The following is a 57,671-nucleotide window of genomic DNA, read 5'->3' as shown; positions in this document are numbered from 1 at the left end:
GCCGGACGACCGGCTGCCCACAGTGGAAGAGGCACTCTCCCGGGCCGTCGAGGCGTGGCGGCACCCACCGGTACGGCGTCGGCGCGCCGCCGCACGGACCGTCCCGGACCAGGAGTCACCCGTCTCCGGGCCGAAGGCGCGGCGGTTGGGCGCACCGGGACCGGTCCCGTCGACCGGGCAACCGCAGCTGCGGTCGGCGCCCCGGCTCCAGCTCGGCGGCGGTGGACGGTTCGGGCGGGGGCGGTTCACGGTGCTCTGGGTGGGGCTGCTCGGCGAGGTGGACGCCCTGCGTCAGCTCGGCGCGACGGTCCGGCGGGAGCTGCGCCGGTCCCGGCTGCCCTTCGACCTCCGGCCGCTGCGGCCACACCTCACGCTGGCCCGCCCCGGGGACCGGCTGGACCGGGAGAGCCTCGACGAGGACCTGCGTACCCTCGACGGATATCTCGGGCCGTCCTGGCCGGCGACCGAGCTGGTGCTGGTACGCAGCCACCTGGGCCCCCGGCCGACGTACGACCGGCTGGCCGCGTGGCCGCTCTGACCGCGCGGTTCCGCTGGTCACCCGCCCCGGCCGGCGTCCTCCGGGACACTGACCGGGGCGCGACCGCGTGCCTTGCCGACCTGACCGACCGGAGCAGCACGCTGCCGATCTCGGCATTCGAAATCCAGCAGGTCAGCACCGGGTGTCGACCGGTGGCATCGAACCGGTCGCCAGATAGGTGTTGACGGTCCGGTCGACGCAGGGCAGGGCCTCGTCCCCGTTGATCTGGCGCGCGTACATGCCGTGCGCCCGGATGTCGACGGTGAGCAGGCGGGACGCGGTGAGCCGCCGGTGCAGGTCGAGTGCGAGGTGATACGGCGAATTGTCCCGCGTCGCCTGCACCATCAGCACCGGCACGTCGTGTGCCACCCTGACCGGCGGCTCGGCCGGGGCCGGCCAGAACGCGCACGGCGTCACGTTGTTTCCCAACGGCCCGAAGACGGGCTGGCTGCTCCGGCTGCGCTGCACGTTGTGCCAGTACGGGGCGGCACCGTCCGGCCAGCGCGGGTCGGCGCAGAACACCCCGAACGACGAGGCGAGGATGTTCTCGATCATCGGGTCCCGCAGGTCCAGCAGACCCAGCATCTCGGGCAGTTCCGGCGCCCAGGTGACCGGGCGCCCGGCGACGGCGGCGACGAGGTCGCCCAGTGTGCGGGCCAGCACCGGGTCGTTCGCCTCGTTCCCCAACCAATCACGGATCAGGAACGGCAGGATGTTGTCGTCGACCAGGTGGCCTTCGACAGCGACAGGGCTCCGGGCGAGGGACTCGATCAGTCCCTGGACGGTCGCCCGGACCCGCTCCGGGGTGGAACCGAGCCGGTAACTGTCGTCGCGGGCTGCCGCCCAGCGCGCCCACTCCGCGAGCGCCGCCTCCGCCCGGCCCGCGCCCGCCTGGTTGAGCGCGTACTCCGACTCCACCGCGGAGACGCTGTCGAGCACCATCCGGTCCACCCGGTGCGGGAACAGCTCCGAGTAGACGGCACCGAGGTCGGCGCCCCACGAGACGCCGTAATACGACATTCGGGGCTCGCCCAGGGCCGCCCGGATCCGATCCATGTCCCGGGCGACGTCACGGATGCCGGCGTACGGCAGCAGCGCGGCGTTGCGTTCCTCGCACCGGCGGGCGAAGTCGGCCGACAGCCGGGCCGACTCCAGGAAGCCGGCCCGGTCCGTACCGGCCGAACGCCCGACATCGCGGAGGGTGATCGGACCGCAGGTGATCGGCGCGCTACCGCCGACGAACCGTGGGTCGAAGCCGATGAGGTCGTACTGCTCGGCCACCCCGCCCAGCACCTGCCGCAACCTGGCGGCGAAGTCGAGCCCGGGGCCACCCGGGCCGCCGGGATTGACCAGGAGGATGCCGCGTCGGCGGGCCGGGTCGGCGGCCCGGATGCGGGACACCACGAGGTCGACCGCGTCGTCGCCGTCCGGACTCGCGTGCCGCAACGGCACCCGCAGCACCCCGCACTCGGCTCCGGCCTCGGCCAGCGCCGCATCCGCGCATGGACCGAAGCTCAGCCGGCCTCCGGATCGATTGTCGGAGGTGGCGGTTCCGGCGAGCGCCGGCACCGATGTGCTGCTGCCGAGCACGGCGACGACGGTCGCACCGGCGATCAGTCGAGAGACCCAGGTCATCAGTGTTCCTTTCCGGGTGGCGCGGAATCGAGGAGCACTGGCAACGCTATGAAGGGACTCGTCCACAGTCGACGCGGCAGTCCCCCGGATGGGAGGTACCGGTAGCCCTACCCCGGGGCGGCGCCCGCGTACCGACAGCCGGCCCGACCGGGAGTGGTGCGGCGTACCGCGATTGGTGGTGTTTCACCGCGCCGTGCGGTCCGCGCGCTGGCGATCACGTAGCGTGCGGACCGGCGGTGGTGCGTGGGGTCAGGAGGTCTCGCGGGCGGCGGGGCCGCTGCCGAAGAGGACGTCGTCCCAGCTCGGCAGGCGCTTGCGCGGCTTGCCTGTGGTGTCACCGGACTCGGCTGAGCCCGGCCCGTTGGCGGCCCGGCGCGGCCGGAGCACCGCCAGCGACGGCACCGCCGGGACCTCCTTCGGAGCGTCCGCGTCGTCGTCGAACGCGGAGCCGGCGCCGCCGCCGAGCAGCGCGGCGGCACCACCGGAGACCGGACGTTGCCGGGGCGCGTCCGGCGAGGCCATCGACGCGGCCGGGTCGAGGCCGCGACCGGCGGTCGAGCCGAGCGGCCGGTCGAGCCCGGCGAGCAGCGCGTCCCGGCCGGCCCGGATCGGATCCCGGACGGGCCGGGCGTGGTCGCCGGCGGCGGCCGGCAGCCCGTGCCCGCCACGGCTCGGCTCCACCCGGGAGGGACCGGGCAGGGCGTGGCCGCCGCGCTCGGGCGCGGGCTCCTGGCCGAGCAGTGGCGCGGGGCGCTCGGCGCAGAGGTACTGCGCCATGTCGTCGTGCGGCGTCACCGCCTGGCGGGCCTTGTCGAGATCCCAGACCGCCTGCGCGGTGGCCTTGCCGGAGGGCCAGGTCGCGATGATCCGCCAGGTGCCGTCGTCGCGCCGGTAGGCGTCCCAGGAGATCTTCTCGGTGTCGATGCCGTGCTGGGAGAGCCGGCCGTCGACGATCTCGGCGAGCGGTGCCTGGTTCTCCGCGTTCTTCAGCCGGGTGCGCCGGGCGTGCTGGGCGAGCATCGCCCGCTCCTGGAGCACCGGGCCGGCGTAGCGCAGCACCCGGTCGACCGGAACCCCGGCGATCCGGGCCACGTCCTCGGCGGACTCGCCGGAGCGGATCCGGGCCTGGATGTCCCGGGGCGACAGTGAGGGTGCCGGCTCGGTGCCGGGACCGACCACGGCCAGTGGTGCGCTGCCGGGCTCGTTGTGCAGAACCGTCGCCACCCGCTCGTCGATCGGCAGCGCGAGAAGACGGCCCACCTCGTCGGTGAGCACCATGGCCTGGCCGTCCTCGGAGAGGGCGACGAAGCGTACCGGCCGCATCGCGTTGCCTCCCTCCCGCCTCGCTGGCCCCACGCCACAGGTCAGCCACCCGGGCGTCCTCGTCACACGGTACGCTGCTCCGTCACCCGTTGGGGAGAGGCGCGCCCGCATGTCGCGGGTGAGCTGGAGAAATTGATCACTCGGGCCGGGCGGTCCGGCCGACCGGCCCGACCCGAGGGACGGTTCGACTCAGAGCCGGTCGACCACGTAGTCGACGCAGGTGGTGAGCGCCTCCACGTCGCTGGGCTCGACGGCCGGGAAGAGCGCGATCCGGAGCTGGTTGCGGCCGAGCTTGCGGTACGGCTCGGTGTCGACGATGCCGTTCGCCCGCAGCGCCTTGGCGATCGCGGTCGCGTCGACCCCGTCGGCGAAATCGACGGTGGCGACCACATTGGAGCGCAGTGCCGGGTCGGTCACGAAGGGTGTCGTCACGGCGGAACGCTCGGCCCAGCCGTACACGATCGACGCGCTCTCGGCGGTGCGCTTGGCGGCCCAGGCCAGCCCGCCCTGCCTGTTCATCCAGTCGGTCTGCTCGGCGGCCATGAAGATCGTCGCCAGCGCGGGGGTGTTGTACGTCTGCTCCAGCCGCGAGTTGTCGATCGCGGTGACCAGGTCGAGGAAGGCCGGGATGTACCGCCCCGAGGACTTGATCTCGGTGGCCCGGGCCAGCGCGGCCGGCGACATCAGGGCGAGGAAGATCCCGCCGTCGGAGCCGAAGCACTTCTGCGGGGCGAAGTAGTAGACGTCGGTCTCCCGGACGTCCACCTCCAGCCCGCCCGCGCCGGAGGTCGCGTCGACCAGCAGCAGCGCGTCGTCGTCGGCACCGGCCACCCGGCGGATCGGCACCGCGACACCGGTCGAGGTCTCGTTGTGCGGGGTGGCGTAGACGTCGACACCGGCCTCGGCGACAAGCGACGGCGCGCTGCCCGGCTCGGCCTTGCGCACGGTCGGCTGGCCCAGGAACGGCGCGTCGGCGACCGACTTGGCGAACTTGGCGCCGAACTCGCCGAAGCTGGCGAACTGGGCCCGGTCGCGGACCAGCCCGAAGGCGGCCACCTCCCAGAACGCGGTGGTACCGCCGTTGCCGAGCACCACCTCGTAGCCCTCGGGCAGGGAGAAGAACTCGGCGATGCCGCGGCGCAGCCGGGCGACCTGGTCGCGTACGGTCTTCTGCCGGTGCGAGGTGCCGAGGTAGGTCGTGGCGACGTCGGCCAGCGCGGAGACCGCCGCCGGACGCACCTTGGACGGGCCGCAGCCGAACCGGCCGTCAGCGGGTTTGATCTCGTCGGGAATCCGAATGGTCGATACGTCAGCCACGGTTACGAAGATCCTTCCGATGGGCCGAGCAGGCCCGGGAGCCGAGCGGTTGATCCGGCGACGCTGCCGCCACCCCATCCTCGCACCTCCGCCGGGCCACCCGGAGGACGATCCCACGGCACCGACTGAGTTCTGCCCCACAATCCGTCAGGTGTAAGGAAGGGCCCCCGCATATACAAAAAGCGATATGCGGGGGCCCTTCCTTACACCTCAGGCGTTGTGCGGGACGGCGTTCCAGCCCTCGACCTCGGTGGGCTTGCGGGGGCCGGGGCCGGTGTACCGGGCCGCCGGCCGGACCAGCCGCTTCAGCCTCTTCTGCTCCAGGATGTGCGCGCTCCAACCGCCCATCCGGGCACAGGTGAACATGGAGGTGAACATGTGCGCAGGTACCTCGGCGAAGTCGAGCACCACGGCCGACCAGAACTCGACGTTCGTGGCGAGTACCCGGTCCGGCTTGCGGTTGTGCAGCTCCTCCAGGGCGGCCTTCTCCAGCGCCTCGGCGATCTCGAAGCGCGGCGCACCCAGCTCCTTGGCGGTACGCCGGAGCACCCGGGCGCGCGGGTCCTCGGCCCGGTAGATCCGGTGCCCGAAGCCCATCAGCCGCTCGCCCCGGTCGAGTACGCCCTTGACGTACCCCTCGGCGTCGCCGCTGCGCTCCACCGCCTCGATCATGTGCAGTACCCGGGACGGCGCACCGCCGTGCAGCGGGCCGGAGAGCGCGCCGATGCCCGACGAGATGCAGGCGGCGGCGTCGGCGCCGGTCGAGGCGACGATCCGGGCGGTGAAGGTGGAGGCGTTCAGGCCGTGTTCGGCAGCGGAGATGAAGTAGGCGTCGACGGCCTTGACGTGCCGGGGGTCCGGCTCGCCCCGCCAGCGCTTCATGAACCGCTCGACGATCGTCTCCGCCTTGTCGATCTCCTTCTGTGGCACGGCCGGCAGGCCGAGTCCACGCGCCGACTGGGCGACGAAGGAGAGCGCGGTCACCGAGACCCGGGCCAGGTCCTCCCGGGCCTGCTCGTCGGAGATGTCCAGGAACTGGTTCAGCCCCCAGTACGGCGCCAGCATCGCCACCGCGGACTGCACGTCGACCCGGATGTCGCCGGAGTGCACCGGCACCGGGAACGGTTCGGCCGGGGGCAGGCCGGGACCGAACCGGCCGTCCACGAGCAGGGCCCAGACGTTGCCGAAGGAGACCTGACCGATCAGGTCCTCGATGTCGACCCCGCGATAGCGCAGCGACCCTCCTTCCTTGTCAGGCTCGGCAATGGCGGTCTCGAAGGCGATCACGCCTTCCAGCCCCGGTTTGAAGTCGGACATGCGCGCTCCTGGATCGGTCGTCCGTGCATTCGGGGCTCACCCGGCGGTGCCCGGCGTGAACCCGTGGCGTACTCAGCGATGTATTCGTGCCATCTTGCCTGCTGGGTAACTAACTTTGCGAGAGGTCAGGGTTGTGCTACACGCGACAAACGACGGCAACGGCTCGGCCCGGTGCGCCCACTGCCGACCGGGTCGGCGCGGGTTCCCGACCTTCGATCCAGTGACGAGGATGTGACGTGATGCGGGACACACCGCCGGCCGGACTGCGCCGGGAGTACGCCTGCACCGAAGGGCTCGCCGAGGAGGACCTGGCGGCCGACTGGTGTACCCAGTTCCACCGCTGGTTCCTCGACGCGGTCGCGGCCGGGCTGCCGGAACCGAACGCGATGGTGGTGGGCACGGCCGACGAACAGGGCCGGCCGAGCAGCCGAACGGTGCTGCTGAAGGGGTACGACGAGCGCGGGCTGGTCTTCTACACCAACTACCTGTCGCGCAAGGGCACCGAGGCGCGGCTCAACCCGTACGCCAGCCTGCTGCTGCCGTGGTTTCCGATGCAGCGGCAGGTGGTGATCTGCGGCACGATCGACCGGGTCGACCGGGCCGAGACGGAGGAGTACTTCGCCAGCCGGCCGCGCGGGTCGCAGCTCGGGGCGTGGGCGAGCCCACAGTCGGAGGTGCTCGCCGACCGGGCAACCCTTGACGACCGATTCGAGGCCGTCGCGCAGCGGTTTCCCGACGGCGTACCCGTGCCACCGCCGCCGCACTGGGGCGGTCTGCGGGTGGTCCCCTCGACGGTGGAGTTCTGGCAGGGGAGGGCGAGCCGGCTGCACGATCGGCTGCGCTACCGTCGGGCCGGTGCGGACGACTGGATCATTGAGCGGCTGGCACCTTGACCTCCGCTGATTCCGCCGAAGCGGCCGCCGCCGGAAAGCCGCGATCCGGCGGCCGGTTCTCCCGATGGGCGATGGACGTACGCCCGCTGCGGGTGCCGGCGTACCGGCGGCTCTGGATCGGCAACGGCGTCTCGATGTTCGGCTTCCAGCTCACCGCGGTCGCCGTACCGGTGGAGATGTTCGCGCTGACCAGGGAGTCGCTCTGGGTCGGTCTGCTGGGTATCGCCGGATTCGTCCCGCTGTTGCTCTTCGGTCTCTGGGGCGGTGCGGTCGCGGACGCGGTGGACCGGCGCAAGCTGCTGCTGGCTAGTTCGGTGCTGATGTGGCTCTCCACCGGTGGGCTGCTGCTCCAGGCGCTGTTCCGGGTCGGCAGCCCGATCCTGCTGCTGGTGCTGGTCGCGGTGCAGACGACCGCGTTCGCGATCAGTTCGCCGGCCCGGCAGGCGATCATCGCCCGGCTGGTACCCGCCGCGCTGGTGCCGTCGGCGAACACCCTCGGTTACACCACCTCGACCGCAGGTGGGGTACTCGGTCCGCTCGCCGCCGGCCTGGTCTTCTCGGCCGGGCCGGTCGAGCTGGTGCTCCCGGTGGCGTACGGCGTGGACGCGCTGCTCTTCACCGTCTCGCTCTGGGCCACCTACCGGCTGCCCCCGATGCCACCGCTCGACGACGGCGGCGCGCGCCCGCGGGTCGGCCTGGCCAGCGTGGTGGACGGGTTCCGCTATCTGGCCACCACTCCGGTGCTGTTGCTCTCCTTCGCCGTCGACATCATCGCGATGGTGCTGGCGATGCCCCGGGCGCTCTTTCCCGAGGTGGCGCAGGAGCGGTTCGGCGGCGGTTCGGCGGTCGGCTGGCTGTTCAGCGCGATCGCGATCGGCTCGGTGCTCGGCGGGCTCACCTCGGGCTGGGTCAGCCGGGTCCGCCGGCAGGGACTGGCCCTGGTCTGCGCCGTGGTCGGCTGGGGGCTGGCGATCGCCGCCGCCGGGCTGGCCCGGCAGCTCTGGCTGGCGGTCCTGCTGCTCGCGGTCGCCGGGGCGGCCGACCTGGTCAGCGCGGTCTTCCGGCAGTCGATGTTGCAGGTCTACGCCCCGGACCGGCTGCGCGGCCGGTTGCAGGGCGTGAACATCACGGTGGTGGCGGGTGGTCCACGGCTGGGCGACCTGCGCGCCGGCAGTACCGCCGCCGCCTTCGGGGTCGGCGTCGCCTGGGTGGGCGGCGGGGTGGCCGCGGCCGTACTCGCGCTGCTGCTGGGACTCCTCTTCCCGGCGCTGGCGCGCTACCGGGCGCCACGGCCCGAGGACGAGGACGCCGGGGCCGGCGACGGGGAGCCGAGGCCGGGCGCGGCAGCCGGCCAGCCGGGCGCCGCCGCCGGGTAACGGCTATCGTCCCGGCATGGACAACGTCACAACGGCGACCCGGCCGCTCTCCGGTGCACAGTGGACGATCTCTGCCGCCGGCCAGGAGGCCGTGGTGGTCGAGGTCGGTGGAGGGCTGCGGGCGTACCGGGCGAACGGCGTCGACTACCTCGACGGGTACGCGGAGGACGAACTGCCGGCCGGCAGCGCCGGTCAGGTACTCGCCCCGTGGCCGAACCGGATCCGCGACGGCCAGTACACCTTCGCCGGCCAGGAGTTGCAGCTTCCGCTGACCGAGCCGGCCCGGCACACCGCGATACACGGCCTGGTCAACTGGTTGCCGTGGCGGCTGGTCGAGCATCGGCCGGACGCGGTGGTGGTGGGCTGTGAGATGCCGGCCCAGATCGGCTACCCGTGGCCGTTGTCGCTGCGTGCCGAGTGGCGGCTCGGCGCCGACGGGCTGCGGGTACGCCACGAGGCGACGAACGTCGGCCGGACGCCCTGCCCGTTCGGCTTCTCCGTGCACCCCTACCTGCGGCTGCCCGGAGTCGCCGTGGACGACCTGCGGCTGCGGATACCGGGCCGCAGCCGGCTGCTGCTGGACGGCCGGCTGCTGCCGATCGGGGCGGCGAAGGTGACCGGCGGGGAGTACGACTTCACCGAGCCGCGCCGGATCGGGCCGGCCGTGCTCGACCTGGCCTTCGGTGACCTCGACCCGGCGCTGGTGCACGACTGGGGTTCCAGCGTGACGCTCTCCGGCCCGGACTCGGCGGTGAGCATCTGGGCCGATCCGTCGTTCGGCTGGTGGCAGGTCTTCACCGGGGACACCCTGACCGGGGACCGTCACCGGCGCTCGGTGGCGGTCGAGCCGATGACCTGCCCGCCGGACGCGTTCCGGTCCGGTCGGGATGTGATAGTCCTCGAACCGGGGCAGACCTGGCAGGGGAGCTGGGGCATCCGGCCCGGCGCCTGACGCCTCGGCGGGAGCCTGGAGGGGCGTGCGATGGAGTTCTCGACGGTGGTCCGGCGGCGCCGGATGGTGCGCAACTACGACCCGGACCGGCCGGTGCCGCCCGAGGTGGTGGACCGGCTGCTGGAGCACGCCGTCCGGGCCCCGTCGGCCGGGTTCGCCCAGGGCTGGGCGTTCCTGGTGCTGACCGAGCCGGCGGACCGGGAGCTGTTCTGGACGGCGACCAGCCCGCAACGGGCTGAGGTGTTAGGAGGGGGCCCTTCATCTACCGAAAACGATAAGCGGGGGCCCTTCCTTAACCGGTGGCTCACCGGGATGCGGCGGGCGCCGCTGATCGTCGTACCGCTGGCGAACCGCTCCGCCTATCTCGACAGGTACGCCGAACCGGACAAGGGGTGGACGGACCGCGACGAGTCCCGCTGGCCGGTGCCGTACTGGTACGTCGACACCGGCTTCGCCGCGCTGCTGATGCTGTTGACCGCGGTGGACACGGGGCTCGGCGCGTGCTTCTTCGGCATTCCGCCGGAGCGCACCGGGGCGTTCGGGGAGGCGTTCGGGGTGCCGGAGGATTACACCCCGATCGGCGCGCTGAGCATCGGTTATCCGGCTCCGGACCATCGCTCCGCGTCGCTGCGGCGCGGTCGGCGGCCGGTGCAGCAGGTGGTGCACCGGGGGCGCTGGAGCTGACATCTGCACCGATTCGGTCGTGACGAGGTCACCGAAGGTAGTAACGAAACTGACATCCGTGGACAAACCAAGAGCTCGTCGGAGGTCGCTAGGCTGACGGACGTCATTGGTACGGTGCGGCTCGGGCAGGTGGCGGGTCGCCGGAGTAGCGGCAAGGGGTCGGGCCAGCACGGCCATGGGGAGGGGAGCGTGCCGTCGTGATCTTCAAAGCGGTTCGGGACGGGCGTCCCTACCCGGACCACGGGCTCACGTTGAAGCAGTGGGCAGAGATCCCGCCACGCCCGCTGCGCCTCGACCAGCTCATCACGACCAAGCGGGAACTCGCGCTGGACAAGCTGCTCGCCGAGGACTCCACCTTCTACGGCGACCTCTTCCCGCACGTGGTGCAGTGGAGCGGCGGTCTCTATCTGGAGGACGGGCTGCACCGCGCGCTGCGCGCCGCGCTCCAGCAACGCAACCAGATCCACGCCCGGGTGCTGGTGCTGACGGCCTCCTGACCAGGACCGGGCCGCGCTGGCTAGGGTGGCGGTCATGACCGAGGCAACCGCCGGGACACCCCCGCTCGACCTGCTCGACCTGGACGGTTCGCTGACCGAGGAGGACCGGCAGATCCGCTCCGTCGTGGGCCAACTGGTGACCGATCGGGTACGCCCGAACGTCGCCGACTGGTACGAGAACGGTCGGGCACCGGTGCGGGAACTGGCCGTGGAGTTCGGCAGGCTCGGCCTGCTCGGCATGCACCTGACCGGGTACGGCTGCGCCGGTGCCTCGGCCGTCGCGTACGGGTTGGCCTGCCTGGAGCTGGAGGCCGGCGACTCCGGCGTACGGTCGCTGGTCTCGGTGCAGGGATCGCTCGCCATGTACGCCATCTGGCAGTACGGCTCCGAGGAGCAGAAACAGCACTGGCTGCCCCGGATGGCGACCGGCGAGGCGATCGGCTGCTTCGGGTTGACCGAGCCGGACCACGGCTCCGACCCCGCCTCGATGACGACCCGGGCCAGCCGGAACGGCTCCGACTGGATACTCGACGGCGGCAAGATGTGGATCACCAACGCGCCGGTCGCCGACCTCGCCGTCGTCTGGGCGCGTACCGACGAGGGGGTGCGCGGTTTCGTCGTACCGATGCAGACGTCCGGGGTGTCGGTGCGGGAGATCCGGCACAAGATGTCGCTGCGCGCCTCCTCTACCGGCGAGATCGTGCTCGACGGGGTCCGGTTGCCGGCGGACGCCCAACTGCCGACGGCGACCGGGTTGCGGGCCCCGCTGAGCTGCCTGACCGAGGCGAGGTACGGCATCGTCTGGGGTGCGCTCGGCGCCGCCCGGGACTGCCTGCACGCCACACTCGACTATGCGAGAAGCCGCGAGCAGTTCGGTCGGCCGATCGCCGGCTTCCAGCTCACCCAGGCCAAGCTGGCCGACATGGCGGTCGAGTTGCAGAAGGGCTATCTGCTGGCGCTACACCTGGGCCGGCTCGCCGACGCCGGCCGGCTCCGGCCGGAGCAGGTGAGCGTCGGCAAGCTGAACAACGTCCGGGAGGCGATCGCGATCGCCCGGCAGTGCCGGACCATCCTCGGCGCGAACGGCATCAGCGGGGAGTATCCCGTGCTCCGGCACGCCAACAACCTGGAGAGCGTGCTGACCTACGAGGGGACCTCCGAGATCCACCAGTTGGTGATCGGCCAGCGGCTCACCGGGCTCTCCGCGTTCGGCGGCTAGCCCGGCGAGCCTGCTGCGTCAGGCCACCTTGCGGGCGGAGCGGAGCGCGGTGGCCAGCGCCTCCAGCGCGGCGGCGCTGCCGGCGTACGAGAATCGGGGTTCGCTGTTCCAGCCGACGATCTGGTTGGCCTTGACCGCCGGAAGCTGCGCCCAGGTGGGCTTGTTGGTCAGGTCCTTCGGCTGGAGCGTGGAGCTGCGGTTGTCCATCAGCAGCAGGTCGGCCGGGTACTTGTCGGCGTTCTCCCAGCTCAGGCTCTCGAAGTAGCCGCCGTCGTCGAGCTTGCCCGGCACGACGACGTCCACGCCCAGCGACTTGTAGTAGAGGATGTCGGAGTTGACGCCGGGGTTGGAGGCGTAGAAGAGATCCTGTGCGGCCGAGCAGGCGAGCACCCGGATTCCGGGGTTGGCCGCGACGGCCTCCCTGATGCTCGCGGCGGCCGCCTCGAACCGGGCCTTCGCCTCGGTGACCTTCGACGCGTTCAGGTCGGCGCCGAGCGAGGCGGCGAGTTCGGCGTGCCGGCCGATCACCTTGTCCAGCGGGGCCCGGGAGGCGACCAGTGCCACGGTCGGGGCGAGCGGGACGATCTGGTCCTTGCTCTCGTCCGGCACGTACCAGAGGGAGTTCTTCTCGTACTCGTGCGTGATCAGCAGTTCGGGCTTGAGCGACGCGTACGTCTCGATGTTGAACTCGCCCCAGGTGTTGCCGATCACGGTCAGCTTGGCCACCGGCAGCTCGCCGGCCTGCACGTCGGCGCTGCCGTCGGCGAGCTTGGTCGGGCCGAAGACGCCGACGAGCTGGTCGGTGACCCCGAAGTCGTGCAGCGCGGCGGCGGTGCCGACGAACGCGACGACCCGGTCCGGCCGGCTGGCGGCGGAGGCCGTCTGCCCCCGGTCGTCGGTGAAGCTCCACGCCCCGCCGGAACCGGTCTCCGCACCGGCGTCGTCGTCCTTGCCGCAGGCGCCGAGCAGGGCGGTGAGGCCGAGCGCGCCGGCCGCGCCGAGCAGGTTGCGGCGGGTGAACTGACGGGGTTGCGGCATGGCGTGGTGCTCCTTGGCTGACCGCTGGGCACAGCGGAACGGTTCGGTCCGTACGGGCGGCCTCGGCGCACCCGGTGCGTAGGTTAGCCTGACCTAAGTTGTTGTTGTCAAGTCGCCGAGTGCGGTCACCGCGGCCCAGAGTTCGTTCCAGAGCCGCTCGTCCTGCCACACGAGGTCGTCGTCGCCGCCCCCGGACGCGCTGAGTCGGCCGTCCTGTTCGACCAACCGGGTCAACTCGGGTACCGCCGACACCGCCCCCATCTCGACAAGCAACGGCACGGTCCGGCGGGGGGCGGACCAGCCCCGCAGGGCGGCGAGAAGCGTCGGCACCAGGTCCGCGACCGGCTCGCTGAGCCGCCAGAGCGCCTCCGCGGCGTCGACCGAGGCCCACCGGTCCGCCAGCAGCCTCCGTAGCGGTGGCACAAGCGTGCCGGCACCGAGCCGCCCGGCCAGGGCGGCGGCGGACCGGGCCGGGAAGTCGCCCTCGCCGAGTACCGCCGCCACCGTCGGCAGGACGGCGTCCAGGTCACCCGTGACCCGCCAGGCGATCTCCGCCGCCGCGACCTGCACCTCCCGCTCCGGATAGGTGGCGGCGGCGACACCGGTCAGCCACGCCGACAGTCGGGGCAGCAGCGGACCGAGCGCCGCACCCGCCGGCACCGCCGGGGCGAGTTCCCGGGACAGCAGGTTCGGATGCGCGGAGAGCTTCGGTTCGAGCGCGGCCAGCAGCGGCCCGGCGTCACCGTCGAGCCGCCACAGGCCGACCCCGGCCGGTACGTCGCCGGCCAGTGCAGCCGCCCGCAGCCACGGCTCGGCGGCCGGCTCGTCGACCCCGATTTCGACCAGGACCCGCGACACCGTCTCCGGCGCCACCGGCAACACGTCGCGCAGTTCGGCGGCGGTCTCGGCGGCCCCCGGCCCCCACCGGCCGAGGAGTTGGGCCAGCCCTCGCACGACCCGGGGGTCGGCCCGGTCCGCTGTCGCCAGTTCGGCCAGCCGGCGTCGGACCAGCGCCAGGTTGGCCGGGTTGCCCCACAGGTCGACCGGAAAGAGCCAGGGCTGGTGGCCGGCTGCCCAGGCGGCACAGAGCGGGTCCAGCCAGCGGGGGTCGCCGAGCAGCGCGAGGGTCTGCACCGCGTGCGTCTCGACGCCGATCGCGATGTCCCCGGCGACCCGGGGATAGCCGGCGGCGATCCCGGCCAGCGCGTCGGCGAAGATCCCGGCCGCCCGACCGCTGCGCCGCAGCACCCAGACCGCCTGGTCGCGTACCTCGATGTCCGGGTCGGACAGGCTCGCCGCCAGCAGCGGTACGACCTCGGCCGGTGCGCGGCGGTGTGCCCGGCAGCGCTCGCCGAGCGACCACGCGGTGTCGCGGCGTACCGCCGGATCGGCCGCGCCGAGCAGCCGGGTCGCCAGTTCGGCGGCGAATCCGGCCCCGGCGTCGGCCACCAGTTCGTCCAGCGGCGTGTGCCGGTGCCGCCAGACATGGTCCACGGTGCCCCCGGCGAGCAGCGCCTCGGCCAGTGCCGCCGCCGCACCCTCCGGCCAGGCCAGCCCGGTGCGGAGTACGCCGAGTCCGGCGGCCACCCGGACCGACGGTGGTCCGGTGTGGACGGACGCCCGGAGCAGCTCGACCGAGCCGACCGGATCCCGGGTGGCGAGCGCCAGCAGCAGGGACGCCTTGACCTGCGGCGACTCCTCGCCGTCCCACGCCTGCCGGAACACCTCGACCGGCACCGCGTCCCCGCACCGGGCCAGCGTGTAGGCGACCTGGGTGCGTACCTCCGGATCCGGATCGTGCAGCAGCGGGCGGAGCCGGTCGGCCTGGGCGCGTACCGCCGTGCGGACCTGCTCGGCCTCGTCGCCGTAGGCGTGCTGCGGATCGGCGAGCATCCCCACCGTGCCGACGATCATGGCGCGCCGGTGCGTGGCGGTGCCGGTCAGCTCGACCAGGAACGGGATCGCCGGCACGGTGGCCGGATAGACCGTGCCCTGGTGGAAGAGGCTGCCCAGCACCTCGTCCCAGGCCGCCTCCGCCTCATCGGGGTCGGCCGAGCCGAGCCCTCGCAGCAGCTCCGGTATCCCCTCGGCGGACCCGTACGCGTGCTGTAGCGCCGACCATTCGATCTCGTCCAGTCCCTCCGGCACGCGCGGACTCTACGGGATTAGAGCCGGTGGTCGGGGGTAGCCCGTCGCGTGGAGGCCGGAGGGATCGCCGAGCACGGGCTGCTGGCCGACGGGCGCAGCGCGGCACTGGTCGACCGCTCCGGCTCGGTCAACTGGTGGTGCCCGGAGCGCTTCGACGCACCCTCGGTCTTCTGCCGGCTGCTCGACGTCAGCGGCGGACACTGGTGGATCCGGCCGGCCGGACGCTTCGAGGTGCAGCGGAATTACCTGCCGGACACGCTTGTGCTGCGTACCGTGTTCCGGACCGAGCGCGGCGAGGTGGCGCTGACCGACGGGCTGCTGCTGGAGACCGGTGCCCGGGGGCACGACATCGGCCGGCGTTCCCCCGGAGTCCTGGTCCGGGTGGTGGAGGGGCTCTCCGGGACCGTACCGATGGTGCTGTCCTACTCGCCCCGGTTCGAGTACGGCCGCCGGATCGCGTACCTGGTGTGGCGGGACGGGCGACTGGTCGCCACCTCCGGACCGACGACGCTGGCGATGAGCGCCCCGATCCCGTTGCGCGTGCAGGAGTCCGAGGCGTCGGCCAGCTTCACCGTCGGTGCCGGGCAGCGGGACACCTTCGTCCTCGCCTACCGGCCCACCTTCCACGAGATGCCGCCGCACCCGGTCGACGAGGCGGACGCGTTCGGCGACACGGTCGCGGGCTGGCGTTCCTGGGCCGCGCACCACGACTACCAGGGGCGTTATCCCGAGCTGGTCCGGCGCAACGCCCTGGTGTTGCAGGGGCTCACCTACGCGCCGAGCGGCGCGGTGGTGGCCGCCGCGACCACCTCACTGCCGGAGAAACTCGGCGGCGACCGCAACTACGACTACCGGTACGCCTGGCTGCGCGACTTCAGCCTTACGTTGCGGGCGCTCTGGGTAGCGGCCTGCCCGACGGAGGCGAACCGGCTCTTCGGCTGGGTCGCCTCGGCAGTCGGCCGGATCGACGGCCAGCCGGTACCGATCATGTTCGGCGTCGAGGGGGAGCGGGACCTGACCGAGCGCCGGATCGAGACGCTGCGCGGGTACGCCGACAGCCGGCCGGTCTGGGTCGGCAACGAGGCGTGGCGGCAGCGCCAGCTCGACGTGCCGGGCGAACTGCTGGACGCGGCCTGGCGGCTGCGGGACTACCTCGACCCGATGGGTGCGGAGGTGCGTGACCTGCTGCGCAGCCTCGCCGACCAGACGGTGCGCAGCTGGCGGGAGCCGGACGCCGGGATGTGGGAGGCCCGGGACGCCGCCCGGCACTACGTGTCGTCAAAGGTCGGCTGCTGGGTGGCGCTGGACCGGGCGGTACGGTTCGGCGCCCGGCTCGGCGACCCCGAGGACCTGGCCCGCTGGGCGGCGAGCCGGGACGAGATCCGTCAGACGGTCCTCCGGGAGGCCTGGAACCCGCAGGTCGGTGCCTACACCGGAGCCTTCGGCTCGGACCAGCTCGACGCCAGCGCGCTGCTTCTGCCGATCGTCGGCTTCCTGCCCGCCACCGACGCCCGGATGCGGGCGACCATCCGGCTGGTCGAGGAGCGGCTCTCCCGGGGCGGCCTGGTCCGGCGCTGGGCCGGCGATCCCGCCGCGTTCACCATCTGCTCCTTCTGGCTGGTGCAGTGTCTCGTACTGGCCGGCGAGCGGGACCGGGCGGCGGCGATCTTCGAAAACGTGGCAGGCGTGGCCAACGATCTCGGGCTGCTGGCCGAGCAGGTCGACCCGTACACCGGGGAGCAGCTCGGGAACTATCCGCAGGCGTTTTCGCACATCGGACTGATCGGCGCGGCCTGGGAACTCACCACCGCCGCGGCCGACCGTCAGGGGGCCTGACCCGTCCCCGAGAAGGGAGGAGAAGCCGTGTCCCTCTATCCACGCGCGATCGTCCCCATCGACCACGTCGAACCCTGCGGCCGGCGGATCCGTGCCCTGTTCAACGGCGAGTGGGTGTTCGACACGGACAGCGCCCGGTACGTCTGGGAGTGGCAGCACCATCCGCACTACTACGTCCCGCTCGCCGACGTACGCCAGGAACTGCTCGTCGACGAGCACGACGTCGAGCAGTACGCCAGCGGTACCGCCCGGCAGTACGGCCTCCGGGTTGGCGAGACCTACCGTTCGGGCTGCGTACGGGTGCACACCGAGAAGTCTGTCGAAGGGCTGGCCAACATGGTGCGCTTCGCCTGGGAAGCCCTGGACGCCTGGTTCGAGGAGGACGAGGAGGTCTTCGTCCACCCGCGCGACCCGTACACCAGGGTGGACGCGCTGCGGTCGACCCGGCGGGTCCGGGTCGAGATCGACGGCGAGGTACTGGCCGAGACGGGCTCACCGGTGCTGGTCTTCGAGACGGGCCTGCCCACCCGCTACTACCTGAACCGGACCGAGGTGGACCTCGGCCGGCTGACCTCCACCGAAACCCAGACCGCCTGCCCCTACAAGGGCCGGACCAGCAACTACTGGTCGGTCCGGGTCGGTGACACCACGCACCACGACGTGGCCTGGGCCTACGACTTCCCCACCCACCTGATGCAGCCGATCGCCGGAATGGTGGCGTTCTTCAACGAGCGGGCCGACATCTTCGTCGACGGCGAGGCGATGCCCCGGCCGCATACCCGCTGGTCGCGGTAGGGCCGCCGGTTGGCCGAGGAACTGCTGGCCCGTGTCGTCCAGGTGCTGGTCACCGTGGTCGAGGCGGTGGGGGCGGCAGTGATCTTCGTCGGTGCGGTCTGGACTGCCGGCCGGTTCGTGGTTGCCGGGATCCGGCACCGGTCGGCTGCGGTCTTCACCCCGATCCGACTGTCGCTGGGCCGGTTCCTCACCCTCGGGCTGGAGTTCCAGCTCGCCGCCGACATCCTGCGTACCGCCGTCTCACCGACCTTCGGACAGCTCGGCCGGCTGGCCGCGATCGCCACCATCCGGACCGCGCTGAACTATTTCCTCGGTCGGGAGATCCGGCAGGAGCAGCGCCAGCTCGGCAGCGGCCCGGACGGTGGCCCGGCCGACCCGGCCGCGGAGGAGGGTGGGCGGCGGTGAAGGGAGTCAGCACCCTGATCACCGCGATCGCCCTGGTGGTGGCGGTGGTGACCCTGCTGACCACCGGCTCGTGGCGGACGGCGTTGCGGGTGCTGCTCGACCTGCTGGTGGCGGCCGGCCTGATCCGGCTGGCCGCGCTGGAGAGCTGGAAGGATCTGGCCGGCGCCGCGATCGTCGTGGCGCTGCGCCAGCTCGTCTCGACCGCGATACTCGGCTCCGGCCGGCCCGGCGTTGGGACCGGACCGGCCGGAGCCCGGGTGGTGGTGGGATGGCTGCGGGCGAGGCGGCCGGGAACGGGTACGGGCCGGACCCGTTCCCGACCCACCTCCTAGAAGCCGCGCCTGCTGTTCGGGTCCGAGGCGACGGCGAGTACCTGCTGGAGACCCCGGTAGGCGGCCTTGGGCTGGAAGTTCTCGTCCAACGGGGTGGCCGCGCCCTGACCCTCGAAGAAACCGGGAACCCAGGAGTACTTGTCGGTGAAGCCCCATACCGTGAACATCACGCAGCGCGGGGTGAGCAGGCAGGCCTGGAGCAGGGTGTTGAAGCTACCCACCTGGCCGGCCTCCTTGTAGGTGTCGATCGGCAGGAAGAACCGCACGTCGACCTCGGTGAACGCGGTCTCCAGGCCGAGCTTGTCGAACCGGGCCAGGTTCTGCGGGGCGTCGATTGGCAGCGGGTACTGGAGGTCGAGGTGCCCCTGGAAGCCCATGCCGTGCAGCGGCACCCGCTGCTTACGGAGCTGCTTGGCCAGCTCGTAGTAGGCGGTGCTCTTCGGGTTGATGTTGTCGATCGCGTAGTCGTTGAGGTAGAGCTTCGCCCGCGGGTCGGCCGCGTGCGCCCAGCGCAGCGCGTCGGCAATGTAGTTCGGGCCGAGGTGCTGACGGAAGATGGTGTCCCGGAGCACCGGGGCGTCGCCGTCGGTGAACGCCTCGTTGACCACGTCCCAGGCCCGGACCTTGCCCCGGAAGTGCTTCACCACAGTGGTGATGTGGTTGCGGACGATGTCACGCAGTTCGGCGGAGTCGATCGAGCCGTCGGCCACGCCATCGGTCAGCCAGGCGGGGGCCTGGCTGTGCCAGAGCAGGGTGTGGCCGTGCACCTTCTGCCCGTTGCGCCGGGCGAACTCGACAAGCTCGTCGGCCGGACCCCAGTTGTACTGGCCCCGGGTCGGCTCCAGCTCCGCCCACTTCATGACGTTCTCGGCGGTGACCGCGGAGAACTCCTTTGCTGCCCGCTCCCGGTACGTCGCGTCGGTGGCGAGCGCGTTCATGTCGATCGCGGTACCGATGCCGAGGCCGTGTTTGCGGGCCAGCGTCCGCAGTGGAAGGTCGGTGTTGGTGCCACCACCGGGTACGTGTGCGGCGGATCCGCCCCTGGTCTGGGCGGCGTTTATCGGTGCCTGGGTCGGAATGGCGGCGGTGGCGGTCGACGGCCCGACCGTGTAGAGGGCGCCGGCCGCGAGCACGCCGACCAGGGCTATCCGAAGTTTTCTCATCGAGCAAGGCCTCCAGGGTGTGGTTCTCCGTCAGCCGCCGGTCGGAACCGGCGGGACCGGCGCGCAGGGGACGGACGCGCGTCGATCCCTACCGGAACGCGGGTCGGGTACGGATTTGCTGCCGGAGGAACTGTCAGAGATCTGACACTCTGGAGGATCGCGTCGGCATTGCCTGGAGATCGCCAACGATGGTATCGAGCATCGTTCTCTGCTCAGCCGGCCTCCGTGATCCTCTGCTCAGCCGGCCTTCGTCATCGCCGCCGCGAACTGCTCTGGGGTGAGCTTCCCCTGGAAGAGTCGTCGCAGGTTGTCGACGAGTGCGGTGGCCGCCGTCGGCTCCAACGCCTGGTCCCAGGCCAGCCCGTACGACGGGGCGCGGGTGACCAGCTCGTGCACCGAGGTCGCGAACTCGGCGTGCCTGGTACCGCGCAGCCGCTGCGCCGCATCGGTCACCGGCGGCACCTCGCCGTCGGCGACCAGGGCGTCCAGGTAGGTGTCCGATGCGACGGACCGGACGAACTCCAGCGCCGCCTCCGGATTCCGGCTGCTGGCGACCACCGAGAAGTAGTGGGTGGGTACCCCGACCAGGTCGGCCGGATCCCCGACCCCGCCGGAGACCGCCGGAAACGGCACGAATCCCAGGTCGCCGGCGGCCACGAAGTCCGGGTTCCGGGCGAGCTGGGTCGGATACTCCCAGGTCCCCATGAGCTGCATCGCGGCCCGGCCCCGGGCCAGCCGCCCCGGCGCATCCCCGTCGTCGTAGGCGACCTCGGCGAAGTCGGCACCGAAGGCGCCCCGCTCGGCGAGTGCCCGCGCCTCCCGCAGCGCCTGCGCCACGGCCGGGTTCGACCAGGCACCGGGCCGGCCGGTGACGATGTCGGCGGTGGTACCCGGACCGCCGATCCGCTCGGCCAGGTACATCACCCACATCAGCTCGGTCCAGCCCTGGGCGCCACCCAGCGCGATCGGGGTGATCCCGCGCTCCTTGAACGTGTCCACCAGGGAGAGCAGCTCGGCGTAAGTGCGTGGCGGCTGTACGCCGGCGTCGGTGAAGACACCGCGGTGGTAGAAGAGCACCACCGGGTGGGTACCGCCCATCGGGATGCCGTACTGCCGACTGTCCACCACCCCGCCGGCCAGGGTGCTGGGCAGGAACCGGTCGCCTGTCCCTGGCTCGTCCCGCAGCGCGGTCAGGTCGGCGAGCATCCCGTCCCGGGCCAGCCGGGCCAGGCCCGCCCCGCCCCAGGTGGCGAAGACGTCCGGACCCTCCGTCGAGCCGATCCCGGTACGCAGCTTCTGCTTGTACTCCTCGTTGCCGAAGGTGACGAGTTCCACGTCGAACCCGGCGCCCCGGTTGTGCCGGTTCACCAGTTTCCGCAGCGCGGGTTCGTCGCCGGGCTGGGTGATCGCCCAGACCCGGATCGTCCCCGGCGCCCCGACGGCGGGGGGCGGCACCGGCGGCACCGTCCGGATCAGCTGCGCCCCGGTCAGGGTCACCGCCAGCACCAGGACCGCCGTCGCCACGCTGGCCAACCCGGCCCGCTGCCGACGCTTACGCCGGTAGCGCCGGCGGATCGTGGCGATCGCCCCCGGATCGGCCGCCGGCAGGGCATGCTGTGCCTGGGTCAGGGTGGCGGTCAGCTCCAGGTCGAGCCGCCCGTCGTCCACCGGACCTACCTCGTCAACCACGTCCGCTCCGAATCGTCGACTCTGTGGGCGCCAGATGCGCCCGTAGCACGCGCTTGGCTCTCGCGTACCGGCTGGAAACCGTGCCCGGAGGTTCGTCGCAGATCCCGGCGATCTCGCTGAACGTGTAGCGGTACAGCACGTGCAGCACCACGACCGTCCGTTCCGCCTTGCCGAGCTGCTGCAACGCCTGCCACAGCGCGCCGTTGCCCACCGCCGTCGCGGCCGGATCGTCGGGCCGGTGGTCGACGTCGTCGGTGAGCACCTCACGTCGCCACCGCCGCCACCGGCTCACGTTCCGGGTCACGATCACCTGCCGGGCGTACGCCTCGGGGTTCTGCCCGGCCTTCGGCCACCGCTGCCAGACCTCGACCACCGCGATCTGGGCCAGGTCGTCCGCCTCGGCCGCGCTGCCGCTGATCAGGTACGCGAACCGCCGCAAAGCGTCCAGGCGCGCCCGAGCGAACTCCTCGGCGTCGCTGAACGCACCGTGGGCCACAGGGTCCTCCTCCGGGCTCCTAGACGCCGGCCGCCGTCGATTCGCTTTCCCTCGAACCTAGCGGTCGGAGTGTGCCGGATCACCTGTCGAAAGCGGTGGTCCGCCGCTCGGCCAGTTCGACGGCGTCGCGGACCAGCATCGCCACGGTGCCCGAGCCGACCCAGCGGCACCGGGACGACCTGTTGAATGCCGCCCTGAGCTGGGCAAACGTGAGTACGGCCCGGGTCCGTACGCCTCGACTCGCGGGTGTCGTACCGGAGCCGTACCGTTTTCTCCAGATGCTCCTTCAACAAGGACGGTGAGGGCGGATGTCCCGAGAAGGCGATGTCAACGAGCCCACGCGTGAGTTCCCCGGCTATGCGTCGGGGAAGGCCACCCCGCCAGACCCGGCCGATCCCTGGTCCGACGGCACGACGCAGGACGACACCCGGCCGTTCGACCCCGACGAGTCCCGGCCGGACCGGTCCGCTTCGGAGCCGTCCGGTGGCGGTCGGTGGGGTCGCGGAGTGTTCGCCCTGGTCGGCATCATCGGCGTGATCGCCGTGCTGGTGCTCGGCGTGCAGGTCAGCGGGATCCTGCCGGACTGGCGCAACCCGTTCGCCAAGGAGGAGACCGACCGCAGCCAGCCGCCGCTGCTCAAGTCGATCCAGGACCTCAGCCGGTACGTCGCGGCGGAGGGGAACTTCGAGGTCGTCGTCGACCTGGAACGCAACCGGAAGTACGTCCCGGACTTCCTGCTCGGCGAGCGCACCCTCTTCGTCGGTGCCGGCACCGTCGACGCGTACGTCGACTTCGGAGCGCTCCGCGACGACGCGGTGGTGGTCTCCGCCGACGGGAAGTCGGTGGAGATCAAGCTGCCGGCGCCGCAGCTCGGTGAGGTCAACCTCGACCTGGAGCGCAGTTACGTCTTCGCCGAGAAGCGCGGCATCCTCAACCAGCTCGGTGAGGTCTTCGGCAGCGACCCGAACCGGCAGCGCGAGGTCTATCTGAAGGCCGAGCAGAAGATCGCCGAATCGGCCAAGAGCAGCGGGCTCAGCGAGCGCGCCCAGGAGAACACCCGGAAGATGCTGGACCAGCTGCTTCGATCGCTCGGCTACGAGCGGGTGACGGTCAGCTACATCCAGCCGTAACCCCACCGCATGAGGCGCGCGCGGCGCGGACCCGCGCCGCGCGCCCCCGCCCTCGCAAGGTGCCCGCAGGATTTTGGCGATCTGTGGTTCGCCTCCGACCACAGGTCGCCGAGAATCTTGGAACGTCCGGGTGCGAGCCCGTCAGTGGGTGCCGGCGTAGAGGCGGTCCTCGTTCGGCATGATGATCCAGAGCGCCAGGTAGATGATCACCTGCGTGCCGGGCAGCAGCAGCGAGAGGATGAAGAGCAGTCGCATCATTCCGGCGGACATGCCGAAGCGGCGGGCCAGGCCGGCGCAGACACCGGCGATCATGCGATTGTCCCGGGGGCGGGTGAGCTTGCGGCTCATCGACGTCTCCTTCGATAGCGGTGGAACGGGCGGCTGATTCCACGGTAGGAACCGCAGGTGGCGCCGCCCTCGGTCTCCAGAGGGATCCGGACACCGCGTACCCGTAGGTACTTACCCGGGCGGGGCCGGCGGACACCCGCGAGCGGTGCCGGTACCCGGGCCGACCTGCTCCGGTGGCCGTCCCAGGCGGGTCGGGCCGGCGCCGGGTAGGCTCGCGGACCGGCAGCTCAGGGCGATGCTCGGGGGAGTCCCGGTGACCGCTGCGGAGCCAGGGTCGGCAACGGGGCCGACCCGGGAGGAGTTTCGATGATCAGCGCCTTCGACCTGTTCACGGTCGGGATCGGGCCGTCCAGCTCGCACACCGTCGGCCCGATGCGGGCCGCCCGGACCTTCGCCGCCGGGCTCAAGGCCGACGGGCTGCTCGCGGAGACGGCCAGGGTACGCGCCGAACTCTTCGGCTCGCTCGGCGCCACTGGCCACGGGCACGGCAGCGGGCCGGCGGTACTGCTGGGGTTGCTCGGGGCGGCGCCGGAGACGGTGGACCCGGACCGGGTCGCCGAGACCGTGGCCGGGATCCGGGCGAGCGGCCGGCTGGGCGTACTCGGTGCGCACGAGGTCGACTTCGACGCCGATCGGGACCTGGTACTCCATCGGCGCCGGTCGCTGCCGTTCCATCCGAACGGGATGACCTTCACCGCGTACGACCCGGCGGGTGAACCGGTGCGGACCCGGACCTACTACTCCGTCGGCGGTGGGTTCGTGGTGGACGAGACCGCGACCGGCGCGGACCGGATCAAGCCGGACACCACCCGGGTCCGGTACCCGTTCACGACCGGGGTCGAGTTGCTGGCCCTGACCGCCGAGACCGGGTTGCCGATCAGCGGGATCATGCTCGCCAACGAGCGGTCGTGGCGCAGCGAGGCGGAGATCCGCGCCGGCCTGCTGGAGATCTGGCGGGTGATGCGGGAGTGCGTCGACCGGGGCAGCCGGCGGGACGGGACCCTGCCGGGCGGGTTGCGGGTCCGGCGCCGCGCCGCCGAGCTGCGGCGGAGCCTGGAGGCGGACCCGGGTTCGGCCGACCCGCTGCGGGTGATGGACTGGGTGACGCTCTTCGCGCTCGCGGTAAACGAGGAGAACGCCGCCGGTGGCCGGGTGGTGACCGCCCCGACGAACGGTGCGGCCGGGATCATCCCGGCAGTGCTGCACTACTACACCCGGTTCGTGCCGGGGGCGTCCGAGGAGGGCGTGATCCGTTTTCTGCTCGCCGCCGCCGCGATCGGCGTGCTGTTCAAGGAGAACGCCTCGATCTCCGGTGCCGAGGTCGGCTGCCAGGGCGAGGTCGGGTCCGCCTGCTCGATGGCGGCGGCCGGGCTGGCCGAGGCGCTGGGCGGTACCCCGGCACAGGTGGAGAACGCCGCCGAGATCGGCATGGAGCACAACCTCGGGCTGACCTGCGACCCGGTCGGCGGCCTGGTGCAGATCCCGTGCATCGAGCGGAACGCGGTGGCCAGCATCAAGGCGATCACGGCGGCCCGGCTGGCGCTGCGCGGTGACGGTGAGCACGCCGTGTCGCTGGACAAGGTGATCAAGACGATGCGGGAGACCGGCGCCGACATGAAGGTCAAGTACAAGGAGACCGCCCGGGGCGGGCTCGCGGTCAACGTCATCGAGTGCTGAGCGCCACGTCCTGACCGGCCGCCCCGGCCGCCCCGGCCGGTACGGGTGCGGGCTCGCGGTCGACGCCATCCAGTGCCGAGCGCCACGTCCGGACCGGGCGCGCCGGGCGGTGCGGCGCGGGTCTGTGGGGGCGGTGGGTCGCTGGCCGTCGGGTAGCGTTGGCTCGTTGCCGGGGGTGGGAGCGACCGCCCGGCCAATTCGTATTTGAGGTGATTTTCCCGACTGCTACCCTATGTCGGGCTCGAGCGGTCGGACCACAACGAGCGCGGTCGGACCATGACGAGCGTGGAGGCGGCTGTGACGTCTGGCGTGGCGGCGGTGTGGTCGCACCGCAACACGCTCCGGCTGCTCGTCCGGCGGGACCTGGCGGTGAAATACCAGCAGTCCGTGCTGGGCTACCTCTGGTCGCTGATCGAGCCGCTCGGCATGGGCGTCATCTACTTCTTCGTCTTCGGCGTGCTCTACCGGTCGGCCACCGACCGGCACCTCGGCGACGCCGCCGACTCGTACCCGCTCTTCCTGATCACCGGCATCTTCGCCTGGATGTGGACGAGTTCGGCGATCGGCGAGGCGACCGCCGCACTCACCGGGCAGGCCCGGTTGATCACCACGATGAACCTGCCCCGCGAGGTCTTCCCGATCGGCCGGGTCGCCGGCCGGTTCGCCGAGTACGTCGCCGGACTGCCGATCCTGGTCGCCGTGGCGATCGTCTACGCCTCGCTCGACAAGATCGAGTTCGGGGTGTCGCTGCTGGCGCTGCCGCTGGCGGTGTTGATCCAGGCGACCCTGCTGATCGGGATCGCCCTGCTGCTCTCCTCGCTCAACGTGCTGATGCGGGACATCGAGCGGCTGATGCGACTGGTCACCCGGGTGCTCTTCTACGCCACCCCGATCATCTATCCGCTGACCCTGGTCCGGGACTCCACGCTGCCGGACTGGATCAAGATCGTCTACGAGTTGAACCCGCTGGTCGGGATCTTCCAGCTCCACCACGCCGTCTGGTACCCCGACGAGTTCCCCGACGCCCGGCTGCTCGGAGTGTCGGTCGGCGGCAGCCTGCTCGTGCTGCTCGCCGGCTGGTGGGTGTTCCGCCGGCTCGAACCCGCCGTCCTGAAGGAGCTGTAGTGACCGGGGCGATGGTGCAGGCGGAGAACCTGGGCATCCGGTTCGTCCGGAACCGGCGGCGCAACCTGCGGCTGCGGGAGATGTTCATCCACCGGGGCGGCCGGCAGCCCGCCGCCGGGGTCTTCTGGCCGCTGCGCAACGTCTCGTTCTCGGTCGCCCCCGGCGACACCGTCGGGATCATCGGCCGCAACGGCACAGGCAAGAGCACCCTGCTCCGGCTGATCGCCGGGGTGCTGATCCCGGACGAGGGCCGGATCCGGGTCGGCGGCGCCGTCGCACCGTTGCTGGAACTCTCCGCCGGCTTCTCCAACGACCTGACCGGGCGGGAGAACGTGCACCTGGTCGGCTCGCTGCATGGGCTCAGCCCGAGCTTCCTGCGCCGGCACTTCGACGAGATCATCGAGTTCTCCGGCGAGCAGATCGCGAAGGCCATCGACACCCCGGTCCGGCACTACTCGTCCGGGATGAAGGTCCGGCTCGGCTTCTCGGTGATCGCACAGCTCCAGCACCCGGTGCTGCTGATGGACGAGGTGACGGCGGTCGGCGACGCCGACTTCCGGAAGAAGTGCTATGACACCATCGACCGGCTGATCGCCGAGGGCCGTACCGTGATGCTGGTCTCGCACAACGAGAACGATCTCACCCGGTTCTGTAGCCGGGGACTCTACTTCGACGGAGGACGATTGCGGGTGGACGGCACCATACGCGAGGCTCTTGACGCATACCACGACGTGGTCAGGCCGTGATGCTGGCGATCCTGCTCACCCCCACCCGGCCGGGCGCGCCGCTGACCCGCCCCGACGGTACGCCGCTGGCCGCCGTACTCCGTGAGCAGTTGCGCGCGGCCGGTGCCCGGGACGTGGTCAGCACCGACGACCCCGGCCAGGTCGCCGTGCTGGCCGGCACCGCCCGGGAACCGGTACTCCTCTGCTCCGGGGACCTGGTCGCGCACACCGCCGTACTCCGGCACCTGGCCACCAGTCCGATGCCCGGCACCGTCGCCCTGGTGCTGCCCGAGCCCGGCGCCGGCCCGGTCGGGGTGGTCGAGGACCGCTCCCAGGTCGTCGCCGTCGCCGACCCCGCGGGGCAGGGCGGCGCCGTCGGCACGCTCACCGCCGCACCGACCGGCGCCTCCGGCGGAGCGGTACGCGTCGGCGTGTCCGACCTGCCCGCCCTGGTCGCCGCGGCCCGGGCCGCCGCCGCAGCGCCTGCCGGCGCCCCCGACCAGGCCCCGCTGCTGGACCGGCTGCTCGCCACGCTCACCTCCCGCCCCGACCCGGCCGCGACCGGCAACCCGGCGACCGGCACCGGCCACGGCACCGGCATCACGATCTTCGCCCACCGGGTACGCCTGCTCGTCGCCCGCCGGGTGACCGACCAGGCGGCGCTGGCCGAGGCGGAGGCGGCGGTGGCGGCGGTCGACTCCGACCGGGCCGAACTGCGGCTCTCGGTCAAGGAGAAGGACGACTTCTTCACCACGTACTTCGTCAGCACCTGGTCCCCGTGGGTGACCAAGCTCTGCGCCCGGCTCCGGCTGACCCCGACCGGGGTGACCGCGATCTCGGTCGCCTTCGCGGTGGCGGCGGCGGCGCTCTTCGCGTTCGGCGACCGGCCCGCGCTGGTGGCCGGTGCGGTCCTGCTCTACCTCGGCTTCATGCTGGACTGTGTCGACGGGCAGTTGGCCCGTTACACCCGGCACTTCAGCCCCTGGGGCGGCTGGCTCGACACCATCGCCGACCGGGCCAAGGAATACCTGGTCTACGCCGGCCTTGGCATCGGGGTCGAACGGGCCGGTGGCCCCGGCTGGGCGCTGGCGATCGCCGCGATCACCCTGCAGACCGTCCGGCACATGACCGACACCTGGTACGGCGCGCTGCACGACGAGGCGGCCAAGCGCCCCCGCCCGGCCGGGCAGGGCGGCTCCGGTGGCCTCGGCGACCGGCTCAGCCAGGCGTCGAACCGGGTACAGGCCGACACCGGCTCGCTGACGTACTGGGCGAAGCGGACGGTGGTCTTCCCGATCGGGGAGCGGTGGGCCCTCATCTCGCTGACCGTGGCGATCTTCAGTCCACTGGTCAGCCTGGTCGCCGTACTGGTCTGGGGCGGGCTGGCGGCGCTGTACACGCTGGCGCTGCGTACCCTGCGGGCCCGCTCGATGCGGGTGGCGGTGCTGACCCGGGTCGACACCACGCTGCACCGGGACGACGGGCCGGTGATCCGCCGGCTCGCCGGGTTCGGCCGGGACGCCGGGCTGCTCGGGCCGCTGCCGCTCGCCCTGCTCGGCGTGGTGGTCAGCCTGGTCCTGCTCGGTGCCGGCCTGGCCGGGCTCGACACCGATTCGGCCCGCTGGCTGGTACCGCTGGCCGTGCTGGCGGTGCTGGTCGCCGGACTGTCGGCGACGACACCGCACGGCGGCGCGCTGGACTGGCTGGTGCCGGCGGCGCTGCGGGCCGCCGAATACCTGCTGGTGATCGGGGCCGGGCTGCTGATCGACGCGGACGGAGCGGTGATCTTCGCGCTGCTCTTCGTACTGGCGCTGCGGCACTACGACCTCACCGCCCGGCTGGAGAAGCGGGAGCGGGCGCCGCTGATGCACGCGCTCGGGTTGGGCTGGGACGGCCGGCTGATCCTGCTCGCCGTCGCCGTACTCGTCGGCCCGGCCGCCGGCCGGGCGGCACTGCTGCTGCTCGCCGGCTATCTGGCCGTGATTTTCCTGGTGAACGCGCTCCGAGGCTGGGTACCCAGGGACATTCCCGCGCCACGACAGCCGGTCGACGCCGCCGTCGGGTCCGGTGGCCACCCCGCCGCCCCCGACACCTTCGCGACCGCCGGGGCGGGGGAGGGGCCCGCCGCGACCCCGGGGCGACCGGACCAGACCGGTACGCCGCAGCGGCGGGAGTGGGACGGATGACGCCGCCGGTGGGGTGACCGGGCACCCGTACGGGCGGCGCGGCGGAAAGGGACGCATGACGCTGCCAGCCGGGGTACGGCGCAGATGGCGCTGATCAGTTTCGTGGTGCCGGTCTACCGGGTGCAGGGCTACCTGCGGGAGTGCCTCGACTCGATCCTGGGCCAGCCGGTGGCCGACATCGAGGTGGTGGTGGTCGACGACTGCTCGCCGGACAGCTGTGGCGAGATCATCGCCGAGTACGCCGCCCGGGACGACCGGGTCCGGGTGGTGGCCCTGGATCGCAACGTCGGGCTGGGCGAGGCCCGCAACATCGGCCTCGACCTGGCAGGCGGCGAGTACGTCTGGTTCCTGGACAGCGACGACTGGCTGGTCGACGGCTGCCTGCCGGCGGTGGCGGAGCGGCTGCGCCGGGTCGCGCCGGAGGTGCTGCTCGTCGACCACGTGCGGGCGTACTGGGACCACCGGACGCTCGGCAGCGGTCTGGACCGGGCGGTGCCGGACTCCGGCGACGGGGTCTTCACCGTCCGGGACCGGCCGGAGGTGCTCGGTGTACTGCACACCGCCTGGAACAAGCTGGTACGCCGCCGCTTCCTGGCCGAGGTCGACCTGCGCTTCGGCCCCGGCTGGTACGAGGACGTGTCGTTCAGCTATCCGGTGCTGCTCGCCGCCGGCCGGATCAGCGTGCTGGACGTGGTCTGCGTCAACTACCGGCAGCGGCGTTCCGGTGCCATCACCCGGACCCGGGACGACCGGCACTTCGACGTCTTTCCGCACTGGCACCGGGTCTTCGAGTTGATGGCCCGCTGGGGGCCGGATTACGACGACCTCCGTCCGCTGATCTTCGAGCGGATGCTCTGGCACTACCTGATCGTGCTCGGCAACGGCCGGCGGCTCTCCCCGGAGCTGCGCCGGAGCTTCTTCGACCGGGTGGTGGCGGACTACCGGCGCTGGCTGCCGCCGGCCGGTTACCGGGTGCCGGGCGGGATCGACGGGCTGAAGCACCGGCTGGTGGCCGGCGGGCACTGGCGGACGTACGCCGTGCTGCGCGCACTGCACCACTCCCGGCGTCGGGGCGCGGCCGGACGCCTCGCCCGGCGATCATCGCGGCCGTCGCCGTCGCCGTCACGGTTGCCCCTGCCGTCGCCGCCGTTGTCGTTGTCGCCGCCGGCGCGCACCCCGGTGGCGCCGTCCCGGCTGCCGGCGGCGCTGTCCGGGACTGCCCGGCTGGGGCGCAAGGCGCTGCTCCGGGCCTACTACCACGTCCAACTGCGCCGTCCGCTCGATCCGACATTGGCCCTCTACGCCGCGTACTGGTACCGCGGCTACGCCTGCAACCCGGCGGCGATCCACCGCAAGGCCCGGGAACTGGCGCCGTGGATCCGGGGCGTCTGGGTGGTACGCCGGGACCGGGTGGCCGACCTGCCGCCCGGGGTGCCGTACGTGGTGGCCGGCACCCGGGCGTACTTCCGGGCGCTGGCCCGGGCGCGGTGGCTGGTCAACAACGTGAACTTCCCGGACTACGTGGTCAAGCGGCCCGGCTCGGTGCACGTGCAGACCCACCACGGCACCCCGGTCAAGGTGATGGGGCTGGACCAGCAGCGCTATCCGTACGGCGCGGCCGGGCTGGACTTCCCCAAGCTGCTGCGCCGGATCGACCGCTGGGACTACAGCATCAGCGCCAACACCTTCTCCACCCAGATGTGGGAGCGGGCCTATCCGGCGGAGTACCGGACCCTGGAGGTCGGCTATCCGCGCAACGACCGGCTGGTCAACGCCGGGCCCGCGCAGGTCGAGGCCGTCCGGCGCGGTCTCGGCATCGAACCCGGCGAGCGGGTGCTGCTGTACGCGCCGACGCACCGCGAGTACCGGCCCGGGTACTCGCCGCCGTTCGACCCCGCCGCCCTGCTGGAGATCCTCGGTCCCTCCGGCCGGCTGCTGGTCCGGGGCCACTACCTCGATCCGGACGCCTGTCCCGCCCCGGGTGCCCGGCCCGATCCAGGTGCTCCGGACGGTCGGGACCGGGTGCGCGACGTGACGGAACATCCCTCGGTGGAGGACCTCTACCTCGCCGCCGACGTGCTTGTCACCGACTACTCGTCCGCGATGTTCGACTACGCCACCCTGGACCGGCCCATCGTGGTCTACGCCCCGGACTGGGCCGAGTACCGGCGCGAGCGCGGGGTCTACCTGGACGTGCTCGCCGAGGGGCCGGGGGTGGCGGTGACGGGGTTCCCGGAGCTGCTGGCGGCGTTCCGGACCGGCGCGGTCGACGCCCCGCCGGCCGCCCTCGCCCGGAAGCGTTTCCGGGACCGGTTCTGCGCCCTGGACGACGGCCGGGCCGCCGAGCGGGTGGTCCGGCGGGTCCTCCTCGACGAGCCCGACCGTCGAGGAGATCCACGAACGGCGGATTGAAGGGCCGGACCTCCGCGCCCGTCCTGATCGTCGCGCGGAGGTCCGGAGCTCCGGGAGTCACCGAGGCTCCTGCATGGCGGCATCTCAGGGCATGATTGATCGGTGCGGGACTGGGTTGATGGTGACCTTGGCGCGGAGTTCGAGCAGCGGCTCGACGAGCTCCTCGCGGAACTCAGCCCGGACTGGCGGCATCCGGAGCTACCCGAGCCGTATCGCAGCAACCAGCGTTTCGTGGTGCACAACCGTAGGAACGCGAAACGTACGCATCTCGGTGACCTGCTGACAGCACGGCCCGAGGTAGCTGCTGCGTCCGCTGACCGTGTGCTCGCCATAGTCGCCTGCGATGAGGATGTGGCGTCCAACAGGCAACTGATCCACCCGCTGGTGGCGGCGCTCGGGCGACGCCCAGTACAGCGGTACCTGATCTCGGTGGTCGAGGCGGGACCGGAACACAAGAAGGTGTGTGCCGTACGTGCCTGGTACTGGTCCCAGGTCAGCCTCGTCTACGAATCCCTCAAAGACCTGCACGCACACCAGCCCACCCCAGCCAGCCGCACTGCGGACGACGAGGTGGCGGATCTGCGTGGCCTCTACCGGATCGCCTGCCTGACCGCATTCGTCACCTGCCGGCAGGTGGAGACCCGGGAGTGGCTGGCCCGCGGATTCCTTCTCAAGGACGCGTACTACCCGGCGAACCTGCACGGTCTCGTGGCCCAGGCCCGCGCGATCGCCGAGGGAGACGCACCTCGGTACAAGGACCTACTCGCTGCGGAAACCGACGGAACGAACGTGGCGCAGATCCGCTTCGACGGCGCCTGACCGGCGGGGTGCGCCGCAGTCGTACACATGTGCCATCCACAGCCTGTGGATAGAACATGTGTACGACGCTCAGTCGACCGGGGCGGTGCTGCTGGAGCGGCGTACCCGCTGCCGGACGCGGTCGGCGGCGAGCCCGGCGTACCGGCCGGCGACGAACCGGGTGGCCGAGGCGAGTGACCGGATCCCGCCGACCGGAATCGTCTCCACCCCGGCCAGGGCCGCCCGCCGGGCCCGTTTGTCCGACCGGACCACCAGCCGGGGGCGGGGCGAGACCCACTTGTTCTCCGGCAGCAGCCGCAGGTCGGCGACCCCGAAGTCGTCGCCGCTGACCCAGCGCCGCCCGGCCACCTCGGCGACCACCTCGTCGAGGGGCTCGTCCGGCCGGCGTACCCGGGCAGCACGGCTCAGTGCCGAGGTGCGCCAGAGCGACAGCCCGTCGTCAGGTGCCGTCGCGCCGACGGTCAGCAGCCGGACCAGGCCGACCTGCCACTGGTCGGCGACCGCCACCAGCCGGCGTACCGTGTCGGCGTCCACCCCCAGGTATGGTGCGATCTCCAGCAGGTACGGCGAGGGGTACCCGGTCGTCGGCAGCTGCCCGGCCAACTCCACCCGGGGCTCCGAGCGGTACGTCGCGGCGAGCAGTCGCCGGTCCAGCAGCGGGTCGGCCAGTACGGAGCGGCGGTCCTCGGTCAGTTCGGCCCACTGCGCCACCAGTACCACCCGCAGGTCGGTCTGGTCACCGGCGAGCAGCCGGTCGACGCAGGTGCGGACCATCTCGTACGGCCCGTCGACCCGGACCACCGCCACCACCAGCGGTACGGCCCAGCCGCGCTGTGCGGCGGGGCGCAGGTAGCGGGGCTGTGGCATCAGGTCCGCCAGGAACGGCCGGTTGTACCTGCGCAGCGCCTCGCCCCGGGTCATCATGTGCGACGCGCCGAGGTGCCAGCTCCGGGCCCGGGGTTCGGGCACGAAGACCGCACCCGCCTGGGCGAGCCGGTAGCCGAACTCGGTGTCCTCGCCGAGCCGCAGTTCGGGGTTGAGCCCGCCGGTCTCGGCGTAGAGGCTGCGCGGCAGTGCGGCGGTGGCGCCGACGTGTGCCCGGAAGTTCAGGTGGTCGCCGCCGCGGAGCTGGTCGGTGTCGTCGATGAGGCGTTCGACGTACTCGTGGGGTTCGGAGTCCTCGATCCGGAAGAGCCGGTCGGCGGTGCCGGCCGCGCAGCTCTCGGCGACCTGTTCCGGGGTGGGCCAGTCGGCGTCGACGAAGCGTTTGTAGCCGAGGGTGACCACCTCGTCGCTCACGTGTTGCCAGCGGGCCTGTGCCGCCACGTGCTCCGGAAAGACGACCATGTCGGCGTCGAGCCAGTGCAGGATCTCCCCGTCGCTGCGGGTCGCGCCGACGTGCAACGCGGCCGACCGGCCCCAGCCGTCGCTGTGCTCGGCGACCCGGAGCAGCCGGCAGTTCTCGGGGCGGATCGGGGGCAGGACCAGCGGCGGGTCGCTGCCGTCGTCGACCACCACCACCTCCAGCAACCCCGACGGGTACGTCTGGGCGCGCAGCGCGGCCAGGGTGAGGTCGAGTGAGGTTTGGCAGTCGTGGGCCGGGATGACAAGCGAGACGGACCGGGTCGGCTGCCAGTCGCCCGGTTCGGGCGGGGTGAGCCGGCTCCAGTCGTTGCGAAACAACCGGACCGGGGGATGGGCCGTCGTGGCCCGGGTGCGGCTGGACACGCGGCACAGTGTAACTATCTCGTCGCCGTGAGCTGATAATCGCGCGCCGCGTGGCGGGTGTCGGTCGAAATCGGCGGGGCCGTCGACTACGGTAAGTGTCTTCGTGATAGCGCCACGTAGGTTGGCGTCGGTGCTCGGCCGACGAAGGGATCGGCGTGCCAGGCAGGGACGAGCCGGAGAAGTACCTCCGCTGGCGGGTTGCCGTCGGCGAACCCGACGGCCGGCGACGGTGGTCGCCGGTCATGCTCGGCTCCCGACTGACCCGGATACCCGGCCCGCCCGCGCCGATCCGGGTGCCCGGCCAGGGCGTGGCGGAGCCGCCGGCCGGGGACCGGTCCGGACCCGCCTGGCAGCGGATGTTCGTCACCCGGATGGCCGTCGCCGCCCGGTCGGTGACCTGGCTGCGGCACCTGCTCGACCATCCGGTCGGGCTGACCCGGGTACGCCGGGTCGACATCGTCGTGCAGGACTGGGAGATCCCGCAGCGCGGCTGGTCCGGCCGGCTCGGACCGGTGCCGCACCTGCTCGCCCAGCGGGTCAGGCTGCCCCGGCACGACCGGGGACGCGCGGTCGTCGAGATCGAACTGCGCTGGTCCGTACCGCTGCGTTCGGTGGTGGCGGCCGTGCTGCCGCTGCTCACCCCGATCCGTCCACTGCCGACGCCGGGCAGCCCGGAGGTGACCGCCCAGGACGTCCTCCCCGGCTGGCTCGGCGCCGGACCCGGCCTCGCGGTGCTGGCCGGGGAGTTGCCGGGCAACCCGGCGGTACGCCCGTACGACCTGGTGCTCCGGCCGGACGGCGCTGACCCGTCGGTGGCCGGGGACGGGGCCGGTACGGCGTACCGGGGCCGGCTGACCGTGGACCGGCTCGGCGTGCCGGACACCGAGGACGGCGGCTGGACCGGGCCGGTACTGCTCGACGCCGAACACACAGTCCCGGTCGGCAGGTACGGCCCGTTCGGGCCGGACGCACCCCGGGCCGAGTTGACCTTCTCGCCCGGGGCGGACGGCGGGAGCTGGCGGATCCGGGGACCGGCCGGGTTGGACTGTCAGGGTCGGCTCGACCGGCCGTGGCTGACCGAGCGGGACTGGGCGGCGCTGGCCGGGATCGGGCTGCTCGACTGCGCGGTACCCGGACTGCGGCCCCGGGCCGAGGCGGCCCTGCTGCTGCACCTCGCGTTGGCCGGGGTACTGCTGAGCGCTCCCGGCCTGCCGGTCTCCTGCCGGGCGCAGTTGGCCGACGAGGTGGTCGAGTCGCTCCGCGCCCCGCTGCCGGACCGGCCCGGTGGCCGCGCCGACCCGGGAACCGAGCTGGACTGGGAGGCCAGGACGGTACGCCAGCGCCGGGCGGTACTGCGCCGGCACGCCCGGGGGTTCGCGCTGCCCCGGCTGGCGGCGGCCACCTTTCCCGGCCTCGGCGCGCTGCCGCCGGTCTCGGTGCTGCTGGTGACCCGGCGGCTGGAGCACGTTCTCGACGCGGTAGCGGCGGCGGCGGCGCAGAGCTATCCCGAACTGGAGATCGTGCTCTGCCTGCACGGCACCGGCCTGCCGGTCGAGTTGCGCCAGCGGCTGGCCGACTGTGGCCGGCCGGTGGAGGTGGTCGAGGTACCGGCCGGGCAGAGCTTCGGCGAGGCGCTGGTCGCGGCGACCGCCCGGGCCCGGGGCACCCTGGTCACCAAGTTCGACGACGACGACACGTACGGGCCGGAGCATGTCTGGGACCTCGTCCTCGCCCGGCACCACTCCGGCGCGACGTTGGTCGGCAAGGCTGCCGAGTTCGTCTACCTCGGCGCGCTGGACACCACCGTACGGCGGGACGCCGGGGCGGCCGAGAGCTTCGCCCCGGTCGTGGCCGGCGGCACGATCCTGATCGGCCGGGGCGACCTGGCCGAGGTCGGTGGCTGGCGGCCGGTGCCGAGTTCGGTCGACCGGGGACTTCTCGACCGGGTCCGCCGGGCCGGTGGGCTCGTCTACCGGACCCATCCGCTCGGCTACGTCTATCAGCGCCGGCCGGCCGGGCACACCTGGGACCCGGGTCTGGAGTACTTCCTGCGGGACGGCGGTGCGCAGTGGACCGGACTGCCCCGACACGGTGAGTTCGGTACCTCCGGCACCGGTCCGGCGTCGCTGACCAGCCGGTGGAAGTTTCATCAGCGGAGGTCGAATCGAGTCTGGTAACCGTCATGTCACAACGTGAACATGGCACGTTTACCCGATGGGCTTCCGTGATGATCCTCGTCACAGTCATTCCCGGGGCCGGCCATAACGCTGCGGGGAGGTGACGGTGACTACCGTCGCGCTCAAAGACGTCACGAAGGTGTTCCCGGATGGGACAGTGGCGGTCGACAACGTCAGTCTCGACGTCAATGACGGCGAGTTCATGGTGTTGCTCGGGCCTTCGGGCTGCGGAAAGTCCACCGTACTGAGGATGGTCGCCGGCTTGGAGGACCCGACGACCGGTGCCGTGATGCTCGACGGAGAACTGGCGAACGACGTGCCACCAAGAGACCGTGGAATTGCCATGGTTTTCCAGGATTTCGCGTTGTATCCGCATATGTCGGTGGGGGCGAACATCGCCTTCCCGCTCCGTCTCTCCGGTGTCGAGGAAGGGGCCCGTGGTGAGCGGGTCGCCGACGTGGCGAGCGCGCTCGGCATCGGCGACGTACTCGGCCGCAAGCCCAGCCAACTCTCCGGCGGGCAGCGGCAGCGGGTCGCGATGGGCCGGGCGATCGTCCGGCGACCGGGGCTGTTCCTGATGGACGAGCCGCTCTCCAACCTGGACAGCGGCCTGCGGGCGGAGTTGCGGGCCGAGATATCCGGGCTGGTCCGCGAGCTCGGGGTGAGCACCATCTACGTCACCCACGACCAGGCCGAGGCGCTGACCATGGCCGACCGGGTGGCGATCATGCGCAAGGGCGTCCTCCAGGACGTCGGTACCCCGACCCAGGTGTACGGCCGCCCCGCCACCCTCTACGTCGCCGCGTTCCTGGGCAGCCCCCGGATGAACCTGCTGGAGGCGACCGTCTACGTGCACCTCGACCGGTACGTCGCGCTCAACCTCGGCGAGCAGGCGCTCTATCTGCCCTGGGACGACATCCGGGCCCGCGCGGTGGCGCACTACCACGGCGAGCGGATCGTGGTCGGGATGCGGGCCGAGGCGCTGACCCCGGTGGCCCCGGACACGCCCGGCGACGTGTTGCAGGGGCGGATCCGCTATCTGGAGCACCACGGGCACGAGTCGCTGGCGTTCCTCGACATCGGGGCGACCGCGATCGTCGTCGACGACCTGGGCGGCCCGGTGACCGACGAGCGCCCGGCCGGAGGTGGCCGGGGACTGCGGCGGCTCGGCCAGGTGATGCAGCGGTTGACCGGGCGCGCCACCGGGGCGGGTCAGCAGACCCAGGAGGAGCGGGGCGGCCGGGGCAGCGTACTGGACCCGGGCCGGCACCACCGCCGTCCGGCCGAGCTGGCGGTACGGCTGGCGCCGTACCCGGCGGTCACCTCGGGCCACCCGATGGCCGTCTCGGTACGCATGGACGCGGTGCACTTCTTCGACGAGCGCGGCGACCGGATCGACGTGGGGTGGCGCTGACCGATCCTCGTCGCTTAACGTCAGTCGATTCCCCAATCATGGTTGTCCCGTTAGGAGAGCCGCTCGTGTCACAGGAACGACCCGGCCTGCTCGTGATCGAGCGGATCCTCCGCGACCGGCAGAGCATCTGGCAGCAGATCGTCGAGGAGCGTGACCTTGGCGCGCTCACCGGTCAGATGCTGGCCAGTTCGGCGATCGCGCTTGCCTGTTACGGCGCCGTGCTCGGCGCCTTCCACAGCGTGTTGATGGCCCTGACCTCGGCGGTGAAGCTGCCGCTGCTCTTCCTGGTCACGCTGGCCATCTGCCTGCCGACGCTCTATCTGTTCAATCTGGTCTTCGGGGCCCGGCTCTCGGTGCGGCAGGCCATCTCGATGGTGATGGTGGCGATCACGGTCACCTCGATGCTTGCCGTGGCGTTCGCGCCGATCAGCCTCTTCTTCCTGATCACCGCGCCGGACTACGCCTTCTTCAAGTTGCTCAACGTGGCGATCCTGACCATGTCGGCGCTGGTCGGGCTGCGCTTCCTGACCGGTGGGATGCAGGTGCTCAACGCACACGGCCTGCTCGCGCCGACCGCCGCCGCGACCACCGCCGACCAGTCGACAGTCGCCAACCAGCAGCCTGCCGCCGCGACCGTCGCCACCCAGCCAGCCGCCGCCGGTCAGCCGGTGGTGGCCGCGACGGCTGCCGGCCAGCCGGCCGTGCCGGCACCGGTCGAGGCCGCCGTGCCGGCGCCGCAGCCGGTCGCGGTCGGCGCGGTGAACGGCGAGGTGCCGGCCCCGGCGAGCACGGCGAACGGGGACGGACCGGTCACGCCCGCCCAGCCGGCGGTCGGCACACCGGCTCCGGCCGTGCCGGCGACCCCGGCACCCGCACCGCCGGCTCCGGTGCAGGTGTTGCCGGGGCAGCCGGTTCCGGTGCAGGTGGTCGGGGGGCAGTTCGTGCCGCAGTACCCCTACCCCCGGCTGGACCCGTACCCGGTCGGCCGGCCGGGAGCGTCGCACCCCGCCCCCGGCGGTCCCCGTCCGGCGAGCATGACCCTGCTCTACATCTGGATCATGCTCTTCGGGTTCGTCGGTACCCAGTTGGCGTGGACGCTGCGCCCGTTCTTCGGCGACCCGGAGCGGCCGTTCGCGCTCTTCCGCAGCATCGACGGCAACTTCTACGCGGAGATCCTGCGTAGCCTGGGCAACATCTTCTGAGGCCGACCTCCCCGGTCATCCGCCGGACCGGCGCGCACCGGTCCGGCGAACGACCTGGAGCAGGTACTCCTTGCGGTCCAGCGGGTTGTGGTCCGAGCGCGGCCGGCTCGGTGGCGTACCCCGGACCGGCTGGTACCGGTCGAAGGCGCAGTCCAGCGCCCCCTCGCCCCGGGTCAGCCCGGGCAGTTGCCGCTGCAACTCGTGCACCCTGGCCGCCGGGATCTCTCCGGTCAGCAGGTACGCCGAGCCTCGTGCCGTACTGGTCTGCGGCACTGCGCCGAGCCGGGCGAGTACCGGTGCGAGCGCGCCGAGCGTCTCCGCCGGCAGTTCGAGGTGGAAGCGGTGGATCGGCTCGTACACCCGGGTGCCGGCCGCCGCCAGCGCGCTGGTCAGCACCAGCGGGGTGAGGTTGCGGAAGTCCCCGGCGGTGCTCGACATGCTCTTGTCGAAGACCCCGTGCGAGTGGCTCTGCCGGGCCCAGTAGCCGGAGTGCGTCATGGTGACCGTGCAGTCGGGCACCTGCCAGCCGAAGATCCCCTGGTGCAGGGTCGACCGCACGGCCTCCTCGACCGCCTTGAAGAACGCCGGTGGCATCGAACCGAGTTCGACCTCCAGCCGGAACGTCACCCCGGCACCGGCCGGCGCGGGATCGACCCGGAGCCCGACGGTGGCGAGGAACGGGTTGGGCGGTACGCCGATCAGTTCGACCGCGCTGCCCGAGCCGACCGGCCGCTCGACGCATATCGTCGTCGACTCCCGGAAGCCGACCCTGATGCCGTACTCGTCGGCCAGGGTCGCCTCGATGACCTCCTTCTGCACCTCGCCGTAGAGCGACACCGAGAGTTCCTGCCGGACGTCGTCCCGGCGCAGGTTGATCAGCGGATCCTGCTCTGCGAGCTGGGCGAGCGCGGCGTGCAGCGCGCCCCGTTCGCCTGCTGCGGCGGGGAGCACCACGGTCTCCAGGGTCGGCGGGGCGAACTGGCGCTGCCGGGCGGCGGAGTTCCGGGGTACGCCGATCGGGTCGCCGATCCGGACGCTGTCCAACCCCCAGAGCATGCCGATCCGCCCCGCGTCGACCGAGTCGCTCCGGACCGCCGCGCCATTGTCGAAAACGCTTGTCGCGGTGACCTTCTCCGGCTTGACGCCGGGCCGGGCGAGCCGGTCCCGCACCCGGACCGATCCGGAGAACATCCGGACGTAGGCGATCTTCTCCCCGGCCGGACCACGCTCGACCTTGAAGACGGTGCCCGAGGCCGGGGCCGCCACCTCGACGTCGGCCGGCGGGAGCAGCTCCCGGACGCCGTCGACAAGCGCCCGCACCCCGGCGCCGGTGATCGCCGAGCCGAGAAACACCGGGTACACCGACGCCTGCCCGGTGTGCCGGGCCAGTTCGGCGCGGAGCCGCCGGTACGGGATCGGCGCGGTGCCGTCGACGTACGCGGCCAGGATCTCGTCGTCGTGCTCGGCGAGCTGTTCGGTCAGGCTGCCGACGAAGGCGGCGTCGGTCGGCGGGTACGGCGTGAAGTCGGCGTCCCGGGTGCCAACACCGTGCGCGGTGCCCATCGCAACGATGGCCGGGGTGAGCCGGTCGGCGACGGCCCGCAGCACCCGCCCGTCGTCCGCACCAGCGCGGTCGATCTTGTTTATGAAGATCAGGGTGGGGATGCGCAACCGGCGCAGCGTCCGCATCAACACCCGGGTCTGCGGTTGCACCCCCTCGACGGCCGAGATCACCAGTACGGCACCGTCGAGGACGTCGAGCACCCGCTCCACCTCGGCGATGAAGTCCGGGTGGCCGGGGGTGTCGAGCAGGTTGACCCTCAGGTCGTCCAGTACGAACGAGACGACGGCGGATTTGATCGTGATGCCGCGCTGCCGCTCCAGCGGCAGGGAGTCGGTCCGGGTGCTGCCGGAGTCGACGCTGCCGACCTCGTCGATGATGCCGGCGGTGTGCAGCAACCGCTCGGTCAGGCTCGTCTTACCGGCGTCTACATGCGCCAGGATTCCCAGGTTCAACGTACGCACGAACGGTCATGTCCTTCGGATAGCCGGAACTTCCTTCCTGTCGGGGCATGAACGTCGCTCGCACAATCTCTCCCTGGGTCGAGGCGGGGCCCTGACCGGCACGGTCAGGGCTGGGCTCCGACCAGCACACCAGCCCTGACGCCAGGCGGCAACCGGTTTCGCGGCCGGCCGGTCCCGGCCCCGAGGGCCTGTCCGGGTCTCCCTGAACCGTCCCTGAGTTCCGTCGCCCGTGCTGGACGGCGCTTCCATATGAAGGCAGGCTACATGTAGTTAGCTGAGATATGGGGAGGTGTCGGTAATGGCCGGCGGGGGATCACGGCTCTGGCTGCGGGTACTGCTCGGAGTCTTCTCGGTCGTACTGCTGTTGTGCGGGATCGGTACGGCGCTGGGTACCTGGGTCTGGAACCGGAACGCCATCGACACCCGGGGCAAGGTGGACTTCGTCAACCGGCTGGCCGTACCGCCGCTGGCCGAGTCGCGGATCGACGGCCAGGGGCGCCGGGTCTTCGACCTGCGGGCCCAGCCCGGCCGGCGTGACTTCGGCCAGGGCGGCAGCACCGCCACCTGGGGCTTCAACGGCGACTATCTCGGACCGACCCTGCGGGCCAGCCGGGGCGAACAGGTGCTGGTCAACGTCGTAAACGGGATCGGCCGGCCGACGAGCGTGCACTGGCACGGCATGCACCTGCCGGCGGCGATGGACGGCGGTCCGCACCAGATGGTCCGGCCCGGCGCGACCTGGTCGCCGTACTGGAAGATCAACCAGCCCGCCGCGACCCTCTGGTACCACCCGCACCCGCACGGCGAGACCGCCGAGCACGTCTACCGGGGGCTGGCCGGGATGTTCATCCTGGACGACGAGCCGTCGGCCGCGCTGGCGCTGCCCCGCCGGTACGGCGTCGACGACATCCCGCTGATCGTGCAGGACCGCAAGTTCACCTCCGACGGGCAACTCGACGAGGATCCCTCCTCGTTCGGCACCGTCGGCATCCTCGGGGACACCATCCTGGTCAACGGGACCGTCGGGCCGTACCTGGACGTCAGCACCGAACGGGTCCGACTGCGGCTGCTCAACGGCTCCAACGGCCGGACGTACGACTTCGGGTTCGCCGACAACCGGGCCTTCGACCTGATCGGCACCGACGGGGGCCTGCTGGAACGCCCACACCGGACCGGCCGGGTCCGGCTCTCGCCCGGCGAGCGGGCCGAGGTCGTGGTGTCGGTGCTGCCGGCGGAGCGGGTGGTGCTGCGCAGCTACCCGCCGGACCAGGGCAGCAGCGGCTTCCCCGGCGACCGCTTCTCCGGCGGCGACGACACCTTCGACGTACTCGAACTGCGCGCCGCCGGCAGCCTCGCGGAGTCACCTGAGGTGCCGGACCGGCTGGTACCGGTCGAGCGGCTCGACCCGGCGTCGGCCGCCGAGACCCGCCGGTTCCAACTGGCCGGATTCCAGATCAACAGTCGGAACATGGACATGGACCGGATCGACTTCGCGGTCACCCGGGACAGCACGGAGATCTGGGAGATCTACAAGCTGGACGGCCTCCCGCACAGCTTCCACGTGCACGACGTGCAGTTCCAGGTGCTCTCGGTGGACGGTCGGGAACCACCGCCGGAGCTGCGCGGCTGGAAGGACACCGTGCTGGTCACCGCGGGCGACACGATACGCATCATCGCCAGGTTCACCGACTACACCGACCCGAACATGCCGTACATGTACCACTGCCACATGCTCTTCCACGAGGACCAGGGGATGATGGGGCAGTTCGTGGTGGTCGAGCCGGGCCAGCGAGCCGGGCGCCCACCGGGCGGGCACGGTCACGCCCACGGCTGAGACGAGCGGGCTCCCCCGGCGGTACGGTCGCCGGGGGAGCCCACGGCCGCATCGGCGTGGCCGAACCCGAAACCGTGCCGCACGATGCCTTCCCGGTTAGGTTGTTAGGCGTGTTGGGCCTACCCGCGCACGTGACCGCCTGCCTCTTCGACCTCGACGGCGTGCTGACCCAGACCGCCCGAGTGCACAACGCGGCCTGGGCGGAGACCTTCGACGACTTCCTCCGCCGGCGGGCCGAGGCCACCGGTGAACCGTTCCGGCCGTACGACCCCGGCGACGACTACAACCGGTACGTCGACGGTCGCCCCCGGGCCGACGGGGTGCGCACGTTCCTCGCCTCCCGGCAGATCGTCCTGCCGGAGGGGGAGCCGGACGACCCGCCGACCGCCGACACCGTCAACGGGGTCGGCAACCGCAAGAACGTCATCCTGCTGCAACGGATCCACACCGACGGCGTGCTGGCGTACCAGGGATCGGTGGACTACCTGCACGCGGCGCAGGCGGCCGGGCTGCGCCGGGCCGTCGTCTCGGCCAGTGCCAACGCCGCCGACGTGATCGCGGCGGCCGGCCTCGAACCGCTGGTCGAGGCCCGGGTGGACGGCGTCGTCGCCCGGCTGCGCGGGCTGCGCGGCAAGCCCCATCCGGACACCTTCCTGGCCGGCGCCGAACTGCTCGGGGTCCGCCCCGACCAGGCGGTGGTCTTCGAGGACGCGCTGGCCGGGGTGGCGGCGGGCCGGGCCGGCGACTTCGGCTACGTGGTCGGGGTCGACCGGGTGGGCCAGGCCGACGCGTTACGCGCACACGGCGCCGACATCGTGGTGCGCGACCTCTCCGAACTACTTCCCGGGGCGGGCGGCGACCCGGCGGTGAGTGGTCGCGGTGCCGGATCGGCGGAGGCCGGGCCGGAGGTGGTCCGGTGACTGCGAGGAGGCGCCGATGATCCGGGAACGGGCCTATCCCGTCGAGCCCTGGCACGTCCGGGAGACCCGGCTCGACCTGGACGTACTCGCCCAGTCCGAGTCGGTGTTCGCGCTCTCCAACGGGCACATCGGGCTGCGCGGCAACCTGGACGAGGGCGAGCCGCACGGCCTGCCGGGGACGTACCTGAACTCCTTCTACGAGCTGCGGCCGCTGCCGTACGCGGAGGCGGGGTACGGCTTTCCCGAGTCGGGCCAGACGATCGTCAACGTCACCAACGGCAAGCCGATCCGGCTGCTCGTCGACGACGAGCCCTTCGACGTCCGGTACGGCGAACTGCTCAGCCACGAGCGGGTGCTCGACCTGCGCGCCGGCACCCTGCAACGGTCGGTCGAGTGGCGCTCCCCGGCCGGGCGTACGGTGCGGATCTGCTCGACCCGGCTGGTCTCGTTCACCCAGCGCTCGATCGCGGCGATCGAATACCGGGTGGAGCCGGTCGACGGGCCGATGCGGCTGATCATCCAGTCGGAACTGGTCGCCAACGAGCAGCTTCCGGCGCAGAGCCGGGATCCCCGGGTGGCGGCGGTGCTGGAGTCGCCGTTGCAGTCCGAGGAGCAGTTGGTGCACAGCGACGGCGCACTGCTGATCCACCGCACCAAGGCGAGCGGCCTGCGGGTGGCCGTCTCGATGAGCCACGAGGTGCACGGGCCGGAACGCAAGCTGGTCGGCACCGAGGCGTACGAGGACTGGGCCAGGACCACAGTCACCTCGGTGATCAAGCCGGGCGAGCAGCTCCGGCTGGTCAAGTTCGTCGCCTACGGCTGGTCGAGCCGCCGGTCCCGCCCGGCGCTGCGCGACCAGGTGGCGGCGGCGCTGGCCGGCGCCAAGTTCTCCGGCTGGGACGGGCTCTGCACCGAGCAGCGCAGCTATCTCGACACCTTCTGGGACGACTCCGACGTGCGGGTCGAGGGCGATCCGGAGGTGCAGCAGGCGGTCCGGTTCGGTCTCTTCCACGTGCTACAGGCCGGCGCCCGGGCCGAACTGCGGCCGATCGCGGCGAAGGGCCTGACCGGGCCGGGCTACGACGGCCACGCCTTCTGGGACACCGAGACCTTCGTGTTGCCGGTGCTGACGTACACCCTGCCGTCGGCGGTCGCCTCCGCGCTGCGCTGGCGGCACTCCACCCTGCACCTGGCCCAGGAGCGGGCCCGGACGCTGGGCCTGAGCGGCGCCGCGTTCCCGTGGCGCACCATCCGGGGCCAGGAGACCTCGGCATACTGGCCGGCCGGGACCGCCGGATTCCACATCGCGGCCGACATCGCCGACGCGGTACGCCGGTACGTGCAGGCGACCGACGACCAGCAGTTCGAACGCGAGGTCGGGCTGGAACTGCTGGTGGAGACCGCCCGCCTCTGGCGCTCGCTCGGGCACCACGACCGGCACGGCCGGTTCCACATCGACGGGGTGACCGGGCCGGACGAGTACACGGCGGTGAAGAGCGACAACGTCTACACCAACCTGATGGCCCAGCGGAACCTGCTGGCCGCCGCCGACGCCGCTGGCCGGCACGGCGAGGAGGCGTGGAAGCTCGGCGTCGACGACGAGGAGACGGCCGCCTGGCGGGACGCCGCGCACGACATGCACGTCCCGTACGACCCTGACCTTGGCGTACACCCGCAGGTGGAGGGCTTCACCCGCTCTCAGGAGTGGGACTTCGCCGGTACGCCGCCGGAGCAGTACCCGCTGCTGCTCAACTATCCCTACTTCGACCTGTACCGCAAACAGGTGATCAAGCAGGCGGACCTGGTGCTGGCGATGCACTGGCGCGGCGACGCCTTCACCGAGGAGGAGAAGGCGGCGAACTTCGCCTACTACGAGCGGCGTACCGTCCGCGACTCGTCGTTGTCGGCCTGTACCCAGGCGGTGCTGGCCGCCGAGACCGGGCACCTCGAACTCGCGCACGACTATCTGGGCGAGGCGGCCCTGATGGACCTGCACGACCTGAACCAGAACACCAGGGACGGCGTGCACGTCGCCTCGCTGGCCGGGGCCTGGATCGCCCTGGTGGCCGGGTTCGGCGGGATGCGCGACCACACCGCGACACTCTCCTTCGCACCCCGGCTGCCGAGCCGGATCGACCGGCTGGAGTTCTCGCTGCGCTACCGGGGCGTGCACCTGCGGGTCGACGTCCGGCCGCACGAGGCGACCTACGAGCTGCGCGACGGCGAGCCGGACGACGCCCTGGAGCTGCTGCACCACGGGGAGAAGGTCCGGATCACCTGTCTGGAGTCGGTGACCCGGCCGATCCCGCCGGCCCGGCCGACCGGTCCGCAGCCCGCCCAGCCGGCCGGCCGCGCCCCGGTCCGGCGCAACCCGGAGGGCGAACCGACCTGACCGCCACCGCTGGTGCCCGTTCGTGTCGTCGAAGTGATCTTCCCGGACGGGTATCGCGAACCTATTGAAAAACGCATACGCCGTCGCAACGGTCCTCCGGCTTCAGTGGAGGCACGACCCAGAGCGCGTCAGCGCCAGGTCTGTCGACTGGAGAGGGACCGTGATCATGGAATCGGATCCGACGCGTGGTATCGGCCGACGGCGGCTGTTCAAATGGGGCGGGCTGGCCACCGCCGGCGTGGTGGCGGCCGGCACGCCGCTGGTGACCGCCGGCATCGGCAACGCCGGCTCGGGCAGACCCGCCCGGACCCTGCCGGACACCCAGCCCGGCGGAGCCTACGACCGGTACGTGGCACAGCTCGCCGCCGAGGGCAGATTCTCCGGCGTGGTGCTGCTGTCGCACCGCGGCCGGACGGTGCTGTCCCGCAGCTACGGCATGGCCGACCGGGAGAGGGGGATCAGCAACCACGAGGGCACCGCGTTCACCCTCAGCTCGGCGGGCAAGCCGTTCAACGCGATCGCCATCCTTCAGCTGGCGCAGCAGGGCCGGCTGCGCCTGTCGGACCCGGTGGGCAGACACCTGACGGGCTTCCCCCAGGACATCGCCGAAAAGGTGACGATCCACCACATGCTCTCCGGCACCTCCGGGATGAACACCCCCGCGGAGGACATCCAACGGGTCTTCCAGAGCCGGGAGGAGGTCCACGAGTACCGGGAGCGGTGGGCCCACCAGTCGAAACTGGTGGGCGTGCCCGGCACCCCGAACGCGTTCCACGCCGGTGCCGAGACCGTCATCCCCGCGTTGATCGTGGAGGCGGTGAGCGGGAAGACGTACTGGGACTACGTCGAGGAGAACATCTTCCGGCGCTGCGGCATGACCCGCTCGGCGTTCTACACCAGGCCGCAGTGGCTCACCGAACGACACATCGCGCACCCGTACATGACACTTGCCGACGGAAGCCAGGTCGACGCCGTCCGCAACCTCGACCAGGGCAGCCCGTACGAGCACATCCTCGGGAGAAACCCCGGGCGCGCCTTCATCGACGCCATCGGGGACGGCGGCTTCGCCACCGCACCGGATCTGGTCCGCTTCGCGACCGCGTTGCGCGACGGCACGCTGCTGGACCGGCCCTGGGCCGACGTACTCACCGCAGCCAAGATTCCGCACGGCCCGGCCTCGTTCGGCACCTACGGGCCGTCGGCCGAGATCGCCGGCGGTCAGTGGGTGATCCAGCGCGCCGGTGCCAACCCCGGCGTCTGCGCCAACTGGACCATCTACCCGGACACCGGCTGGGTCGGCGTCATCCTCGCCAACCGCGACGACGTGCCGTTGGTGGAGATGATCGGACGGGAGACCCAGGCCATCACCGGAGCCGCGCCCGGCGACGGGGGCGGTGGCTGAGCCGGCCCGGCGACCGACGCGAAGGATGGATGACCGTATCTTCCGCTGATCGTAGGGTCCAGGGATGCGCGTACTGATCGTGGAGGACGAGCCCCACCTGGCCGAAGCCGTCCAGGACGGCCTGCGGCTGGAGGCGATCTCCGCCGACATCGCCAGCGACGGTGTGGCCGCCCTGGAACGGCTGAGCGTCAACTCCTACGACATCGCGATCCTCGACCGCGACATCCCCGGACCCTCCGGTGACGAGATCGCCCGACGCATCGTCGCCTCCGGCAGCGGCATCCCGATCCTGATGCTCACCGCCGCCGACCGGATCGACGACAAGACCTCGGGATTCGAACTCGGCGCCGACGACTATCTGACCAAGCCCTTCGAGTTTCAGGAACTCGTACTCCGGATCAGGGCGCTCGACCGTAGGCGCGCCCACCGCCGGCCTCCCGTGCGGGAGATCGCGGGTCTGCGTCTGGATCCGTTCCGCCGCGAGGTCTACCGCGACGGCCGCTACGTCGCGCTCACCCGGAAGCAGTTCGCCGTGCTCGAGGTGCTCGTCGCGGCCGAGGGAGGTGTGGTCAGCGCGGAGGAACTCCTGGAGCGGGCCTGGGACGAGAACGCCGACCCGTTCACCAACGCCGTACGCATCACCGTCTCGGCACTGCGCAAACGGCTCGGCGTACCCGGGATCATCGCCACGGTGCCCGGGGTCGGCTACCGCATCGACACAGCACGCGGCGCGGTGCCCGAGAGGGAAGACCGTGGATAGGGCAGCCGGCCTGAGTGTCCGGCTCAAACTCACCCTCAGCTACGCCGGATTCCTCATCGTCGCGGGTGTCCTGCTGCTCGGCACCGTGTGGGTCTTCCTCCTGCGTTACGTACCCGACCCACCACACAGGGATTTCGACCGCGACCCATCCGGCTTCCGCGCACCGGTCCTGCAAAGTCCCACCCGCGACGACCTCCTGCAGGCCTTCGCTCCACGGGCGGCCCAGGTGCTGGTGTTCCTGCTGGTGTTCGGACTCGTGGGAGGGTGGATCGCCGCCGGCCGGATGCTCACCCCGCTCACCCGCATCACCGAGGCCGCCCGCCTGGTCAGCAACGGATCGCTCGCACACCGGATTCGGTTACCGGGCCGCAGGGACGAGTTCCGGGAACTCGCCGACACCTTCGACATCATGCTCGCGCGGCTCCAAGCACACGTCGTCGCGCAGGAGAGATTCGCCGCCAACGCGTCCCACGAACTGCGCACCCCGCTCGCCATCTCGCAAACGCTGCTCGACGTCGCCCGTAACGACCCCGGGCGGGACCGGGACGAACTCATCCAACGGCTGCACGCCGCCAACACGCGGGCGATCAACCTCACCGAGGCACTCCTGCTGCTCAGCCGGGGCGACCGCGGAAACCTCCCCCGGGAGAGCGTCGACCTCTCCCTCGTCGCCGAGGAGGCCGTCGAAACGCTGCTTCCCTTCGCCGAACAGCGCCGGACCACTGTGGACGTCACCGGCGGGGTCGCCTGGACCAGCGGTTCCGCCGAACTCCTGCTGCGAATGGCGACGAACCTCGTGCAGAACGCCATCGTGCACAACCTGCCCGTGGACGGCACCGTGACTGTGCACACCGGGGCGTACGGCGACACCAGCGTGCTGCGGGTCGAGAACACCGGCCACCGGCTCCCACCCGAACTGCTGCCGACCCTCACCGAGCCCTTCCAGCGCGGCACGGAACGGGTACGCATCGACGGGCACCCCGGCGTCGGCCTCGGCCTGGCCATCGTGCACAGCATCGTCCGTGCCCACCACGGAACCCTCGACCTGGCCCCCGGCCCCGCCGGTGGGCTCCTCGTCACGGTCCGGCTGCCCGGGAGGCCGCGACCCTGACGCGGGTCCCTCGACCGAGCACCCACCGCCCTGACCGAGCGGCACTGCGGCTAGATCAGGGACAGGTGCACGTGGTTGGTGTGGTCGCTTGACGGGTCTCCGTGTGCGCCGCCGTACGACTTCCAGCCGGTCGTCGGCAACCAGATCTGCCGGTACCAGATCACGTACAGCACCCCGAGCCGGTCGGCGTTGCGGACGAAGAACGCGGCCAGGTTGTTGCCGTACGTCCGGTCGGCGCCGGTGGCGGCACCCCGGAAGCCGCCCGCCTCGGCGGAGAAGTCGCAGGCCCGCCCCTTCGGGTGCTCGTACGGCCCCCCGGGGCGGTAGCAGCCGGTGAACCGGGCGAAGCCGGCCCGACGCGCCTCGGTGTAGGCGTGCAGGGTGCGTGCCGTGACGCAGCCCGTGGTGGTCGGGTCGGGCTGGTCACACGCCTGCGGTGGCCAGGAGCCGTCGGTGGCGCGTGGCGCGGGCCGGGCCACCGGTGAACTGGCGCTGACGAACCCTCCGGTGGAGGCGCCGCCGACCTGGGCCAGCGCCCGCTCGGCGGCCTGCTTCTGGCGCAGCATGATGGCGAGTTGACGGCGCTCCTCGATCACCTCGGCGTCGAGCGCCCGCTTGGCTCGGGCGGCCCGCTCCCGGGCCTGGCCGAGCGCACGCAGTGCGTCGTTGTCCCGCAGGGCCACCGCCTCCAGGCCACGGGCCCGCTCCAGGAGTTCGTCGGCGGAGCCGCTGTGCAGCAGTACCAGCACCGGGCCGATCCGGCCGGTCTGGTACGCCGTCCGGGCCACCTGCTCGACCCGGGGCCGCAACTGCGCGATCCGTTCCTCGACCCGGCGTAGCTCGGCGGCGATCCTCGCCTGCCGGGCTTTCGCGTTGGCCAGGGCGTTCCTGGCCTGTAGGTAACCCCGGCCGGTCGATTCGAGCACGTCCCGCAGGAGCGGGGTGTCGCCTTCGTCGCCGAGGACGGCGGGGCTGTTCGCCTCCGCCACGCCGGGCCGGAAGGCCGCCCCGGCGAGCGCGCCGAACGTGGCGAGCAGGGCCAGGGCCAGCGGAAACCGCCGACGTGTGGATCCCGTCATGCATGTCCCTCCGTCGCCCGCCTACCGAGTTAGCTGACGGGTTCGGGACGGAACAAGTCCCTACCGCGGTTGCGGACTCACCCCACCTACCTGGGTCCCCGGCTCACCCGAAAGTGATTCGGCGGCGGTCACGCCGGCGCGGAGGGGTGCGCCACCGGGCGAAACCGGGGTCAGCCTACCTGATCAACTGGGTCGAACAGGTGGATTTCGCCGCGATCGGGCGTGGAAATTGCTTCAAGACCTGCCGGGCGCGGTCGGTGGCGGGCCGAACCGGCGGGGCGGAAATCGAGGGTGATCTTGGATACCCTGATCGGCCGCCGAGCTCTCGGTGGCTCTCTCGCCCTACAAGGGAGTACCCACATGCCTCGACGTCTCCGAGTGCTCCTGCTCGGCGTCATCGTCGCGGTCGGCTCGGTCACTCTGCCAGCCGCCCACGCCAACGCCGCTGTTGTGCCCGTCACCAGCGGGAACAGCACCGTGCTCTTCCTGCGGCCGAATCTCGACCCGGTGCCCGATGCCGTCTACGCGACCCCCGACCCCGGCCGGAACGGCGCGCACTTCCTGCCGTACCAGACCCCCGGGCTCCGGGACCAGATCGCCGACCTGATCGCGCTGGCCACACCCGGCTCCACCGTGTACGGCTCGCTCTACACCTTCTCCGACCAGGGGATCACCGACAACCTGCTGGCGGCGCACGCCCGCGGCGTCAGGGTCCGGCTCATCATCGAGGCGTGCACCAGCGGCACCACCGCGTCCTGCGGGGCACAGTCCAACCAGGTGGGCCAGCTCGTCACCGGGTTGGGCGGCTACCGCGCCGGTGCCACCGGATCGTGGACCTGGCAGTGCCGCATCTCCTGCTCGTCCGGCGGGACGGGCATCAACCACAACAAGTTCTGGGTGTTCAGCGGGCTGTCGGACGGGCGTACCGACGTCACGGTGGTCAGCTCGGCCAACCCGACCAAGCCGCAGCAGCAGATGTGGCAGAACCAGGTGCGGGTGGACAACGACCCCGCGCTGGCCGACGCGTTCCGCAACTATGTCGGGCGCAAGCTCCTGGTCACCGGCACCGCGAAGTCGTACGAGCGCGGGCACGTCGACGCGGGCAGTACCCGGATCTGGTTCTCGCCCCGCGAGTCGCCGAGCGCCAGCGAGAGCACGACGATCGCGGCATCGTTCAACCCGCAGAGCAGCCGCTCCGACATCGTCGCCGCCGCCATCGACGACGTGCAGTGCTCGACCAGCAGCTCCGACGACATCATCCGGGTGGCGATGTGGGGTTTCCGGGCCGCCCGGCCCGAGGTGATCGACGCGCTGGGTGACAAGCAGGCCGCCGGATGCACCGTCGAGGTGGCCACCGGCGAGCACCAGGACGCGATGGCCGGCCTGACCGCACGCGGCATCGGCGTCTACGCGATGGACCCCGGCGGATGCCGGCAGTCGTTCTTCACGGTCGAGCCCGGCGTCAACGGCGAATGCTCCGACGGCAGCATCCACTCCAAGTACCTGCTGGTGCAGGGCGTGTCCCGCAAGGACAACCAGATGCACCGGTACGTCTACACCGGCACGCAGAACCTCACCAACGGTGCGTTGAGGAAGAACGACGAGACCTTCATGCGCCTCGACGACCCGTCCCTCTACAACGGATACGTCGCGGACTTCAACGCCATCAAGAACGCCGTGGTGACCATTTCGCCGAACCGGTACCCGGGGGCCAGATTCGCCACCGCGAACCTGCTGGCGACCGGTGACCAGTTCACCCCCGCGGTCGCCTCGACCCGGGACTCCGCAGGCCGGAACGTCACCGTGTCCGCGTTCGCCTCCGGCCGGGAGAGCGGGCTGAACAACGAAATCCGGTTGGGCCGGTTCGTCGACGGGGTCCTGCAGTCCGAAGTGGCCGTCCGGACCGGAGGCGGTACCAACTGGAACTACCGCACCCCGGACGTGGGCATCGCCGGCAACGGCGACGCGGTGGTGACCTGGGCCGACGACAGCAACGGCAACGGCGGGTACGAGATCCGGGCCCGCCGGGTCCGCCCGGACGGCACCATGGGCCCGGTGGTCAACGTGAACTCCATCGCCGACGGCGACCAGAGCGAGCCGTCGATCGCGGTGCTGCCCGACGGGCGGTACGCGGTGACCTGGCAGGACACCTCGACGGCCGGGGCCAGCTCCATCCGGTACGCCTCGTTCTCGGCGTCCGACGCCCGGCTCTCGCCGCTCACGGGCGGCTACGACGCCCCGGTCCAGGCCGTGGCCGGTGGCACCTACCGCAAGCCGGACGTGGCCGCCACCTCGACCGGCACGGTGGCCGTCGCCTGGGAGGACGACGAGGACGGCAACGGCGGGTACAGCATCCGGGCCAAGACCGGCACCCTGGCGGGTGCCTTCGGCGGCACCGTGGCGGTGCACACCGGCTCGCTCTCCGACGGCCAGCAGCGCGACCCGGCAGTGGCCATCGCCGACTCGGGTACCTGGTACGTCGCCTGGTACGACGGGCACACCGCCCGGACCGGTCAGGACGGCAACCCGCAGTCGCAGATCTACGTACGGGGATTCACCGGCTCCACGGCCACCTTCGCGGCCCGTACCGTCAGCGGCCCGATCTACAGGTGGAGCACCGGTGCCAACGGCGCCTACCAGGTCAGCGCGCAGACCCCGTACCAGTCGGACCGGGTGGGACGGCAGGCGCGCCCGGACATCGCGGTGGACGGCTCGGGCAACGCCGTGGTCACCTGGCAGGAGAGTGGCCAGGCGACCGGACTGACCAGTGCCAGCAGCGGCACCGAGGTCTGGGCCCGGGGGATCGGTCCGGACGGGACGAGCGGCAACAGGTTCCCGGAGAGCCGGCTGAGCGTCATCACCGCGAACCGTCAGGACCAGCCGGCGATCGGTTTGGACCCGACCGGGGTCTTCACGGTGGTCTACGCCGATGACTGGGACGGCAATGGCGGTACCCAGTTGAAGATCCGGTACGGGCTGCGCAACTGCGCCCAGACCTGCTGACCGCACCCGCCCGGACCGATCCCCGCGCCGCGCGGGGAGCACGGCCCGGGCGGGTGCCACCTGCCCGACCGCAGGCGTACCGACACCGCATGCCGGTGACGGACGGTGATCCAGTCGTCGCAGACCCAGCTCGATCGGGTCAGCTCTGATATTCGCCTCCGCTGCGGACCGCCGGCTGTCCCGGATCGGGCTCGGGGCCTCCCTCGCAGGTGAGCGGGGGTGGCGATGGCGCCAAATCGTGATTCGTCGGCGGGATCAAACCGTTGACGTGCCCTCGATCACGTCTCTATGGTGAACCACCAGTTCACTCAGTGATCCGATGCGGCAGGGTCAGCCGCCGGATCTCACGCCAGACGACGCTTCCGAGAGATTCGGAGAGTGCCTGCATGACCGCGACAAGAACCGCCACCGCCTCGGTGGTCGCCGAGGGTGGACCGGCCGGACCGGTGGACCGCGAGACTCCCCGCCGACCCGGCCGCCTCTCCGCCGTGAGCAGACGCGTGCGGAACGCCGCCGGGGCCGCGCTGGTCATCGTGGCGCTCGCCGGCGTCTGGGAGGGCTACAAGGCGTTGGGGCGTGCCGTCGGCGACGTCGTACCCGGCACCGGGGTCAAGTTCCCGGTGGCCACCGACGACCTTTCGATGCCGCACGTCTGGTCGATCATCGGGGCCCTGCTCGAACCGGCCCGACGGGGCGACCCGACGACGCTCGGCATGTATCTCCTCGGCGAGACCAGCGTGACACTGCGTGAGGCTTTCTACGGTCTGGTGGCGGGCTCGTCGCTCGGCCTGCTGCTGGCGGTTCTCTTCCTGCACGTGGTGCCGGTCAGCAAGGGACTGATGCCCTGGTTGGTGGCGTCGCAGACGGTACCGCTGGTGGCGATCGCCCCGATGATCGTGATCTGGGGTGGAAAGGCCGGCGCGCCACCCTGGGTGGCGGTGACCGGCATCGCCGCCTATCTCGCGTTCTTCCCGGTCACCATCAACACCCTGCGTGGCCTCAAGTCGCCGCCGAACGTCCAGTTGGAGTTCATGCGCAGCGTGGGCGCGGGCCGGTGGCAGGTGCTGGGGTGGCTGCGGGTCCCGGCCGCCCTGCCCTTCGTCTTCGCCGGGCTCCGGCTCGCCGCCACCGCGAGCGTGGTGGGCGCGATCGTGGGCGAACTCTCCGCCGGCACCGGCCGGGGAATCGGCCGGGCGATCCTCACCTTCGCCTACTACTACTCCAACGGTCCGGAGAACCTCTACGCGGCAGTGCTGGTCGCGGCGGCGGCCGGCATCGTCTTCGTGCAGTCCCTGGCGCTTCTTGAGCGCGTGGCACTACGCAACCGGCAGACCCGATGAACACCCCTTCCGCCTCACCAACACCTGGAGAGACGCTGATGTCTGAGGCCCCGATCATCTCCGTGCGAGGAGTCAGCAAGCAGTTCACCGGCGGTGACCGTACGGTGACGGCGCTCGAGGATATCGACCTGTCGATCAAGCGGGGCGAGTTCGTGTCCCTGTTGGGGCCGAGCGGCTGCGGCAAGAGCACCCTGCTGCGGGTCCTGGCGGACCTGACCGAGCCGACCAGCGGCACGGTGTCGCTGAACGGCAAGACGCCGGGCGCGGCCCGGACGGATCGGGACTACGGCATGGTCTTCCAGCAGGCCGGCCTCTTCGAGTGGCGTAGCGTGCAGCGCAACGTCGAGCTGCCGTTGCAGGTCGCCGGAGTGGACAAGCCGACCCGGCGGGCCAAGGCCCAGGAGATGCTGGAGCTGGTCCGCCTCACCGACTTCTCCGGACACTTCCCCTGGCAGCTCTCCGGTGGCATGCAGCAGCGGGTGGCGATCGCCCGCGCGCTCTCGGCCGACCCGGAGATCCTCTTCATGGACGAGCCGCTGGGCGCGCTCGACGAGATGAACCGGGAGCGGTTGCAGGGCGAACTGCTGCGGATCTGGTCGGACACCAGGACCACGGTCGTGTTCGTCACGCACAGCATCTCCGAGGCGGTGTTCCTGTCGTCACGCATCGTGGTGATGTCCGCGCGGCCCGGCCGCATCGCCGCCAGCATCGACGTCGACCTGCCGTACCCCCGGACGGCGGCGACCCGGACCACCGACGCGTTCTTCGCCAAGGTCACGGAGGTACGGACGGCGCTGCACGGCGTCCCGGCCGAGCAGGCGATCCGATGAGCACGACGCAACTGGCCCGGGGCGCCACGTCCGGTGCCGGCGTCCGGGCGATGGTGGGCCGGTTCCTGCCGGTCGTGATCACCGCGGTGGTGATCCTCGGCTCGTGGCAGTTGGTGGTGACCGTCTTCGACGTACCGTCGTTCATCGTCCCGGCGCCGGTCGAGATCTCCTCGGCGTTCCGGTCCGAGTTCGGCACGATCATGTCGGCCTCGGTGGTCACCGTGCAGGCGGTACTGCTCGGCCTGTTCCTCGGCGCGGTGGGCGGAATCGCGGTGGCGCTGGCGGTCAGTCGGTTCCCGGGTGTGTCCAGTCCGGTGCTGACCGCGGCCGTCGTCATCAACTGCGCCCCGATCGTGGCCCTCGCGCCGATCTTCAACAACTGGTTCGGGGTCACCAACCCGATGTCCAAGGCCGGCGTGGCCGCCGTGATGGTCTTCTTCCCGGTCCTGGTCAACACCACCAGAGGACTTCTCCAGGTCTCACCCCTGCACCTGGAGATCATGCAGTCGCTCGCGGCCCAACCTCGACAGGTGGCGCTGATGCTGCGGTTGCCCAACGCGTTGCCGTACCTGTTCAACGCGCTCAAGCTCGGCAGCACGCTCGCCGTGATCGGCGTGATCGTGACCGAGTACTTCGGTGGACCGAGCAATGCCCTCGGGGTCTACATCGCCTACCAGGCGGCCCTGCCCCGGTTCGAGTTCGCCTGGGCGGGGATCGCCGTGGCCAGCGCGCTCGGTCTGTTGCTGTTCGGTGTCACATCTCTGTTGGAACGCCTCCTGATGCCCTGGCACGAGTCGCTGCACGAGCGCGACTCGTGAGCCACGGGTCAGCACGATCTCTTGGAGTCAACATGGCCCTGCGCCTAGGGCGGTCCTCGCGGAGGAGCCGCCTCACCACGATCGCCGCCACCCTCACCGCCGCCGTGCTCGCCACCTCGGCCTGCGGCGGGATGTCCGAAACCCAGAGCGAGTCCGCGGCCGAGGCCGCCAAGAGCTGTGAGTCGATCACCAAGGTCCGGGTGGTACTCCAGTGGGTCGCCCAGGCCCAGTTCGCCGGCTACTACGCGGCCAAGGAGAAGGGGTACTACGCCGAGGAGTGCCTCGACGTCACCATCCAGGAGGGCGGTGTCAACATCGTTCCCCAGCAGGTCCTCTCCGCCGGCAACGCCGAGTTCGCGGTCAGCCACGTCACCAAGACGATGGTCACCCGCGAGCAGGGCGCGGATCTGGTGAACATCAGCCAGCCGTTCCAGCGCGGTGCGTACCTCCAGGTCGCCTGGGCCGACTCCGGCATCAAGACGCTCAGCGACCTCAAGGGCAAGAAGGTCGGAAGCTGGGGGTACGGCAACGAACTCGTGCTCTTCGCCGCGATGAAGGCCGCCGGTGTCGACCCGAGCCGTGACGCGGAGATCATCCAGCAGCCGTTCGACATGTCGCTGCTGCTGCGGCGGGAGGTCGACGCCGCCCAGGCCAAGACCTACAACGAGTACGCCCAGTTGCTGGAGACCAAGAACCCGAAGACCGGCCAGCTCTACCAGCCGTCCGACTTCTCGGTGATCAACCTCCAGGACTCCGGCTTCACCAGCCTGGAGGACGGCATCTACGCCCGTGGCGACTGGCTGGCGCAGCAGGCCAACCAGGAAACGGCGGTGCGGTTCATCAAGGCGTCCCACCGTGGCTGGGGCTACTGCCGCGACGACCTGACCGGTTGCGTCGACATCGTGCTGGACAACGGCAGTGCGTTGGGCAAGGGGCACCAGACCTGGATGCTCAACGAGATCAACAAGCTGATCTGGCCCGCCGCGAACGGCGTGGGAATGATGGACCAGGCGGCCTGGGACCAGACGATCAAGATCGCGATCGAGGGTGGCGTACTGAAGAAGGCGCCGGACAAGGACGCGTTCCGTACCGATCTGTCGCAGCGCGCCAACGACGAACTCAAGGCCGACGGCTTCGACATCAACGGGAACTCCTTTGCCGCACAGAACGTGACGATCACGGAAGGCGGGAAGTAGCCGGGGCGGGCGGGTGCCGCCGGCCGCCCGGCCGCTCGGCACCCGCCCGCAGCCCAGGGCTTCTGCCAAGATGTGGGCCGTATCCACGGCGGCGATTGATGGAGGTAGCGATGGCGCCGAGTGAGGCGGGGCTGGTGCGACGCACTATCTGGCTCCTGCGGGCCGTAGCGGCGCACCCCGAGGGAGTCGGGCTCAGCGAGGTGGCCCGTGAGGCGGGTATCCCCAAGGCCACCTGCTACCGGGTCCTCACCGTGCTGGAACGGGAGAGCTGGCTCACTCTCGATCCGGTTACCCGTCGCTACCGGGTGTCGCTCGGGCTGCTCTCCATCGTGGGTGGCCTGCTCGACGGCGGCGGTGCCTACGGC

At 71.5% G+C, this 57,671-nt stretch carries 46 protein-coding genes, 1 pseudogene and 1 riboswitch (2 of these 48 running past the window's edge); of the genes and pseudogenes, 34 read left to right on the top strand and 13 right to left on the bottom strand.

The genetic code is table 11. The annotated features are described in order from the left end of the window. On the top strand, positions 1-538 hold the 3' portion of the coding sequence (locus CLT71_RS19535; protein ID WP_101368374.1) for a 2'-5' RNA ligase family protein. 161 nt of this gene lie to the left of the window's left edge; 538 of the gene's 699 nt are visible here — the last part of the coding sequence; its start codon lies beyond the left edge, outside the window; it ends in the stop codon at positions 536-538. Positions 539-670: 132 nt separating this feature from the next. On the opposite strand, the gene CLT71_RS19530 is transcribed toward CLT71_RS19535, so the two are convergent. The 4 genes from CLT71_RS19530 to CLT71_RS19515 all read right to left on the bottom strand — a co-directional run bounded on the left by CLT71_RS19530 (position 671) and on the right by CLT71_RS19515 (position 6,130). Beyond that, on the bottom strand, positions 671-2,173 hold the full coding sequence (locus tag CLT71_RS19530; protein ID WP_199187653.1) for an alpha/beta hydrolase: 1,503 nt from the start codon (positions 2,171-2,173) through the stop codon (positions 671-673). A gap of 249 nt (positions 2,174-2,422) precedes the next feature. Further along, positions 2,423-3,496, bottom strand: coding sequence for a septation protein SepH (gene sepH, locus CLT71_RS19525; protein ID WP_101368373.1), 1,074 nt, complete (start codon positions 3,494-3,496; stop codon positions 2,423-2,425). Positions 3,497-3,685: 189 nt separating this feature from the next. Next, positions 3,686-4,813, bottom strand: a complete 1,128-nt coding sequence (gene serC, locus CLT71_RS19520; RefSeq protein ID WP_101368372.1) for a phosphoserine transaminase — start codon at positions 4,811-4,813, stop codon at positions 3,686-3,688. A gap of 210 nt (positions 4,814-5,023) precedes the next feature. Continuing rightward, a complete protein-coding gene (locus CLT71_RS19515; protein ID WP_101368371.1) occupies positions 5,024-6,130 on the bottom strand; it encodes a citrate synthase 2 in 1,107 nt (368 codons plus the stop codon). A gap of 239 nt (positions 6,131-6,369) precedes the next feature. On the opposite strand from CLT71_RS19515, the gene pdxH reads away from it, so the two are divergent. From pdxH to CLT71_RS19485, 6 genes are all read left to right on the top strand, one after another. After that, positions 6,370-7,023 (top strand): pyridoxamine 5'-phosphate oxidase, encoded by a 654-nt coding sequence (pdxH, locus tag CLT71_RS19510; RefSeq protein ID WP_101368370.1) that lies wholly within the window; start codon positions 6,370-6,372, stop codon positions 7,021-7,023. Positions 7,024-7,094: 71 nt separating this feature from the next. After that, positions 7,095-8,399: an MFS transporter gene (locus tag CLT71_RS19505; RefSeq protein ID WP_101368369.1), complete on the top strand. Its 1,305-nt coding sequence runs from the start codon at positions 7,095-7,097 to the stop codon at positions 8,397-8,399. 16 nt (positions 8,400-8,415) lie between these two features. Then, positions 8,416-9,351, top strand: a complete 936-nt coding sequence (locus tag CLT71_RS19500; RefSeq protein WP_101368368.1) for an aldose 1-epimerase family protein — start codon at positions 8,416-8,418, stop codon at positions 9,349-9,351. Between the two features lie 30 nt (positions 9,352-9,381). Then, positions 9,382-10,035 carry a nitroreductase family protein gene (locus tag CLT71_RS19495; protein ID WP_101368367.1) on the top strand — a complete coding sequence of 218 codons (654 nt, stop codon included), beginning with the start codon at positions 9,382-9,384 and terminating at the stop codon, positions 10,033-10,035. Between the two features lie 197 nt (positions 10,036-10,232). Continuing rightward, positions 10,233-10,532 (top strand): type II toxin-antitoxin system VapB family antitoxin, encoded by a 300-nt coding sequence (locus tag CLT71_RS19490; protein ID WP_101368366.1) that lies wholly within the window; start codon positions 10,233-10,235, stop codon positions 10,530-10,532. 34 nt (positions 10,533-10,566) lie between these two features. Next, positions 10,567-11,751: an acyl-CoA dehydrogenase family protein gene (locus CLT71_RS19485; RefSeq protein WP_101371600.1), complete on the top strand. Its 1,185-nt coding sequence runs from the start codon at positions 10,567-10,569 to the stop codon at positions 11,749-11,751. An 18-nt stretch (positions 11,752-11,769) separates the two neighbouring features. On the opposite strand, the gene CLT71_RS19480 is transcribed toward CLT71_RS19485, so the two are convergent. Together CLT71_RS19480 and CLT71_RS19475 are read right to left on the bottom strand one after the other, a co-directional pair. Continuing rightward, complete coding sequence (locus CLT71_RS19480) at positions 11,770-12,789, bottom strand: ABC transporter substrate-binding protein (RefSeq protein WP_101368365.1); 1,020 nt, start codon at positions 12,787-12,789, stop codon at positions 11,770-11,772. A gap of 93 nt (positions 12,790-12,882) precedes the next feature. Further along, a complete protein-coding gene (locus tag CLT71_RS19475; protein WP_101368364.1) occupies positions 12,883-14,937 on the bottom strand; it encodes a HEAT repeat domain-containing protein in 2,055 nt (684 codons plus the stop codon). A gap of 48 nt (positions 14,938-14,985) precedes the next feature. On the opposite strand from CLT71_RS19475, the gene CLT71_RS19470 reads away from it, so the two are divergent. The 4 genes from CLT71_RS19470 to CLT71_RS19455 are packed head-to-tail and all read left to right on the top strand — an operon-like array spanning position 14,986 to position 18,305. After that, the gene (locus tag CLT71_RS19470; protein ID WP_101368363.1) at positions 14,986-16,773 is read left to right on the top strand and encodes a glycoside hydrolase family 15 protein; all 1,788 of its coding nucleotides are present in this window, start codon (positions 14,986-14,988) and stop codon (positions 16,771-16,773) included. 27 nt (positions 16,774-16,800) lie between these two features. Beyond that, on the top strand, positions 16,801-17,568 hold the full coding sequence (locus CLT71_RS19465; RefSeq protein WP_101368362.1) for a DUF427 domain-containing protein: 768 nt from the start codon (positions 16,801-16,803) through the stop codon (positions 17,566-17,568). Positions 17,569-17,577: 9 nt separating this feature from the next. Further along, complete coding sequence (locus tag CLT71_RS19460; protein ID WP_101368361.1) at positions 17,578-17,973, top strand: DUF1622 domain-containing protein; 396 nt, start codon at positions 17,578-17,580, stop codon at positions 17,971-17,973. Continuing rightward, complete coding sequence (locus CLT71_RS19455) at positions 17,970-18,305, top strand: hypothetical protein (RefSeq protein WP_101368360.1); 336 nt, start codon at positions 17,970-17,972, stop codon at positions 18,303-18,305. Before CLT71_RS19460 ends, CLT71_RS19455 begins: the two co-directional genes overlap by 4 nt. On the opposite strand, the gene CLT71_RS19450 is transcribed toward CLT71_RS19455, so the two are convergent. From CLT71_RS19450 to CLT71_RS19440, 3 genes are all read right to left on the bottom strand, one after another. Beyond that, positions 18,302-19,468 carry a glycoside hydrolase family 10 protein gene (locus tag CLT71_RS19450; RefSeq protein WP_101368359.1) on the bottom strand — a complete coding sequence of 389 codons (1,167 nt, stop codon included), beginning with the start codon at positions 19,466-19,468 and terminating at the stop codon, positions 18,302-18,304. The genes CLT71_RS19455 and CLT71_RS19450 overlap by 4 nt on opposite strands. A 237-nt stretch (positions 19,469-19,705) precedes the next feature. Beyond that, positions 19,706-21,157, bottom strand: coding sequence for an extracellular solute-binding protein (locus CLT71_RS19445; RefSeq protein WP_158242264.1), 1,452 nt, complete (start codon positions 21,155-21,157; stop codon positions 19,706-19,708). Beyond that, entirely contained in the window at positions 21,150-21,653 is a 504-nt protein-coding gene (locus tag CLT71_RS19440; RefSeq protein ID WP_101368357.1) for a sigma-70 family RNA polymerase sigma factor, read from the bottom strand. Before CLT71_RS19440 ends, CLT71_RS19445 begins: the two co-directional genes overlap by 8 nt. Before the next feature lie 146 nt (positions 21,654-21,799). Here CLT71_RS19440 and CLT71_RS37065 point away from each other — a divergent pair, with 146 nt between their 5' ends. Next, the gene (locus tag CLT71_RS37065; protein WP_158242263.1) at positions 21,800-21,955 is read left to right on the top strand and encodes a hypothetical protein; all 156 of its coding nucleotides are present in this window, start codon (positions 21,800-21,802) and stop codon (positions 21,953-21,955) included. A gap of 6 nt (positions 21,956-21,961) precedes the next feature. Further along, positions 21,962-22,783, top strand: a complete 822-nt coding sequence (locus tag CLT71_RS19435; protein ID WP_101368356.1) for a DUF4230 domain-containing protein — start codon at positions 21,962-21,964, stop codon at positions 22,781-22,783. Between the two features lie 141 nt (positions 22,784-22,924). Here the strand turns inward: CLT71_RS19435 and CLT71_RS19430 are convergent, their stop codons facing one another. Next, on the bottom strand, positions 22,925-23,131 hold the full coding sequence (locus CLT71_RS19430) for a PspC domain-containing protein (RefSeq protein WP_101368355.1): 207 nt from the start codon (positions 23,129-23,131) through the stop codon (positions 22,925-22,927). A 306-nt stretch (positions 23,132-23,437) separates the two neighbouring features. On the opposite strand from CLT71_RS19430, the gene CLT71_RS19425 reads away from it, so the two are divergent. The 6 genes and pseudogenes from CLT71_RS19425 to CLT71_RS19400 all read left to right on the top strand — a co-directional run bounded on the left by CLT71_RS19425 (position 23,438) and on the right by CLT71_RS19400 (position 32,075). Then, positions 23,438-24,808: an L-serine ammonia-lyase gene (locus CLT71_RS19425; protein ID WP_101368354.1), complete on the top strand. Its 1,371-nt coding sequence runs from the start codon at positions 23,438-23,440 to the stop codon at positions 24,806-24,808. Between the two features lie 297 nt (positions 24,809-25,105). Continuing rightward, positions 25,106-25,933 (top strand): ABC transporter permease, encoded by an 828-nt coding sequence (locus tag CLT71_RS19420; RefSeq protein ID WP_101371599.1) that lies wholly within the window; start codon positions 25,106-25,108, stop codon positions 25,931-25,933. An 11-nt stretch (positions 25,934-25,944) separates the two neighbouring features. Continuing rightward, entirely contained in the window at positions 25,945-26,679 is a 735-nt protein-coding gene (locus tag CLT71_RS19415; protein WP_369931442.1) for an ABC transporter ATP-binding protein, read from the top strand. Next, positions 26,679-28,727: pseudogene (locus tag CLT71_RS19410) on the top strand (DUF5941 domain-containing protein); the annotation flags it as partial. The gene CLT71_RS19415 and the pseudogene CLT71_RS19410, both read left to right, overlap by 1 nt. Before the next feature lie 201 nt (positions 28,728-28,928). After that, complete coding sequence (locus tag CLT71_RS19405; RefSeq protein ID WP_101368351.1) at positions 28,929-31,256, top strand: bifunctional glycosyltransferase family 2 protein/CDP-glycerol:glycerophosphate glycerophosphotransferase; 2,328 nt, start codon at positions 28,929-28,931, stop codon at positions 31,254-31,256. Between the two features lie 102 nt (positions 31,257-31,358). Further along, a complete protein-coding gene (locus tag CLT71_RS19400; protein ID WP_101368350.1) occupies positions 31,359-32,075 on the top strand; it encodes a hypothetical protein in 717 nt (238 codons plus the stop codon). A 69-nt stretch (positions 32,076-32,144) separates the two neighbouring features. Here the strand turns inward: CLT71_RS19400 and CLT71_RS19395 are convergent, their stop codons facing one another. Continuing rightward, complete coding sequence (locus tag CLT71_RS19395) at positions 32,145-33,803, bottom strand: glycosyltransferase (protein WP_158242262.1); 1,659 nt, start codon at positions 33,801-33,803, stop codon at positions 32,145-32,147. Between the two features lie 155 nt (positions 33,804-33,958). On the opposite strand from CLT71_RS19395, the gene CLT71_RS19390 reads away from it, so the two are divergent. From CLT71_RS19390 to CLT71_RS19380, 3 genes are all read left to right on the top strand, one after another. After that, the gene (locus CLT71_RS19390) at positions 33,959-35,980 is read left to right on the top strand and encodes a glycosyltransferase (protein WP_101368348.1); all 2,022 of its coding nucleotides are present in this window, start codon (positions 33,959-33,961) and stop codon (positions 35,978-35,980) included. A 106-nt stretch (positions 35,981-36,086) separates the two neighbouring features. Next, the gene (locus CLT71_RS19385) at positions 36,087-37,394 is read left to right on the top strand and encodes an ABC transporter ATP-binding protein (RefSeq protein WP_101371598.1); all 1,308 of its coding nucleotides are present in this window, start codon (positions 36,087-36,089) and stop codon (positions 37,392-37,394) included. A gap of 65 nt (positions 37,395-37,459) precedes the next feature. After that, the gene (locus CLT71_RS19380) at positions 37,460-38,596 is read left to right on the top strand and encodes a hypothetical protein (RefSeq protein ID WP_199187652.1); all 1,137 of its coding nucleotides are present in this window, start codon (positions 37,460-37,462) and stop codon (positions 38,594-38,596) included. Positions 38,597-38,611: 15 nt separating this feature from the next. Here CLT71_RS19380 and CLT71_RS19375 read toward each other — a convergent pair whose 3' ends face one another. Next, positions 38,612-40,621 (bottom strand): elongation factor G, encoded by a 2,010-nt coding sequence (locus CLT71_RS19375; RefSeq protein WP_101368346.1) that lies wholly within the window; start codon positions 40,619-40,621, stop codon positions 38,612-38,614. A gap of 298 nt (positions 40,622-40,919) precedes the next feature. Here CLT71_RS19375 and CLT71_RS19370 point away from each other — a divergent pair, with 298 nt between their 5' ends. From CLT71_RS19370 to CLT71_RS19345, 6 genes are all read left to right on the top strand, one after another. After that, positions 40,920-42,455, top strand: coding sequence for a multicopper oxidase domain-containing protein (locus CLT71_RS19370; protein WP_101368345.1), 1,536 nt, complete (start codon positions 40,920-40,922; stop codon positions 42,453-42,455). A gap of 110 nt (positions 42,456-42,565) precedes the next feature. Beyond that, complete coding sequence (locus tag CLT71_RS19365) at positions 42,566-43,375, top strand: beta-phosphoglucomutase family hydrolase (RefSeq protein WP_101368344.1); 810 nt, start codon at positions 42,566-42,568, stop codon at positions 43,373-43,375. 16 nt (positions 43,376-43,391) lie between these two features. Next, positions 43,392-45,767 carry a glycoside hydrolase family 65 protein gene (locus tag CLT71_RS19360; protein ID WP_101371597.1) on the top strand — a complete coding sequence of 792 codons (2,376 nt, stop codon included), beginning with the start codon at positions 43,392-43,394 and terminating at the stop codon, positions 45,765-45,767. Between the two features lie 166 nt (positions 45,768-45,933). Next, positions 45,934-47,169, top strand: a complete 1,236-nt coding sequence (locus CLT71_RS19355) for a serine hydrolase domain-containing protein (RefSeq protein WP_101371596.1) — start codon at positions 45,934-45,936, stop codon at positions 47,167-47,169. A 64-nt stretch (positions 47,170-47,233) separates the two neighbouring features. Next, positions 47,234-47,929 (top strand): response regulator transcription factor, encoded by a 696-nt coding sequence (locus CLT71_RS19350; RefSeq protein WP_101368343.1) that lies wholly within the window; start codon positions 47,234-47,236, stop codon positions 47,927-47,929. After that, positions 47,922-49,040 (top strand): sensor histidine kinase, encoded by a 1,119-nt coding sequence (locus tag CLT71_RS19345; protein WP_199187651.1) that lies wholly within the window; start codon positions 47,922-47,924, stop codon positions 49,038-49,040. The genes CLT71_RS19350 and CLT71_RS19345 overlap by 8 nt, the downstream gene beginning before the upstream one ends. 50 nt (positions 49,041-49,090) lie before the next feature. Here the strand turns inward: CLT71_RS19345 and CLT71_RS19340 are convergent, their stop codons facing one another. Beyond that, complete coding sequence (locus tag CLT71_RS19340; protein WP_101368342.1) at positions 49,091-50,119, bottom strand: VldE C-terminal domain-containing protein; 1,029 nt, start codon at positions 50,117-50,119, stop codon at positions 49,091-49,093. A 3-nt stretch (positions 50,120-50,122) separates the two neighbouring features. Further along, a riboswitch (cyclic di-AMP (ydaO/yuaA leader) is annotated at positions 50,123-50,253 on the bottom strand. Positions 50,254-50,479: 226 nt separating this feature from the next. Between CLT71_RS19340 and CLT71_RS19335 the strand changes: the two genes are divergently transcribed. From CLT71_RS19335 to CLT71_RS19310, 6 genes are all read left to right on the top strand, one after another. Next, on the top strand, positions 50,480-53,122 hold the full coding sequence (locus tag CLT71_RS19335) for a phospholipase D-like domain-containing protein (RefSeq protein WP_101368341.1): 2,643 nt from the start codon (positions 50,480-50,482) through the stop codon (positions 53,120-53,122). Between the two features lie 386 nt (positions 53,123-53,508). Further along, positions 53,509-54,462, top strand: coding sequence for an ABC transporter permease subunit (locus CLT71_RS19330; protein ID WP_101368340.1), 954 nt, complete (start codon positions 53,509-53,511; stop codon positions 54,460-54,462). 38 nt (positions 54,463-54,500) lie between these two features. Further along, the gene (locus CLT71_RS19325; RefSeq protein ID WP_199187650.1) at positions 54,501-55,292 is read left to right on the top strand and encodes an ABC transporter ATP-binding protein; all 792 of its coding nucleotides are present in this window, start codon (positions 54,501-54,503) and stop codon (positions 55,290-55,292) included. Next, positions 55,289-56,110, top strand: a complete 822-nt coding sequence (locus CLT71_RS19320; RefSeq protein ID WP_101368338.1) for an ABC transporter permease — start codon at positions 55,289-55,291, stop codon at positions 56,108-56,110. The genes CLT71_RS19325 and CLT71_RS19320 overlap by 4 nt, the downstream gene beginning before the upstream one ends. 32 nt (positions 56,111-56,142) lie before the next feature. After that, positions 56,143-57,306 (top strand): ABC transporter substrate-binding protein, encoded by a 1,164-nt coding sequence (locus tag CLT71_RS19315; RefSeq protein ID WP_101368337.1) that lies wholly within the window; start codon positions 56,143-56,145, stop codon positions 57,304-57,306. Positions 57,307-57,416: 110 nt separating this feature from the next. Beyond that, on the top strand, positions 57,417-57,671 hold the 5' end (the start) of the coding sequence (locus CLT71_RS19310) for an IclR family transcriptional regulator (RefSeq protein WP_158242261.1). It continues 537 nt past the right edge of the window; 255 of the gene's 792 nt are visible here — the first part of the coding sequence; it begins with the start codon at positions 57,417-57,419; its stop codon lies beyond the right edge, outside the window.

The organism is Plantactinospora sp. CNZ320 (assembly GCF_002846275.1).
This window is presented reverse-complemented; position numbering and strand designations above follow the sequence as displayed.

Excerpts from the sequence above, each read along its gene's own strand:
- CLT71_RS19500 (WP_101368368.1), top strand. The coding sequence starts at position 8,416 with ATGGACAACGTCACAACGGCGACCCGGCCGCTCTCCGGTGCACAGTGG.
- CLT71_RS19495 (WP_101368367.1), top strand. The coding sequence starts at position 9,382 with ATGGAGTTCTCGACGGTGGTCCGGCGGCGCCGGATGGTGCGCAACTAC.
- CLT71_RS19480 (WP_101368365.1), bottom strand. The coding sequence starts at position 12,789 with ATGCCGCAACCCCGTCAGTTCACCCGCCGCAACCTGCTCGGCGCGGCC.
- sepH (WP_101368373.1), bottom strand. The coding sequence starts at position 3,496 with ATGCGGCCGGTACGCTTCGTCGCCCTCTCCGAGGACGGCCAGGCCATG.
- pdxH (WP_101368370.1), top strand. The coding sequence starts at position 6,370 with ATGCGGGACACACCGCCGGCCGGACTGCGCCGGGAGTACGCCTGCACC.
- CLT71_RS19355 (WP_101371596.1), top strand. The coding sequence starts at position 45,934 with ATGGAATCGGATCCGACGCGTGGTATCGGCCGACGGCGGCTGTTCAAA.
- CLT71_RS19360 (WP_101371597.1), top strand. The coding sequence starts at position 43,392 with ATGATCCGGGAACGGGCCTATCCCGTCGAGCCCTGGCACGTCCGGGAG.
- CLT71_RS19325 (WP_199187650.1), top strand. The coding sequence starts at position 54,501 with ATGTCTGAGGCCCCGATCATCTCCGTGCGAGGAGTCAGCAAGCAGTTC.
- CLT71_RS19350 (WP_101368343.1), top strand. The coding sequence starts at position 47,234 with ATGCGCGTACTGATCGTGGAGGACGAGCCCCACCTGGCCGAAGCCGTC.
- CLT71_RS19320 (WP_101368338.1), top strand. The coding sequence starts at position 55,289 with ATGAGCACGACGCAACTGGCCCGGGGCGCCACGTCCGGTGCCGGCGTC.
- CLT71_RS19505 (WP_101368369.1), top strand. The coding sequence starts at position 7,095 with ATGGACGTACGCCCGCTGCGGGTGCCGGCGTACCGGCGGCTCTGGATC.
- CLT71_RS19435 (WP_101368356.1), top strand. The coding sequence starts at position 21,962 with ATGTCCCGAGAAGGCGATGTCAACGAGCCCACGCGTGAGTTCCCCGGC.
- CLT71_RS19425 (WP_101368354.1), top strand. The coding sequence starts at position 23,438 with ATGATCAGCGCCTTCGACCTGTTCACGGTCGGGATCGGGCCGTCCAGC.
- CLT71_RS19485 (WP_101371600.1), top strand. The coding sequence starts at position 10,567 with ATGACCGAGGCAACCGCCGGGACACCCCCGCTCGACCTGCTCGACCTG.
- CLT71_RS19315 (WP_101368337.1), top strand. The coding sequence starts at position 56,143 with ATGGCCCTGCGCCTAGGGCGGTCCTCGCGGAGGAGCCGCCTCACCACG.
- CLT71_RS19430 (WP_101368355.1), bottom strand. The coding sequence starts at position 23,131 with ATGAGCCGCAAGCTCACCCGCCCCCGGGACAATCGCATGATCGCCGGT.
- CLT71_RS19370 (WP_101368345.1), top strand. The coding sequence starts at position 40,920 with ATGGCCGGCGGGGGATCACGGCTCTGGCTGCGGGTACTGCTCGGAGTC.
- CLT71_RS19340 (WP_101368342.1), bottom strand. The coding sequence starts at position 50,119 with ATGACGGGATCCACACGTCGGCGGTTTCCGCTGGCCCTGGCCCTGCTC.
- CLT71_RS19530 (WP_199187653.1), bottom strand. The coding sequence starts at position 2,173 with ATGACCTGGGTCTCTCGACTGATCGCCGGTGCGACCGTCGTCGCCGTG.
- CLT71_RS19330 (WP_101368340.1), top strand. The coding sequence starts at position 53,509 with ATGACCGCGACAAGAACCGCCACCGCCTCGGTGGTCGCCGAGGGTGGA.
- CLT71_RS19405 (WP_101368351.1), top strand. The coding sequence starts at position 28,929 with ATGGCGCTGATCAGTTTCGTGGTGCCGGTCTACCGGGTGCAGGGCTAC.
- CLT71_RS19515 (WP_101368371.1), bottom strand. The coding sequence starts at position 6,130 with ATGTCCGACTTCAAACCGGGGCTGGAAGGCGTGATCGCCTTCGAGACC.
- CLT71_RS19415 (WP_369931442.1), top strand. The coding sequence starts at position 25,945 with ATGGTGCAGGCGGAGAACCTGGGCATCCGGTTCGTCCGGAACCGGCGG.
- CLT71_RS19335 (WP_101368341.1), top strand. The coding sequence starts at position 50,480 with ATGCCTCGACGTCTCCGAGTGCTCCTGCTCGGCGTCATCGTCGCGGTC.
- CLT71_RS19450 (WP_101368359.1), bottom strand. The coding sequence starts at position 19,468 with ATGAGAAAACTTCGGATAGCCCTGGTCGGCGTGCTCGCGGCCGGCGCC.